The organism is Bacillus sp. CDB3 (assembly GCF_002081505.1).
Classification (GTDB): Bacteria; Bacillota; Bacilli; order Bacillales; family Bacillaceae_G; genus Bacillus_A; species Bacillus_A cereus_AT.
Map to the genome: position 1 here is coordinate 1 of NZ_ALBR01000033.1, position 57671 is coordinate 57671.

Here is a 57671-nt window from a genome sequence, read left to right on the forward strand (position 1 = left end):
TATTATCGACAACTTTTATAGATTGATCTGATGTAAACGAGTTACCGTAATCAATGTGATACACGTTAGAGTTTTTTACAAATGATCCTTTATATAAATCTTCTTTTTTATTCGTTGTATGCATCTCTACTAGGTTTTGAACAATTTTTTCTTTCTTTTCTTCTTTTACAACTGTTTCAAATTTATAATATACAGGGCATTCACCTTTTTTATTATCAATGACCTCCCAAGAGCCGTATATATCATTATTGCTACATCCACTAAGTAGAACGACTAATATAGGAAAAATAAATAGAAGCTTTTTCATTGTGTACTCCTTTCTTATTAGTTTTTATAAACGTGCGAATACGATAGGAATATTGTAAAAAATAAAGTTTAAATTTTTATAAAGAATTTTTAAATTTCACATAAAAATTTGGAGAAAGGTGAAATTTTCAAAATAAAAAGGCATGAATCTAGTGTAATGCTAGATTCATGCCTAGTACTCTATCTTATGTTATGTTTTTTTGAGGATAAATGAAGCGGAAAGAAGAATGACAATTCCATTTACAATATATACATTTACAATAACGAAGACTAGGTTAGCTGCTCCCAAACCACCTTTATCGAATATAGAGGTGAATGCTGTAGTAGTCAAAAAGATAATGGGAGTTAACAATAAAAATAGGAAACCTGCAACAATCCTTCTTTTAAAGTTATTTTGAGATAAGGAAATGGCTAAAAAATTAAGGACGCCAAACATGACCAATGAAAAAAGAAGGATAATTAATAATTGGATGCCATCAGACAATTCCACAGCTCCTTTTTGAAAAATCTATAATTTATTTTATTCGAAAGTAGTTGGGGATAATCCTTTAAATATTTGAATTACGTAAAGAAAATAGATTTTAATCCTTGAAATTCAAAAAGAATGGACCCAGTAAAATACGGGATCCATTCTTAAGAAGTATTAGTTTTATAAATTCGCAGATTGTGACGATTGTTTTTCGTATTGTTTCTGCTTAGAAAGGGAAATGGAAATAATTACCAATGAAATGACACCGAAAATTAGAACCATATACTGTAATCCAATCGTATCTAAGAAGAAGCCAGTCCCGAGTAAGACAATTTGGAACATAACTCTTTCAAACATATTACGGAATGAGAAGAGACGTCCGTGATAGCTTTTTTCTACTTTCGTTTGGAAAATTGTCGACATAATAGGGAAGAAGCAACCAACACTAAAACCAAACAAACCAAATGAGGCAAGAGCCATCCATTTTATATCGCTAAAGAACAACGAAAGATGTGCAACAGCGGTACAAAATGCGAAGAAATATAGTAACTTTTCAGGCTTGAAATGATCAGATAAACGTTTAATAACGAATGCACCTAACATAAACGCTACACCTTCAATTGTATATATGAATCCTTTAATCGTCGGATCATGTTGCATTTCGCTAATGTTAATAACCATTAAATTGAATCCAGCTATAAATAAAAGAGGGATAATACTTAATATAAGTGCTTTAAAAGCAATAGGGATTCCTTTTAAAATACGAAATACTTCCATAAAACTATTATCTTTAGCAGATTGTTTACTTGATGTAGCTGATTTTTTGTCTTCAAATTGTAGGAAGAAAGTTGAGAGGAATAATAAAGCGTATGCTGCCATTGAGAAGGCATACATATACTGTAAACTCATTACAACTAAAAGAATTCCACCTAGTGAAGTACCTGCAATACGAGCGATTGTACCGATATTCATATGTACACCGTTCATTTGTAATAGCTCATGTTCATTAACGATGAGTGGGATTACAGATTGTAATGCAGGGAAATAAAAAGCTGCTGAAATTTGAAGTGCAATCATAAAAGCAATCATAAAAGCGATACTTTCATATTGAATAGCGAAAAACATAAAAATAACACTAATAACACGACCAAATCCAGCGTAAAGAAGGACTTTCTTTTTTTCATACTGATCAATTACTCGACCAGCCATTGGACCAACTAGAACGCCAGCTAACAGTCCGATAAATAATATAACTGATTTCATGAAATCAGAAGGGACATATTTTTGCATAAATTCAAGGTTACCAAGAATACCAGGCCATAAACCGAGACCAGCAATAAACTCCCCAATTAATACAATCCAAACGTTTTTATTACGCCACATAATTAAAAACCTCGCAGTCATTTATAATTTAAAAATCGTATATAAAACCTCCTTATTTATCCGTTATTTTTTAACGTGCTTTTTTAGAGTCAGAGTCTATATTACGTGTTTCATTAGTGGATTTCAATTTTTTTGATTTGTAAAAAAATTACTTTGTTAAGTACTGAAATAAGCAATTCAAAATGTAAAAAAACTTATGCTTAAATACCAATTGATAGTAAAGATAAACATAGAAAAAATAAAAAAGCAAGAACGTATATACTACGTCTCGCTTTTCTTAAATACAAAGTTAAACAATAAATTTACTTAGCAACATTTATGATCTTGTCCAATAGCTAAACCGCTAAAAGACAGAGGGCCAACAATGTCTGCACTTGCACCACTAGTAAGGTTTTCTACAGTTAATGAATACTCGTGTGTTCCACAGCCAACATTTTGATCTATAGCTTGAAATGTTTGCGCGTAAAATTGCTCAGAATCTGTAGATTCAATCCCTACTTGAGCGTTGAAGATTTCTGTATTGTCACGGAAAATTCTAAATAATATTTGTGATATACCAGTTATACCTTTAACTCCAACTGTAGCGATTAATTCTACTCGATTATTACGTGAATCTTTTCTTGAAAATTTCAATTTAATATTAGCTAGAATTGCTTTGTTTGGGGAATGGGGAATTGCAAAAGCTGTTTCACCAGTTTTATTTAAAGGTTGAGTAGCTTGGTAATCAATGATATGAGTCATATTCGTCACCTCCTCATATACTAAAATATGAAGGTAACGATAAATTAGCTTGGACAAATACTAGAAGATTTTAAGAGAATTGAAAAATAATGTTGAGTATATGGGGATAATATAAAAGCATCAAGAATAATTCTCAATTATGAGAGTTATTCTTGATGCTTTTCATACTTTAGGCAGAATATTCTTCTTTACGTACTTCGAAGAATTCATTCCGGCGTAAGTAATTAAAAATTTTTTCCGAAACCTCTTCTTCATGAGACACTAAGAATCGATGATCAAAAGCATAGAAAGATTGACCTTTAATTAATTTTACGTAGTATATTTTACACACCTCCTCTAAATTAGGATTTTTAATTGCTTTATATTATGATGACCTATCTGGTTGTTAATAATACTTAAAGTTTCAAAGGGTAGAAGTATAAATTTAAAAATACATTGAAATAGCTTACAAACTTGTAATATTCATGTCACCTTTTCCGATAGTTAAAATAAACCAATATCTTCTATACTACAAATAAGTTACATAAAACTAGGGGGTAGAAAGATGGAGGAAGTAATTGGTGAAGTTTTAGCAGGGATTTGTGAGTTTGTAGTTGAAGTTACTGCGGATGCTATAGGGAATTTAGTGTCCGGAAATGATGAAGAAAAAGAAGTATTATAAAGCTTTGTAAAGAGTTTAAAGACGAATAACGTGTAAAGGCTGATTTCTAAAGGGAAGTCAGCCTTTATATTTTTTACATTATATCAATATTATTTAAATATTCATTTGTTATGATGTTGCTGAAAACAATAAAGGAGCTGATCGATATGAATGTACTGAATTCTGGATTTGATGTATCCAATTCTCGTACGATTGTGGCGAATATAGATGAAAAGGAATATCACTTTATTGTTCGTGAACATCCACTAATAGGAAAAGTTATAGCGCTTTCTGAAAATGGGAAAGAATATGGTTTAATAGATAAGCAAATCGCTAGTAGGGACAGGTTTATTAGATCAGAACTTACTAAGTTGCATCATTTCAACATAGATATACTTTATGATACCCCCAGGATGGATATGGGTTGGTATGGATCAATTTGGATTGTATGCGAGAGAGGCTACTTATAAGGAAGTGGAAGTTCTTATGAAGTTAAAGGAGGATATAAATTTTTTAGACATAAATGTATGTACTCTAATGTAAGAGATGTTTTTCAAGGTTACGGGATAAGTTCTCGTAACCTTTTTGTTTTGTAATTAAAAATGTAAGAGTTATATTTTGGGGATATTAGTACTCTTATACAAGGAATGGAGCCTAAAAGAGGATTTGAAATTATATAAAGAGAACTTATTAATTATATGAATACTTATAGAAAGAAGATGATAAAAATGAGTAAAGAAGAGCTTGTGAAACAACAGTTTGGTAGTAATGCAGAAAAGTATGTGAAAAGTAAAATACATGCAAATGGACCGGATTTACAATATGTAGTTAAGCAAGTTGAAACTCGTCATAATACTCGTCTTCTTGATATTGCTACTGGTGGGGGGCATGTTGCAAATTTGCTAGCCCCAATGTTTAAAGAAGTAGTCGCTCTTGATTTAACAGAAAAAATGTTAGAAAAAGCAAAAGGTTTTATAGAGGGGAACGGGCATGGAAATGTGTCTTTTATAGCAGGAAATGCAGAAAGTTTGCCATTTGCTGAAGAATCCTTTGATACAATTACATGTCGAATTGCAGCACATCACTTTGTTGATCCTTTGCAATTTATTATTGAAGTCAATCGTACGTTAGAAGATAATGGTTTATTTATATTAATTGATAATGTCTCACCAGAAAATAATGAATTTGATACATTTTATAACTTTATCGAAAAGAAGCGAGATCCGAGCCATGAACGAGCTTTGAAAAAAACAGAATGGATTACTTTATTAGAAAAACATGGTTTACAAATGCAATCATGCATTACTTTTGATAAGAAGTTCGATTTTGACTGGTGGTGCGATATGATGGATGTGCCAGTACAAAAGCGCGTAAAGTTAACAGAGTGTATGATGAAAACATCAAATGAAATGCAGGAATTCTTTAAAATCAAATTTGAAAATAATAAAATAGAGTCATTTTATACTGAAATGGCACTGTTCGTATGTAAAAAAAGTTCAACATTAAAAAGATAAATTTCTTGCAGTCTTTCCGAAGTACGTTATACTTAGTACAGAGAAAATGAGAATTGAGGAATAGTAACAATGATTCGTGTACGTATTGAGGGAACTGAGGAAGAGATGATTGAATTTTTGAAGAAAATGCCTGACATTCCTGGATTTGAAAAAACACATATGAGAGAACCGAGAAAAGGGAATAATCCAAAATATGATTCAAGCAAAAATGTACTAGCATATTTATCTTATAAGAAGATTGAAGTCGCCAATAAATAGGCGGCTTTTTTAATTATCTCCGTTTCACCGCCTTGTCTTTTTCGCATAATAATGATAGTAGATTATGCTGGAGAGGGGTGAAAAAAGTTAATAAAAAAATAATTTTTTTCGGAGATTTTGGTATTGATGATGCAGTAGCGTTAATTTATGCGAATAAAACATGCAAATTAGATATTATAGGTATCGTTGCAGAGTATGGTAATGTATCACGGAAAATTGTCACGGAAAATGTTTATTTTTTAGAAAAATACTATGCTACAGAAGTGAAGATTATTGAAGGTGCCAGTAAACCGATGACAGCTGAAGAACCTTTATTTTTCCCTGAAATTCATGGAGATCACGGTTTAGGACCCATCATACCACCGAAAATGAGGATTTGTGGTAGGGAAAATTTTTGTGAATTGAGTAAATTAATTGAGCCTTGTCCAGAAGATATTATTATTGTGGCGACGGGAAGATTAACGACACTTGCAACATTATTTTTATTGTACCCCAATTTAATGAATCGGGTTTGTTCCTATTATATAATGGGCGGTGCTTTTCTATTTCCGGGTAATGTAACACCAGTATCGGAAGCTAATTTTTACGGCGATCCAATTGCGGCGAATATTGTTATGAAATATGCAAAGAACGCTACTATATACCCTTTAAATGTAACACAACGTGCTCTTATTACCCCTAAAATGGTCGATATTATTGATAAAGAAGGTACAGGGCAGGCGAAACTCATTAAACCAATGATTGATTTTTATTACGAGAACTTTTACAAAAAAGAATATCCAGGTATTGGTGGGAGTCCGATTCATGATTTACTTCCGTTTATTTCGTTTATTAATGATGATATTTTTGAATATGAAAAATCGGCAGTTTGGATTAGTACGACGAATGATGTAACGAGAGGTCAAAGTGTTGCGGATTTTAGAAAAATAGCTGAGCCGACAACATTTGATAATCGGCCTGTACAAAGAATTGCGGTCGATTTTAGTTATGAAGCCTTTAAGGAAGAATTTATGAGGACGATATTGAAGCCAGATTGTTCTTAGTGTAGATAAGTATATGAATCTGAGCAGTAAAAGAACAATCTGTACTGAAGGTTATAAATATAAAGTCAGTCCCAAATATCCGGACGTTCTACATTCATTGTCCGCATATAATATAACATTTGTCCTGTATGGACACCTTCATGATATGCAATTCTTAAAAGCATGTCCCCTAAACTTCGAATATAGCCAGTATACCCAAGTTCGGCTAGTTCTGAACGATCGATTTGTATGTTTGTTAAATCCTCTGCTGCTAGAGAGGCAATAAAATTGATGAATTGATTACGAAAAGGCTTAGAAAAATTAAGTTCATCGTCAAGTGTAGTAAATGCTTTTGTTTCAAAAGGAGATTGTACATTTTGAGCCTTGCCATGATTTTTTAATATTTGTAAATAATAGTAATCACATTCTAGTACATGTCTAATCATTTCTTTGCAACTTAGTGCTTCAGTATCTGGTCTCCAATCCAATCGATTTTTTGGGATAGCTGTCCAAACTTTTATACTGCGTCTTCGTATTTCTGATAAATTTAACAATAGTAGGTCAGTGTTATTCAAATGAATCCTCCATTTTAAAGTTATTTTATTTTAACTATAATGAATTTTTAGTTAATTATCGAACATAAGTTCGATACGTGCTGAAATTTGATTCAAAGAATAAATTTACACGGCTTGAATGGTTAGAGAAATATATGATTTCTTTAAGGACGAATAACTTATGAAAAATGTAACATAACTAATGGTAAGCAATTGTTTCTAATTATAATTTTTATTGGTCAATTATAAAGGAGGAAATGATATGATTTGGTCTTTAATAGTCGGTGGTATATTAGGTTGGTTTGCAAGTTTAATTACTGGAAAAGATGTACCGGGCGGTGTAATTGGTAATATTATTGCGGGTATTGTCGGTTCTTGGCTTGGAACAGCGTTACTTGGTAAATTTGGACCTGTTATAGGCGGATATGCGATTGTTCCGGCTTTAATAGGCGCGATTGTTTTGATTTTCATCGTAAGCTTTATATTCCGTGCAATGCGGAAATGAATACAGGGGACTGTTTACATTTGTAAGCAGTCCCTTTGAATTATGTGGTCTAATCTGTTATGCTACTGTTATACAATCAGGAGGTGTCAGCATTGAAATCATATACAGTAAATTTCCATCAAGAAGATAATGCAAAAGCGACAACAGTACATAAATTAAGTGAAGAGGACTTCAATAAAGCAACAGAAAAAGGTACTCGTCATCTATTTGATTTAGATACAAACGTTGGTTTCTTTGTATTCTTTGACGCAGAAGATGCAGAAGGAAATGATCAATACTTAATGTTACAATATGAAGGAGATCACGAAGAGCCAAGTGCTTGCTACGGATTTGATTTGAAATTATACTATCAATTTTTAGCATTATACTTAAACGATCTTGAATTCCAAGGTGAAACAAATGAAGAAGAGGAAGAATATGGTCCGATTCATCATTTAGCACACTTACTTTACCATATTGTTGAAGATGGTAAATCTATTGAAGTATAAAATACATAATTGAAGCTGTCCTTTAATAGGGCAGTTTTTTACTTTTCATGATTATGATGAATACTGCGATTTACATAACAATAAATGGAATTCTGATAGAGACAAATGGTTTGATTAAACTTCAGAAATCCACAATATGAAACCAGCAGGGAAAGGTTAATCATTTCCTGCTGGTTTTTTGCATTTAAATAAGCTTTTTTGACAGCTTATTTAAAGATTTATAAGGAGGATTGTAACAAGTAAGGGGAGAAGGTGTGTATACAAGGAGATGAATAAGATGATTAACAATACAATTCCAAGCTTTTTAAAGCTTTTGGAAAGAAATGATATAGGATTACATGACTTGAACAAATATTATGATATGCACCCAGAAGCATTCGAAGAGTATTTTAAGTTTCACTGTTCGAAAACAGAAGAACGCCTTTCTAGTGCGATTAAAAAGTATCCTGCAAAACTAGAAGATATTCTTATGATTTCGGAAACTTTACCATCTATTATTCAAGAAGTAAGTGAAGGCTATCGTGCTCAATTTGGCCTTGAGGTAAATGTAACATTTCATTTATTTGTTGGCGCATTTGGTTCCAATGCATTTGTGGAAAGGCAGATTATTGGGGATTTCTATTTTGCGGTAGAAAAATTATCTCCTGTAAGGGAACATCTTCGTGTTATCGTTGCTCATGAAATCGGACATATATATCATAATTTCGTATTACAAGAGAGCGGATGGATTGGACTAATGCTGAATGGACTGATGCGTCGGTAAGTTTGTATCGTGAAGGTGTTGCAACTTATTTGTCAAAACAAATTGTTAAAGATTTAAGTGAGTCTGTTTACTATTCATATAATAGTGACGGTGATCCATGGTTCCAATGTTATAAAGAAAATGAGAAGCAGATTAAGAAACGTTTTTTACAAGATTACATTGAAGGATGGACAGCTGAAAAAGAGAAAGAATGGTTCCGTCTATCAGGCGGGGATTATTTCGGATACAATCGACTCGGTTATTTTTTGGGAACATCTTATATGGAGTATGCAGTACATACTTTCGGGGAAAGAGAAGCACTTACTTTTTGGAGTGAAAATAATTTGAAGAGTAGTGTAATGGAATGGTTACAAAAGTGAATATGTTGAAGAGGGGGCTGAAAATGATGAAAGTATATATGAAAGTACTTATATTTTTTCTGATTTTAACGTGTTCAATGGCATAAACGGCTTGTAAGAGCACAGAGGAAAAGAAACAAACTAATCCAACATCAGAAAATAATACAGAAATAAAAAATGATAAACCGGAAGCGAGTAAAAAGAATGAGGACACCACTCCAAAAGCAGAGAAAGAACCTGTGGAAAAACTAAAAAATCAAGATTCTGCAAAACCGACAGCAGATTCTAATTCGAACAATACAGCAATAAATCAAAAATCAATTAATCATATTAAAGATTTATTTGAGCAAGCGAAAGTAGGTAAAGTACCTAATGTTCCATATGCGGCGCATACAGGTGATATAGAAGAAATAGAGAAGGCGTGGGGGAAAGCTGATAAGATTGATCAAGCGGGGAACGGGATGTATGCAACTTTTACAAGTAAAAATGTGGCATTTGGCTTTAACAAAGGATCACAAGTATTTGACGTTCGCTCGTATCATTCAGAACTCAAATCGATTACGTTTCAAGAAATCGAAAAGGCTTTAGGAAAACCAGCGTCTGTTAAAGTAAATGGTAATGACAAAATATACGTTTATAAAGTAAATGACCAATTTGAATTGAAATTTATAATTCCGAAATCGACTGGTAAAGTACATCATATTTCTGTGTTCTCACCGGAGGATAGCATAAATAATATGGCTGGTTAAATGAAGAGCTGTTCCTATAGGGACAGCTCTTTTGCTTTTGTTCTCTCTAATGACTGAACGAAAGCTGTTTGAATAATACCGCCAATTATTAATAAGAAAGCACAAATATAAAATAGAGTACTACCGCTTAATTTACTTAATAACAATGCACCTACAAAAGGCCCGCAAGTTCTTGAAATATCCCAATGTATACCGTATATAGAAAAATATAATCCGCGTCTATGACTTGGAGCGATTTGTGAAACGAATCGTAGTAAGTGATTCAAAGCTATACTTTGCCCAATCACTAAAAAGAGCAATGTGAAGAATAATGACCATATTGTTGTGGAATAACCGTAGCCAATCGCAGCTAACGTATAGCAAGTATAGGAAATAACTATGATTTTAGGCATAGAAAATCGTTCAGACCATTTCACAAGGAATATTTGAAGAAGCACTTCCATGACCGCTTTACAAGTAGAGATAAATATGAGTATGAATAGAAAATTTGGAAATACACTTTCAGCGAATATACGATAGTTTGATTCGGTTTGAGCGTAGAAAAAACTAATAGGTAGCGTAGAAACCATAAGTCCAAACACAGCATAATGCTTTGAAATAAATTGTTTTGGCGAATATACTTCTTTAGTTTTATTAACGTTTTTCATGAGTGGAGCTGTTTCAGGAAGCTGCGTCCATACGAGCACGGCATAAAGAGTAAGAGTCACACCTTGTGCAATAAATAAGTACTCAGGATGACTATTATAGAAAAAAAGCACCAATTAATGGGCCAATTACAGAGCCGATTGCTCCCATCGTTTGCAGAACCGCAAATATTTCTGCCTGTTGTTCTGCTCTTGTTAGGTCAGCAATTTGAGCGCGCTGTGCCGGAATGTATAAAGAGCGGCCAATACCATTTACAACATATAATAAGGCGAAAAAGGCGACGGATTCAGCAAAAACGAATCCGCTTACGGCAAAAGCTTGTAAAAATAAGCCGAGTAACATGATTTTCTTACGACCGTATTTATCTGTTACACCTCCAGCAATTAATGTAAACACAATATCAGCGAGAGGCTGTAATCCGAAAAGAAGCATTGTAACGATGACATTACCATTTAACACTTTATTAACGTGAACAATAAAAATGATAGCTAACATTGCTTCAGTCGTCCGGACTAACAATTCACCGAACAACCGAATGAGGATTGGTCTATTATAACGTTTTAAAAGATGATTCATTTTTAATTCCTCCTTTCTATATTAAAATGATAAGATGGAAGCTGAAAATGAAAAAGGGTAGAATGAAAGGGGAAGGTTTTTCATCTTTTAGGGGGCGTTTTATGAGCATTTTAGAGCAATATATGCACCTATGGCTCCAGTACGGAAAAGGGAGATCAGAGGGGGAGCAATTAGAAATAACAATACAAAATATATCTGAAACATTATTTTGTACAGAGCGAAATAGTAAACTAATCATAAAAAAATTAGAAGAATTACATTGGATTGTGTGGTTTCCTGGCCGAGGAAGAGGGAATCGTTCAAAGTTGTTATTTCAAAAACATCCGCTTTCTTTAATTTTAGAAAGAGGAAAAGAAATAACGAAACAAGGGGACGTAAAAAGTGGAAACGCGTTTATTGAAAGGTACAGCTCGTATTTCCCATCGCTCCAAACTCAATTTCAAACTTGGATAGATTCGATATTTGGTTATCAAGTTGAAAGGACATCTCAAGGGAGAAAAGATGTGCTCCGCTTGCAAGTTCAAATGAATCTAGACATTGCATTAGACCCTGTATACGCTACGATGCGTTCGGAATGTCATATGGTCAAACATATATATGACACGTTAGTGTATGTAGATGGAAATACAAACAATGTAGAGCCAAGACTTGCGTTTTATTGGGAATATGATAATCAGAAACATATATGGACTTTTTACTTACGAAAAGGTGTTCAGTTTCATAACAGGAAAGAATTTATCGCTCATGACGTTATACACACATTTGAACGGTTCTTGAAAGCTAAAAATAATCCGCATGCTTGGATGTTACAGCATGTAGAAAGCTTACATATACTAGATGACTACATTGTGGAAATTCATTTATCTACAGATAATAAGTTATTTTTACATGTTTTAAGTTCAGAACAGTGTTCTATTGTAAGTGAAGATGAAAAAGGTAATTTAATTGGTACAGGACCGTTTCAGTTATGTGAAAATAATGAGGATGTATTCGTACTAGAAGCACATGATTATTATTTTCGTGAGCGACCTTTTCTCAACCGAATTGAATTATGGAATGTAGAGCACAGTGTTAATACGTACGATGTTTTAGCGAAAGCACGATATAAAGATATAGAAAAGCATCATAAAGAACTAACTCGACTTGAGTCGAATGTAACATACATTACGTTAAATACTGCAAAAGAAGGGCCCATGCAAGATAAGATGTTTCGGAAAGCTTTATTTAAAATCATTCATAGCAAGGCGATTGTTGCGGAATTACAAGGAGCGCGCGGAGAGATAGCCGAAGAATTAGTGCTAACAAAGAGTGGTACAATACATATAAATGAGGACATAAATACGCTTATTAAAGAAAGTTCTTACCGTAATGAAACATTGCGACTATACACATTTACAGGACAAGATCATGTTGAAGACTCCAATTGGATACAAAAAGAGTGTACGAAATACGGAATTAAAATTGATATTGAATTTCTTGAAACAGAAGAGTTGTTGCAAATAAGTACGATACAAAAGGCTGATATTATGCATGATAGTGCGACAATTAGCGAGCGTATTGAAGAGAGTTTACTATACATGTTTCTTACAAAAAACAGTTTTATTCATCAGCAAAGTAATATAAACTTTAACGAAACATTGCAGCCGTACTTTATGGAGAGTAAAGTAGAGAAGCGACTTACACTGTTACGCGATATTGAGGATACACTGTTACGTCAAATTCATATCATTCCTTTGTATCGTAACAAACAGCAAGTAAGTTCACACGAAAAAATACAAAATATAATAATTAATTCACAAGGTTGGATTGATTTTTATGAAATATGGTTTAAGCTATGATATATAAGGGTTCTTACGCATTTTTTATGAGATGTGTAGGAGCCTTTTTTGTGTGAAAGACAGGTCTGTTTTACGCATTGTTATGCTATTTGTGATAAAATTCTATTTACAGCGTAACAGTGTTATGTTACATTGTCATCAGGAAGGAGTGTTATACAGTTGAGTACAGATTTAATTTCAAAAAAAGATTTATTAGAACTTACGGGTATTTCATATGGACAGTTATATAGGTGGAAGAGAAAAAATTTAATTCCGGAAGATTGGTTTGTACGAAAGTCAACATTCACTGGTCAGGAAACATTTTTTCCGAAAGAAAAGATATTAGAACGTATTGATAAAATCCAAACGATGAAAGAAGATTTATCATTAGATGAATTAGCAAATATGTTTTCACCGAGCGTGACAGAAATTCATTTAACGAAAGAGGATCTCATTCGTAAAGGGATTACATCAGAACCAGTTTTACAATTTTTTATTGAGGAAACGAACAAAACGACAGACTTTCGATTTGTAGATATTCTTTATGTGTATATGTTAGAAGAGTTACTACAATCAGGAGACGTTAGTTTAGAAGAAGGAAAAATGGTTCTGCAAGTTTTACGAGAAAATTATGAAGCAATTAAGAACAAAAATTGTGACTTAGTTATGATTCGAAAAATAGGGATTTCTACATGTTTCTTAGTATCAAATATTGAGGATTTAATTTTTGAAAAGGGAACAAAAATTGTTTTACGAGAAGCGATTATGAAGTATACCGAAGCATTAAAAACTAAACTGTTGTAGTGGAGGAGAAATAATGCGTACAGAAAATTTAATTATAAACGGTTACGGTTCATCGAATGGTGGTGTGTTTCATAAAGTGCAGCTAAACGGAAAAGGAACTGTTAATGGAAACGTTAAATGTGAGCAGTTTGAATGTAATGGTTACGGTGCAGTTACTGGTGATTTGAAAAGCAGTAATGCAAGAATTAGCGGATCGGGTAAAGTGGATGGTACAGTTAGCGCAGAAATGATGCGAATCGATGGGAAAGCGACAATTACAAAAGATGTAAAGGCGAACAGTTTAAAAATTGCAGGAAAAGGTACGATAGGTGGAAATGTCATCGGTGAAGAATTTAAAATCAACGGTCAAGCGACGATTGATGGTAATTGCGAGGTTGATGTTTTTTCTTCTGAAGGACAATTTACAGTTGGCGGTTTATTAAGCGCAGATGAAATTAATATTAATATTCACGGTACATGTAGAGCGAAAGAAATTGGCGGTCAAACGATTAAAGTAAGACATAGATTGAGTACTTTTAGTCGGCTTTTTAAAACAGTATTTGGCTTGCAGTTAGAGGCTGAATTGTTAGAAGGTGACAATATCGATATTGATTATGCTCACATAAAAACGGTAAGGGGAAACAATGTTACAGTAGGACCGAACTGTGAGATTGAACTTATTGAATATACTGGTGTTCTTACTGTTGATAAAAGTGCAAATGTAAAAGAAATTAAGCAGGTTTAAAGGAAGGGAGAAATGAGTATGGAACATCAACATAGTCTTACTGTAAATGGTTCTGGTAGTTCAGCAGGCGGAGATTATAACAAAGTAAAGATACGCGGCGAAGGAACAATTTCTAATGATATGAGCTGTAATGAATTTAAAACGTACGGCACGAGTGATGTACGTGGCAATATGAAAGTTAAAAACTATGTCGTGTATGGAGATAGTGAAGTACAAGGAAACGTAGATGCGGAATGTATAAAAGTATATGGCAATACACAAATGCATGGTGATGCTCATATTGAAAAAACAAAAGTAAGAGGTATGATTGAAGTAAAAGGAAGGTTTTCAGGTGATTTCGTAGATGTGAAAGGTGCTTTAAATGTGAAGGGGGATATTGAAGTAGAAGAATTATCACTAACTGGTGGTCTTGAAAGTGATGGTTTGCTTAATGCTGAACATATTGAAATCTCACTTCGTTATGAAGGAAGTAAAGTGAGAGAAATCGGTGGGAAAAAGATTACAGTACGTAAAAAATCGAGATTTATTCCTTTTACAAGTCATGCAGGAAGCCTTCAAACATCAATTATTGAGGGGGATGATATTTATTTAGAACATACAATAGCAGACGTAGTAAGAGGAAATCATGTTATAATAGGCCCTGGCTGTGAAATTAGTGTAGTAGAATATCATACTAGTTTTAATCAGAAAGGCAATGCGATCGTAAAAGAACATAAACAAATATAAGTAATGCGAGGGAGAGCAAGAGATATGGTTGAGAAGAATAATAAGCTTGGCTTTGTTGTGGCGGGCTTATTGCTAGGTATTTTAATGGCATCAATGGATAATACCATTGTCGTAACAGCGATGGGAACGATCGTTGGTGACTTAGGAGGTCTTGAAAACTTTGTATGGGTCGTTTCTGCCTATATGGTCGCAGAAATGGCAGGTATGCCGATTTTCGGTAAACTATCCGATATGTATGGTAGAAAGAGATTCTTTATTTTCGGTTTAATCGTCTTTATGATTGGTTCAGCACTTTGTGGTACTGCTGAAAATATTACACAGTTAGGCATTTATCGTGCCATTCAAGGTATTGGCGGCGGGGCATTAGTGCCGATCGCGTTTACTATCGTGTTTGATATTTTTCCTCCTGAAAAGCGCGGGAAAATGGGTGGTTTATTCGGAGCAGTATTTGGTTTATCAAGCATTTTCGGGCCGTTACTTGGCGCATATATTACAGATTACATTAGCTGGCACTGGGTATTTTACATTAACTTACCACTTGGCATTTTAGCACTTATTTTTATTACATTCTTTTATAAAGAGTCACGAGTTCATAGAGAGCAAAAAATTGATTGGTTTGGCGCAATTACTTTAGTTGGTGCAGTAATTTGTTTAATGTTTGCACTTGAACTTGGCGGGCAAAAATATGATTGGGATTCTAGCTTTATTTTAAGTTTATTTGCTGGATTCGTTATTTTAATAATCACATTTATTTATATTGAACGAAAAGTAGAAGAGCCAATCATTTCATTTGAGATGTTTAAACAACGTCTGTTTGGAATGAGTACAATTATTGCATTATGTTACGGAGCTGCATTTATGTCAGCAACTGTGTACATTCCGTTATTTATTCAAGGTGTATATGGCGGGACTGCAACAAACTCAGGATTGTTACTTTTACCGATGATGTTGGGATCGGTCGTAACAGCGCAGTTAGGCGGATTTTTAACGACTAAGCTTAGCTACCGTAACATTATGATTATTTCTGCTGTTATTATGCTACTTGGATTATTCTTATTAAGCACGTTAACGCCAGAAACAAGTCGTGTATTATTAACGATTTATATGATTATTATCGGATTTGGAGTCGGTTTCTCATTCTCTGTACTAAGTATGGCAGCTATTCACAACTTCGGTATGGAACAACGCGGGTCTGCAACTTCAACGAGTAACTTCATTCGTTCATTAGGTATGACGCTTGGTATTACGATCTTTGGAATGATTCAAAGAACTGGTTTCCAGAACCAGCTAGAAGAGGCATTTAAAGGTATGAGCGGGGGGATGAATACAAACGCTTTAGGAGATTCAAGAGCTATTCTATCAGAATCGGCAAGATCTCAAATTCCGCCGCAAATATTAGATAAAATTATTGACGCTCTTTCTAGTTCAATCGTTCAAACATTTATGTGGGCGTTAGTACCAGCAGGTTTAGCATTCGTATTCATTTTCTTTATGGGAAATGAGCGCATGGTATTTAAGAAAAAACAAAACAAGGTAAAAAGTGAAACATCAAAAGCGTAAAGAAAAAGCTCCTTTCAATTTTGAAAGGAGCTTTTTTCATATGTACGGATTCAGATTAGCCTTCGATAATTTCGTATTCTTCGTCTGCTAATAATAAAATTTGTGTTTTCTTACCTTTGTTTTGAACTTCGATTACATCGTATGTACCTAAGTCTCTTAGTTTGCTTTGAGAAGCGTTAACCATAACTTCCATAGAATCAATTAAGATATCTTCTTCAATGTATGATTCAGGCAATGCCATATCTTCAGTTTCTAATACACATGCGTATAGATTTTGTAAGTTTTCAGCAGTTGGGTTTTGTTCCTCAACATCAATGATGTTTTTTACTGCTTCCATATTTTCTTCTTTTGCTTGGTACACTTTAATTTTAGCCATTGTTTTAATCTCCTTTATAACGTAATCGTAGAGGCTACACCTCATTATAACGCTTTTTCATTGAAAGATGAAATTGTTATATGTATTTGTAATAAAAATTATGTGTTATTACTTATTATTGATGTAATTTCCTTATTGATGTTATGAGTAAATAATTATATCCTTACGTAAAAATTATATTGTCCAAGCTTTTCTTATATCCCGCTCATATTATGTGTATTAGATAAAAACATATAGGGAAGGGATTGAATGTAAGTGGATTGCGAGCCGAAACGAAATTGCAAATGTTGTCAAAATAGCATATGTGAATTTTTACAAAGTCTAGAACCTTTTACTAAGGTTGAGAGTATCGTAATAGCCGGAAAGGAATTTGTTGTATCCTATTTTCTTTCATTTAACAAGATGAAAGGTATCGTGTCATTTGTACAAGAGGACAATGATGTTATTTTTGTAGATTGTTCAAAGATTGATGCGATTCGAATAGGAAAAGTGTGTAGTTGTAAAGCGAAAGTTAAATTTATTGAAGAGGATTTTAGTCTCCTTGGAAATGTTTGTCCACAGTGTTTAACGGAGGGAAGCACACTCTTTTTCGACTTTTATAATTCTGAATTGAATTTATCTTTACAAGCTAAAACAATTGATGCACCTAGTTGTATTGAATTTACAGATGAACTTGGCAACGTAGTAAAGCAAATTACTATAGTAGGTGAAGCGATTGTTTCTAAAGATTTCGTTCAAGTACCTGATCTATTAGATTTTCGATTGATATTATCGGATACGGCTGCAAATCCTTTGAACTTCGGATTACTGCTCATTAATTTCCCTGACATTACGTTTATTATTCTTTTCGCATCTAGTGGATACCTCAACATTTCGAACTGTTTAAAAAAAGAGAGTGGAACTGGAAATGTTGAAATAGAAGAGATGAAGAAAGTGATAATGAATGACAACAATACGTACAAGTCAATTATCAAGATGACTAAATTATTTAAAAATGGCGCAACAGAATCTTTTACTTTTAAGAAGGAGATATAAAGAATTTATATGTATTAACCCTCTTACAATATAATAAGGGTTAATACATATACTAGGTAGATTGTAGTAACGAAAAAACCGCTTTGTTAATATGAATGTTAGAAATAAATAGGATGGTTAGTTATATTTTTTATTGCTATGTACAAATTTCTATCAGGATACGGTTTTTTACAATAATTTATGAAGGGACCCATTACAGTAAAGCTAGAAAAATATTATTTAAGTGTGAAAGAGGTCAATTTGTAAAGCAACTAAGAAAAGGGCTACTTCAATAGCCCTTTTCTTAATTATGTAAATCACTGTTGGTAGTCTTTACATAGTTATTCGGAATTGATATCAAGTTAAATCAAGGATTGATTAATTTATTTACTAAATTCTTTTTGAGCTCCCATATAGCTTCCGATGATATTTTGATAACTTGGAAGATGTTTAGCAAGTAAAGCTCCAAAGCCTTCAACATCATTTCGCCAGTCGCGCTGTAATTCAGCTGCAACGCTAAACCAGTTCATGAGTTGTACCCCTCCATGAGCCATACGCATAAGAGCGGCATCAGCAACTTGTTTACTAAAAGTTCCAGATGCATCCGTTACAATAAATACCTCATAGCCTGCATTTACAGCTGATAGAGCCGGGAACGCAACACAAACATCAGTAACTACGCCTGCGATAATTAGCTGTTTTTTACCCGTTGCTTCAATAGCTTTTACAAATTCATCATTGTCCCACGCGTTAATTTGTCCAGGACGCGCTATTTTAGGAGCATTTGGAAATAGTTCAATTAATTCCTGCATGAGTGGACCATTAGGGCCGTCTTCGAAGCTAGTCGTTAAAATAACCGGCAAATCAAAAAAATTAGCGGTATTAGCAAGAGCTAAAACATTATTCTTGAACTCATCAACACCATAGTCACGCACTAGGCTAGAAATCAGGCCAGTTTGATGATCCACTAGAAGAACAGCGGCATCACTTTTTGAAAGACGAGAATAGAAATCAGACATTTTATAATCCCCCTTAAAAAGCTTAGTTATTAATCAATCTTACAGTTATTTAGATAGATTTGGTATACGTATAAAATTTTATCAATAAATATGTTTTATTTAGATAAAAAGATGTGTGTTTTAAAATCAAAAAAGTGAAGTTTTCTTTTTTGAATAGATGTTATAATAATTTTATATTTGTGAATAATTTATAATTATATGAAGTTTAAGTGTAATAGGCGTTTGCTTATATGACGAATAAACGGATGAGTAAAAAAAGTTATTTAAGTGGATTCATAAAGATATAGAGTTATATTGATTTTATAGAAAGCGGGAATGTAAATGATATATGAAGCAAATATACATACTAGAAAAAAATTAGTTTCTCTATTTGAGGATTTTAATAATGTTGTGTTACTTTCTTATTTACAAGGACATATGGGCACCGCTTGGGTAAACAATCTTGAAAATCCGACAGTAGCGCAAGTTACAGTAGGGATTTTCACATTTTATACTGGAGATCCAAATGTGAAGGAAACAGACGAGTTATTACGCAACATTCCTGATAGAATGTTAGTAATCGTAAATAGTGAAGAATGGAAAAAGCGTTTAGAAACATTTTACGAAAGAAAAATAGATAAGTTTTTACGCTATAAATTCAAACGGAATGCGGAAGTTTTCGATCATTCAAAATTACAATCTTTTATATCAGCGCTTCCAAAAGGATACGAGTTACGAAGAATCGATAAACATATCGTAAATATCCCTACATTACATAAGGTCTCCGAAGATTTTACAAGTCAATTTCAAACGGTAGAAGATTATATAAATCGAGGTATAGGTTATAGTATTTTGTATAAAGGGGAAGTTGTATGCGGTGCATCATCGTATAGTATATATGATAATGGCATTGAAATTGAAGTTGCGACTGATCACAATCATAGAAGAAAAGGATTAGCAACTATAGTTAGTGCAGCGTTAATCTTGGACTGTTTAGAAAAAGGGATATATCCAAACTGGGATGCAGCGAATACTACATCTGCAAAACTAGCAGAAAAGCTAGGATATGTTTTTGATAAGGCGTATGATACTTATTTTGTGGATAATGGATGATATCGTTTTAAATAAAAGAGCAGCTAGCAAAAGCTAACTGCTCCTCTCCAAGGGAAAATGGAGAAATACAATCATGTTACTACAGTATGGACAGAACATTGACTTTTAATCAGTCATCTATAAAAATTGAGATGAAATATTTTTGATTAAACCTGAGGCTCCGATTAAGAGTACTGATAAAAAAACGATTGAGAATATACTTTTTTTAGATTTTTTAAATTCTAGGTATAAGTTAATAATTGCACCAATTGCAACAACAATAAAGATAACAAGTTTTATACATATATCATGAATAACGCGCCTTTTAATTACTTAACTGTATTATATAGGAGTTTATCTTGTAGTTAATTTGATGGAATACGATTTTAGGTAATTTTAAACAAAAGAACGAGATATTAGTAGAAAACGTATGTAGCAATTGTATCTCTTGAAGAAGCTGAAGGTGACCAAATAAAGTAGGGTTATTATCTGAGTTTGAAGGTATATATAAACAGTTAGAAAATATTAATATGAAATACGTTACATTTTTTATAGGATCTCTTTCAAGTGCACTTATAATTTGAAAAGTAAAACATGTTATCATAATGGTCTAAACACCAATTATATTTTTTTAGAATAATTGGATGAACAACTTCTTTCGTAGTATCGACCTCAGTATAGCCATATTTCTTATAAAACTTTTCTAATTCCTCAAAAGGAAGACAATATACATTTTGTACTTGTAATTCTTTCGCTGTTACTACTAAAAATGAAACAAGTTCCCCAGCTAATTGTAGACCTCTAAATTTAGGGGGAATAAAAATTCCACCCATTTCTATAGTATTATCATCTAGTTGGATTAATCGTCCAACCCCTGCGTACTCATTGTTCTATGTAATGATTGCAACTTTATCCCGCTTTAAATCACTTCGTCCAAACCCTATTGAATCATATTGTGTATTAATCCATTCTAAGTCATTAGATGTAGCTAGTTGAATACTCATTTCCATACCACCCCATTCAGAAAACTTGTGCTATTGTCATTATATAGAATATGATGACAGGAAAAAAGTAGTTAGAATGGCATGATTTTTATTAACAGTTCAAGTTTTGAAGAATAGTGCATACAATATAAAGTCTTTTCCTTTCTTCATTTAAGTTTTACGTATATAATTTAAAAGTACTATTTTTATTTTATATTTTTTATATTTATAACAGAATAGAGGTTTAAAAATGGGTGTTAAAATCATTACGGATAGTGCGGCGGATTTACCGGTAGAATTGCTGCAAGCATATGATATTGATTTAATTCCACTCCGTGTATATGATGAAGCAGAAACAGAGTATTTAGATGGGGTTACATTAAAATCGGTTACATTACTGCAAAAAATGAGAGAAGGTGCAGTTTATAGAACGTCATTGCCTTCACTTGAAACTTTCCAAGAAAAATTTGTTTCTTATGCAAAAGAAGGAAACCCTTGTATATATTTAGCTTTCTCATCTGAACTGTCCGGTACATATCAATCGTCAGTTGTTATTAAAGAAGAAGTGAAAGAAACATATGCTGATTTAGATTTAGAAATTATCGATACGAAATGTGCTTCGCTTGGCCAAGGGCTTGTCGTATTAGAAGCTGCTAAAATGGCAAAAGAAGGCGCATCAAAAGAAGATATCTTAAACCGTGTCGCTTTTCTAATGAACCATATGGAGCACATCTTCACTGTAGCTGATTTGCAGTACCTTGTTAGAGGTGGACGTTTAAGTAAAGTAGCTGGTTTCATCGGTGGTTTATTAAACATTAAGCCAATTTTAAATGTGGATGAAGGAAAACTTGTACCACTTGAAAAGGTAAGAGGGAAAAAGAAAGTATTAAGCCGAATTGTTGATATTATGGAAGAGCGTGGAAAAGACCTTAAAGGTCAAACAATCGGTATTACACACGGTGACGATTTAGAAACAGCTGAAGCATTAAAAGCATTAATTACGGAAAGATTTGGTTGTGAAGTATTTATCGTAAATACAATTGGTGCAGCAATCGGAGCACATACAGGACCTGGCGTTATAACGTTATTTTTCTTAAATGAAGTAGAGTAAAGGATTGATCATTTGATCAATCCTTTTTTTATTTGAAGGTAATTTTTTCTAAATGATAATATGCTATTGATTCCAGAAATAATTAGTGATAGTGTATATGTTTCTCTATTAATAAATGAAATCTAAGCAAGTTTAATAACCTTTTAGTGTTAATCATAAAGTGGGCTGCTAAATATTGTTGAAAATAATAGAATTACTATATATAAAATTGGAGGCTGATTATGGGGTTTTTTAGTTTAAAAGTGGTATGCGGTGTCTGTGATAATAAAGTTGGATTGAATCGTTATAAAGTAAAAAAATCAAACGCTTGGGTTTGTCCAGATTGCTTAAAAGCAGCAGGTGGTATGACTGTTGTGCCAGTAGATAAAATTACAATTGAAGAGATTAAGGTAATGATTGAAGAGAAAAAAGCCGTAGTCGATGCAAGGACAGAAAAAATTAATGAAGATCCGATGTCAACTGCTGAAGGAATGTATCAATACTGTGTGGATAATAAATTTGGATCTGGGCATAACGAAAAGTGGGGCTTAAAACATTTCGGAGTAATTGAAAAAAACTTGATGCAAGGCGAAGAAGTTTTAATGGCGTTTATCGGTTTACATAATTATGAATCTGCAACAAAACATGATCGTAATTTCGCATATACTATTACTAATAAACGAATTATGTTCGGGCAAAAATCTTTAACTGGTGAGAAATTCAAATCCGTAGCTTACGAAAAAATTAATGATATAACATTTGAAAAAGGCTTATTATTTGGGATTTTAACGATTGATACACCGCAAGAAAAATTTAATATTTCTTTAGATAAAGATTCAGCAACATCTATTAATAACAATGTTCACCAAGTTTTGGATTCATTAAAAAATAGCACTATTGAAACTCATCCTGCTACAACACCTGGGGTATCTGTGGCAGATGAGCTGAAGAAATTTAAAGAATTATTAGATATGGGTGTTATTACAGAAGAGGAATTTAACGCTAAGAAGAAACAGTTGCTTAATTTATAAACGTGCTATTTCTGTATAACCAAGAAGAATTTGTTTGAAACAGCGTATTCCAAGTTATGAAAATAAATAAGGTCTATAAGTAGATGATTTCTGTATTTAACGGGAATCATCTTTTTAATTTCGATAAAAACGGAATTTTTGATGATGTTAAAATTTTCTTTATTCATATATAATTGTGTAGGAGTTAATTTGTTGTAACTACTTGCAAAAATAGGAGGTTATTAAAATGAATGTCCTTATACAAACTCCAACTCAATGGGATTTATACAGGTTATATTTTGATGAACAAGACTTTAAGTTTTCTATAGAACAGTTAAAAGTAGACTATAAAGCTAAAAGAGATCCTGCAATTCTTTCACAACTTATACAGGCTATAGAAAAAGCAGAATACTATTTATATTGCCGATCTACTGAAGATGATGTGCCCCCTGAAAATAATTTATTAAGTGTAAAAATAAATCAATTAAAGAAAGAAACGCAACTTTTAATAGAATCTAGTAAGGAACAAAATATTAATGGTAATAATTCAAGCATTAAGCTAATAGAAGATGAATTAAAAGCTTGGGAAGATATGTATATACAATTACGGAATAAGATAGAAATAATACACAATAAAAAAGCTTTATTATTTGGACAAGCAAATAATATTGCAATGAATAGTGATAATGAAAAGGAAAGGTTAGAAGTCTTCGAGTTACTAACAAACGCATTAAATAAGGAAAAAGAAATCTTTGCTACAGTATTAAATCAAATAGGGAGATTACGTAATATAAAAAGTAACGAAATAGAAGATAGTGAGATTTTATCACAATCTCTTCAAGTGAATGGAATCTCTGAAACTGTTTTATTACAAATGTGGAATGCGACAGAAGAAAATCTAGATAAATTAGTAAGCGCTGTAAACGTGTATAAGAAAGGGAAAGATTCAATTACATGGCATGAACTTATGACAGTAAAGGAAAATAATGAGACCATTATTCCTTTTTCAGTAGCAGTACAAAACGTTTATGATGCATTAAAAAATATAGATGAAGAATTTGCAGAATTTGCACGTAATGCAATAGCAAGTGGATGGGTAGATGCGGAACCGAGAGATAATAAACCACCAGGTGGGTTTTGCGCTCCTTTTTTCAGTGAAAAAGAATCCCGTATTTCAATGCGTTATGACGGGAGTATTGATAGTGTAAGAGTACTTGCCCATGAACTAGGACATGCTTGGCATTTTTATAATATGAGTTTTGAGCAATCTACTTCTTTTTTAGATGATTATTTGCCAATGAGTACAGCAGAATCAGCGTCTATTTTCTTTGAAACCGTGCTCATAAATTATCTAATTCAAACAACAGATAGTATAGATATGAAAAAGTCATTGCTTAGTTGGAAAATAAGAAACAGTTTTAATTATGTAATGGCAATTCGTGCATCATGCCAATTTGAAAAGAGTTATTATGAAAGAAGAAAAGAAGGTCCTTTAAGTGCTGATGAAATCGAGAAATTATCTATAGAAGCGCAAGAAAAGGCATACGGGAATGCATTATCAGAATATCAGCCGTTTGTTTGGATGAAATACGTTCAGTTTTATATAGCAGATGTTCCTTTTTATAATTATCCATACACATTTGGTTATTTAGTAAGTTTTAGTTTACTAGAATTAGCGAAAGAAAATAAAAGGGAATTTCATTTGAAGTATAAAGAATTTTTGCGAGAAACGGGAAAAGCTCCAGTTGAAGAACTTATGAAAATACATTTTGAAATTGATTTAACAAATTATGAGTTTTGGAATAAAGCTTTTATACAAATAAATAAAGATATTGATGAATATTTGCAGCTTATGCAGGGGGAGCGCAAATAGATAAAGGGGGACTACATACATGAACAGAATCGGTATTATCGGAGCAATGCAAATCGAAATAGACTTACTATTAGAAAAACTAGTTATACAAGAGCAACAGACAATTGCAGGAATGCCATTTTACGTTGGAGAATTCATGGGAACCGAAGTGATTGTTACAAGATGTGGTGTAGGAAAAGTAAATGCAGCCGCATGTACGCAAACATTAATTCATAAATTTGATGCAGATGCTATCATCAATACGGGTGTTGCTGGCGGGTTACATCCAGATGTAAAAGTTGGCGATCTAGTTATTTCTACAAATGTTACGCATCATGATGTTAATAAAAATCAAATGAAGAATCTATTTCCGTTTCAAGAAGCGTTTCATGCAAGCGAGGAATTAAGAGATTTAGCCCGAAAGGCTGTTAATAGTAGTAGTTTAAATATTACAGTTCATGAAGGAAGAATCGTCAGCGGAGAATGCTTCGTCGAGGATTCAAAATTAAAGGCGCAATTAGTTATTGAATATGCATCTCATTGTACAGAAATGGAAGGGGCAGCAATTGGACATGTCGCTTATATAAATGATATACCGTTTCTCGTTATGAGATGTATTTCTGACAGCGCAGATGATGAAGCGCAAGATTCCTATGATGACTTCGCGAAAACTGCAGCGAATTATTGTTCAGAAATTATTGTTGAGATGCTAAAAAATATATCGAGTAAAATTGTATTATAGTTCAAAAGGAGAGAATAAAATGTTACAAGCATTAATTTTTGATATGGACGGAACGTTATTTCAAACAGATAAAATTTTAGAATTATCGTTAGATGATACATTTGATCACTTAAGTTCATTACAATTATGGGATACGGTAACACCAATTGATAAGTACCGTGAAATCATGGGTGTGCCGTTACCGAAAGTTTGGGAAGCTTTATTACCGAATCATTCTATTGAAGTAAGAGAACAAACTGATGCATATTTTTTAGAAAGATTAATTGAAAACATTAAGAGTGGAAAAGGTGCTTTATACCCGAACGTAAAAGAAATTTTTACATATATAAAAGAAAATAATTGTTCAATTTATATTGCTAGTAATGGTTTAACTGAATATTTACGAGCGATCGTATCTTATTATGCTTTAGACCAATGGGTTACTGAAACGTTTAGTATTGAACAAATAAACTCACTTAATAAAAGTGATTTAGTTAAAAGTATTTTGGACAAGTATGATATAAAAGAAGCAGCAGTAGTAGGGGACCGTTTATCTGATATACATGCAGCGAAAGATAATGGCTTGATTGCGATTGGGTGCAATTTTTACTTTGCACAAGAAGAGGAACTCGCTCATGCTGATTTAGTAATAAATGATTTAATGGAATTGAAGGGAATATTACCTGAATTGAAGAATTCTTACACTACAAATTAAATAAATGAACAGACAAATGAATGCTCAAAATAATATATTTTAGGGCATTTTTGTTTTGTAATTATTACATAGAAAAATAGGTGAGGAAATGGGTAGTATCAAATATTACTTAGACTTTGAAGGTATATGCAAAAATTCTTTACTTGGCGAGATGTTGAATGTTCCAAAATCTATATGTGGTGGGCTTTTGCATCGGATGTATGTTATTGAAACATCAAAAGGAAAGTACGCGATAAAACTTCTAAATCCTCAAATAATGCTTAGACCAAAGGCGATGCAAAACTATAATAATTCAGAGAAAATAACTACTCTCGTATCTAAAAAGGTACCAGCTCTCCCAGCCAAAAAAATTAAAGGTGATTCTATACAAAAAATAAATGATCAGTTTTATCTCATATTTGATTGGATAGAAGGCGAAAGGCTGAAAGACGATGAAATAAATAATGTCCACTGCGAAAAAATAGGTGAAATCCTTGCGGAAATACATAAAACGGATTTTGGGGAGTTAGATATAACCAATGATGGGTTCGAAAATGACGAATTAATTGATTGGAATTATTATTTGCTAAAGGGGAAAGAAGAACACTTAGAATGGGATGAGTTGCTACTGAAAAATTTTGATAACCTCAAAAAATGGAATGTGGCAGCAATTGAATCATCCGAAATACTTTCAAAATCAGAGGTAATAAGTCATAGAGACTTAGATCCTAAAAATGTAATGTGGAATAATAATAAACCAGTGCTTATTGATTGGGAATCAGCTGGTTATATAAATCCGATGCAAGATTTAATTGAAACCGCAATTTACTGGTCAAAAAATGAACAAGGTGAGGTTGATAAACAAAGATTCTCTTCTTTTATAATTGGGTATAAGAAGAAACATGGTGTAATACAAGCAAACTGGGAAGATGTGTTAGCGACGGGATTGTTAGGGAGATTAGATTGGTTAGAGTATAATTTAAAACGCTCGTTTAGGATTGAATGTACAGATGAAGAGGATCAAAAACTAGGAACTGCTCAAGTGGCTACAACATTAAATGAAATAAACCTGTACGCAAATACAATTCCTAAACTAGTGAATTGGTTAAATAATGAATAAAGAAACGTTAAAATTAATTTTAAAAGAAGGAGTAGGTGGCAAGGGTGAAAGAAATACAAATGAAGAAATTTAAAAATGTATTAAAATATGAGATTAATCACCTTGTCCAAGAAAGTAAAGAAGAAGGCTTTAATTTCCTAACGAAATTAGTAAATGAATATGAAACCGAAATAAATACATTTAATAAAACTGGAGAATGTTTATATGGTATTTTTCAAGAGGAAATGTTAATTGGAATTGGAGGTTTAAATAAAGATCCGTACATAGAAGACAATAAGATTGGCCGGTTAAGGAGATTTTATATTTCAAAAGACTATCGGCGTAAAGGGTTAGGGAAATTACTATTAAACCGACTATTAAGTCATGCAGAAAAGTATTTTCAAGTTGTTGTTTTACATACAGATACAAAAAAAGGTGATATGTTCTATACTGCAAATGGATTTATGAAAGGGAAAATATATAAAGGATCTAGTCATTATAAAGTGTTATAGGAGTAGAGCTGTCCAAAGAAAAGTTTTGGACAGCTATTTAAGTTGTTGATACTTATTGGTAAATCGGTATATCTTGGTGAATGCTGGTAAATATGAATTCCTTTGCATCTCAAAATACACAATCATGTTTTTCTTTTTGAATAGTAACGATGATGGGTGGGGGGAATTTAAGTTGTAGTTTGGGAACTTTAAAAATCTGTAAGGTCAAGTATATTGAAAGAATAAGGTTAGGGAGCAATCAAGGTATTGATGATTTCTGAAGGGGATTAGAATAGCTTTCGTCGAAGTGGCTTCTGGAGCCATCCAATCTATATTATTGAGGATGTAGGGCGAAAGGAAGTTATGATCGTGCTATAGGGTTCCAAACGAATTTGTACATTTGCTCCGGCGTTTGCTAGCTGCGTTACGGTATTTAAAATAATGGTGCTTTTACCTGATCTAACGGCTTTATTATAGGACGTGATTAGTGGGAGGACTGGATCAGTAGGGATATATTGATTGAGGTTTGTCGCATGATAAATTGTTTTAGATATTACCGTTGCAGTCAACGAAATACCATTTTTAATGACACCGGTCAGTGTTGTCCCATCAAATGAGATGAGTTTGCATGTAAGTATATGATGGTGTTTCATATTTGTTCCTCCTTTATAGTAGATTTAATTTATTTTATGCTTGTCCAACAAATCAGTGTGGACAATTAAATCATTATATAAGTGTTTGAAACTAAAAATAGTGAGGGTTTTAGATGAGTTTAAAAATTAAAGATAACGGCTTAATTGCGAATAATAGTAGCTGTCACGTTTTGAAATCTGAATATCGAAATCAACGTTCGTGTAATTTCATTTATCGAATCAATAGCAAAAAAAAAGAACCTCAGCAACAAAAGTTCAGTTTGTGAGGTAACTTCTCTGCAGTCAATTACATTCTAACCTTCATCTGTTTCAATAGTAACCCAGGATCACCTTTTACATAATAAAAATGTGGATTATTCTCATCATCGTAAAGCATAATGTAAGGTTTTTCATTAAGTGGGAGAAGAATGAGTACTTCATCGATTGTTGTATGTAACCATTGATTTGTAATAGGAATAGGTTTTGATAACGGGATTTTTATCATATGACCATCTTTCGGAACGACATTTAAGTTTTTAAATGGACCAGTAATTGATTTTGCGTATTGAACTGCTTCTTTTTGAATGGCTGAATCTAAAGATTGTTTTTGGACTACCATTTCTTTTTTGCAATCAAATACTTCAATTTGTTTATTTGTATTTGCGAACGCATTTGTTGATAATAAAAAGAAGAGAAGAGTAATGACTCCATTTTTTTGAACATGAAACAACACCTCACACTTACTATACCCTCAAACGTTGTAAATATTTTTATGTCACATTGATGTAACAAAGAAGTTGTATGATAAAATTGATATTTGTTTATAAGTAATGGAGGAAATGTAATGAAAGTATTAATCGCGGATGATGAACAAGATATGCTGAAAATTTTAAAAGCGTATTTTGAAAAAGAAGGCTTCGAAGTTTTATTAGCAAAAGATGGAGAGGAAGCACTTCAAATATTTTATGATGAGAAAATTGATTTAGCTATTTTAGACTGGATGATGCCGAAAAGTAGTGGTATTACTGTCTGTCAGGAAATAAAAAAGAATTCGAGTGTAAAAGTATTAATGCTTACTGCGAAAAGTGAAAGTGAAGATGAATTAGCAGCTCTTCAAAGCGGGGCAGATGAATATGTGAAAAAACCATTTCACCCAGGAGTGCTAATTACGCGAGCGAAAAAGCTTGTACAGCATGAAGATGTTATTCAAGTTCAAGATTTAAAAATAGATTTCACCAAAAATAAAGTATATAAAAACGAGAAAGAATTAGACATTACAAAGACAGAATTACAATTAATAAAATGTTTTTTAAATCATAAAGGCACGATTTTAACGAGGAAAAAGTTGTTAGATATCGTCTGGGGATTTGATTATTTTGGGGAAGAGCGAACGGTTGATACGCATGTAAGAAGATTACGTAAAAAAATAGGAGGAAATATTATAAAGACACATCGCGGTTTAGGATACAGTTTGGAGGAAGAGTGTGAATAAACTCGGTAAAAAGTTATTTTTTAGCATCTCTTTAACAGTCATCCTTATTTACACGGTCTCTTTATTATTAATTAACTATTTTTTACCAAAATATAATGTGCATAAAACACGCGAAAGCTTAGAAGGCATTACAGCGCAAATACAGTCAATACCGCGTAAAGAACTGGATGATGCTATAAATCGTATTGAAAATGAAGGTAATGTTACGATTGCTTATACATCAATAAATAGTTCAGAAGATGCTATTAATGAAGAATTACGCATGCAACTTACAAAAAAGAGAGTTGCATTGAATAAACTTTGGATTACAAAAGAAGAAATTACGAAAGTGAAGAACCTCGGACAAACGAATAAAATATATGATCAAGAAAAGATAAAATCTAGTTTTTTTGTGAAATACATTGCGAAAGATGATATGTTGATTTTAGTAGGAGTTTCTATCGCACATTCCAATGAAGTAATTAAAACGCTTAACTCATTTTATTTATACATTTTGGGATTCTCACTATTTCTTATTATCGTGCTCGTCTGGATTTTTTCAAAAACAATCACTACACCACTGAATGAATTGAGTGATGTCGCAGAAGGTATTTCACGTCTGAAATTTAAACGGACGAAAGTTAAAACGAATGATGAAATAGGTGATTTAGCAAATAGTATAAACATTATGAGTGATAATTTACATGAAGCACATCAAGATCTAACAAATCGAAATGAACATTTAAAACGATTTATGGGCGATGTAACTCATGAATTAAAAACACCAATCGCATTAGTAAAAGCATATTCTATGGGAATAAAAGACGGTTTAGATGATGGCACATATGTTGATACAATCATTAAACAAACAGATCAAATTTCAAATTTAATTGAAGAGTTATTGCGATTTTCTAAACTAGAAAGAGATATTTTACAAAAAGAAGAATTCCATATTGAATCACTAGTCCAAAGTATAATAGATAAGCATAAGATTGAACTGGAGTCGAAAGAAATCAAGTTGCAAGTAAACTATAATGTTGGTGATACAATTGTTTATGCTGATTTAAATAAAATGAGAATGGTCTTTCAAAATTTAATTTCTAATGCGATAAAATATACAACAAATCAAAATATAAAAATCACATTAGAACAGAAAAATGGCGTTGTGTATTTTCAAATTCAAAATGGTATTGCCGCTGAGGGCAGTAAAGAGATAGATAAAATTTGGGAACCTTTTTACGTATTAGAATCTTCTCGTAGTAAAGAAAAATCAGGTACAGGATTAGGACTAGCGATAGTAAAAAGTATTTTAGAAAGGCATGGATTTGAATACGGGGTTTCGGTAGTAGACGGGGAAATACAATTTTATATGTATATAGAAAGGAACTAATTGTGATTAGTTCCTTTTCTATTATATGAAAAGATTTGATAGTTAGTTCTACAAATTTCTCAACTTTTTATATAAAATATAAACTGAATTTTCTGTATTTTGATGTATAGTAAGAGAAGGAATATATGGGGAGGGAAGGGCATGAAGAAAAAGAAAATAGCAATTACACTATCGACTATATTATCTTTAACAATTACTTCAGGGGTTTCTAGTATGACTGCACATGCAGAAAATAATGAAGGGAGCTCCGTAAAAGACAAAAATGCTATGTTAAATGGTCAAATTTCAGAGGCTTTAACGTCAAACACGAAAATTGAATTAGAAAATGGGATGACGAAGCCCATCTATTCACTTGATGAAGCCATCGTAGAAAATTTATTTGTAGAGACAGAAGTTGATAGTGATCGAGATGGTAAAAAAGATCGTGTATCAGTAAAGGTTATGCGTCCAAAGACGAATCCAGATGTGAAAGTCCCCGTTATTTATGAAATGAGTCCATATCGAGCTGGTTTAAAAGATGTTCCTGTTTATAATGTTGATGAAGAATTGAATGCATATGGAGGAAAACCGTATGGAGCTGTTAATCTTGGTTCATACGGAAATTATTATGTTCCGAGAGGATATGCAGTTATTTTAGGTGAAAGTATCGGAACTGGGAAATCAGATGGATGTCCGACCACTGGAGATGAGCAAGAAATATTAGGGACTAAGTCTGTCATTGATTGGGTAAATGGACGTGCAAAAGCATATACAGAGGATGGTAAGGAAGTAAACGCAAGTTGGTCTTCGGGAAATGTAGGAATGACAGGAGTTTCTTATAATGGTACGCTACCGAATGCAGTGGCAACGACTGGTGTTGAAGGTTTAAAAACAATTATTCCAATTGCAGCGATTAGTAGTTGGTATGACTATTATCGTGCAAATGGGGCAGTAATTGCGCCGGGAGGTTACCAAGGAGAAGATACAGATAATATGGCTGAAGCAGTACTGACAAGAAAGAACCCTGAAGCTTGTGGTCCGATCATTAAAGAACTTACTGCTGGGCAAGATCGTAAAACAGGCGATTATAACGAATTTTGGGATAAGCGTAACTATGTAAAAGATGCTAAAAATGTGAAGGCTAGTGTGTTTGTTGTTCATGGATTAAATGATTGGAATGTAAAAACGAAGCAGTTCGCACAGTGGTGGGAAGCACTTGGTGAAAATAATGTTCCTCGAAAAATGTGGTTACATCAAGGTGGACATGGCGGAACATCAAGTAATAACTGGCAACAAACGCAAAATAAATGGTTTGATTATTGGTTATATGGAATTGAAAATGGAATAATGGATGAACCAATGGTAGATGTACAACGTGAAAATAAATCGTGGCAAAAAATAAAAAATTGGCCAGATCCTGCGGCTGTACCATCAAAAGTCCGTATGTATTTAAGTAATAAAGCAGTCAATCTACCATTAAGTATGGGATCAGTAAACAAGGTTTTCTCATTAGTAGATGATGCAAAAATAAAATCGAATCAATTAGTAGAAAACCCCGAGCTAGAAGTAGCAAATCGATTAGTATATACAATGCCTGTACTGCAAAAAGATATGCGAATAAGTGGTACGCCGAAAATTTCAATAACAGGTAATATTGATCGGTCTGTTTCAAATTTAACCGCGTTACTCGTTGATTACGGCGGAGCGAAGCCTGAAATTGTAACGAGAGGTTGGATGGATCCACAAAACTTGAATAGTATAAATAATTCAACGGCGATTCAACCTGGTAAAGATTACACATTCACATGGGACATGCAGCCGGATGATTACGTATTTAAAGCAGGGCATCAAATAGGAGTCGTCTTAATCGCAAGTGACTACGATTATACAATTAGACCGAAAGCAGGAACAAAACTAGCGGTAAAATTGAGTGAAGTAACATTGCCGATTGTGAAGTAAAGGTATATGAGAGGGATGATATAAAAGAGCTTACTATGGTAAGCTCTTTTATATTGATTGTATTTGTTTGCTAGAGTTTTATTAAAAATGTTTCTGTTAGTTTTCATTATTTTGAATCAAAAGGTGCAGCAGTATATTTTATAGAACTTGAAGCAGAAATAGTTGAAAGATTAGAGCGTAATTAAAAAACCACATAGATTAAACTCTCTTCATGGTGAAATTGAAAAAGAAGAGTATATAAAAATTAATAATTCTCATTTGAGTGCTAATGAAGTAGCGGAAATCATTAAGGAGAAGTTTCGATTGTAAAATTTAAAATGTTGTTACGTTTTTATTGTCCAAGCATTCTCTTGAAAACCACATATACTATTTATATTCAAGGTGGTCACAATTTTAATTGGGGCTGTTTTTTAATATAAATGATACTGTAGGGGAGTAGGTAGAATGAATTTGGAAAACGAAGAACACGGAAGATTTGAAAATCAAGTGTATTCTAATCGAGTTGTGAGATCAGAATTTGATAAGCATTGGGAAACTTGTATTTCAAAAAGTGGTTATGTAATCTATGTAGCGACAAGTAATCATGCTGAAGTAATAGTGCTACTTTCAGATGGTTCAAGGAAATTATTAATCTTCGAAAAAGGCGGTAAAGTAGTAGTAGGTGGCGGTGGAACGAGTCATTACAGCAAACCGCATATTGCAAGAAACATTTAATGTGAAAAATGATAATCGAGAAGACGCTGGTAACCTTATAGTATTTAATTTGTATATGGATATATATATACTGAAGTGAGTTTTTGTTTTAGATTCTGGCGTTTTTTGCAATAAAAATAAGATGAAAAAGATCTTTAACGTATAAAGGTCTTTTTTGTTTTATTCACAAATAAAATTAATGGAGGTGAGCTAATAATGAAAAATATTGGAGTAACTTATGTTCTTTTGGGTGTTCTCCTATTCGATCTTACATATATAACTTCCGCAATTTACGTGGGTACATTAGAAAGTTGGGATAGATCAAACGGAAAATTATTTACTGCATTTTATGAAATTCATGGTACAATTTTATCGATAATTTCAATTTGCTTTATTATAGCGGGGATATATTTTATGTGTTGAAGAAGTCTTTTAGAAGAATTGCAGTTTTCAGATTGATAGTTAAAAATGTGACGACTTAGTATAATTAAAATCATTTCGTCAAATGAATGTCACATAAAAGTTTTATAGTAGATGTAGAAAATGAAACATATACAAAGCAGGAGATGAAATGATGAAAAAGGCGCTACAATATATATTCATATTACTTACGTTAGTTACTTTAAGTTATGTAATTTATATTAACTATGAAAAGCAGAAAGAGATTAAAAATAATAAACAAGTAATTAGTAAAGTTGCAAAGAGGTATGGTATTCCAGAGTGGATACCATTATCTATAGCTGATCATGAAACAAAATTTGATCGAAAAGCGATAGGGGATAAAGGCACATCTTTCGGTCTGTTTCAATTACATCGTGATGGTTTAGCGCCAGCGCAATTATCGGAAGAGAGCTTAATGGATTCACAAATAAATGCAACAATAGCGATTTCTAATATGGTTAAATCGTATGAACGCGGTGTGAAAAAAGGATTGGTTGATTGGGAGTTACTTAAATATGTTGCCAATACATCAGGATGGCCAGGAAACTTAGGGGGAGAATGGACGGACAATAATACGAAATATAATATAGGACTAGAACAATCATACCAATTATATAAGTAAAAGGGAGAAATATAAAGGCATTTCCAATTTGGGGAAATGCCTTTTATATGTTATAGTATAATAGTGTTTGAATGTTATATTATTTCGATATATCTTCAAATTTGTTATGTAGTATTTTTATATTAAATAACTACTAATATCATTTTTTTATATAAGGAGTAAGTAGTAGGAATATGAAAAATATAGATTTTATACTAGAAAGTGATGAAACATTAAAACCGTCAGAAAGATTAGTACTATTATTATTAGAGAAGCATAGAATGTTATATACGAACGATCTATTAGCTCTTTCAAATTTATCATATAAAACATTAACAGATTCACTAACAGCACTCGTTTTAAAGTCTTATGTTTTAAAGGATACAGGTAAGGGAAGAAGGCAGAATTGTTATAGATTAGTATGATAAGAGTACCGTTATAGATGCTTACTACATATGCATTTTTCAAATGTAAGGATAAAATTCATTTTGACTTTCGAATGATAAAAAACTATTAATTTAAGTAAATAGCGGTTTCGATATGTAAAGAGCTCATGGCTACTAAATATATAATTTCATTTCATTTTTATTAATGTTAATTAGTCGCAAGTGAAAATGATATTTTTTAAAAACAATTATAAAAATGAAATCCGAAAACAATCTACTCAAGAGTGGGTTGTTTTTTTATTAGGATAACGAATTATAAAAATAATATTATTATGTAAACTTAATTATTTAGAAAGGAACATGTGATTATTAATGGAATTTATTAAGGGGAACTTAATATTTGTATACATGGAGGTTCATTATGGAACAAATCATATCAATATCACAAGCAGTCATAAGTGGGGAAAAAGAAAAGGTAGTAGAAATCATTAATACGGATCCAAGTGTTGTTAACTCATTTAGTGAAGATGGATGGACACCGCTTCACTTAGCTGCCTATTTTGGACAGAAAGAAATTGCAAGTTTCTTTTTAGAGCAGGGAGCAGAAATACATATTAGAGCAAAAAACGAAAATAAAAATACACCTCTTCAAGCAGCAATTGCGAATAAGCAAAGCGAGCTTGTAGCTTTCTTAATTGAAAAGGGATCAGATGTGAATGCTATGCAAAGTGGTGGCTGGACAGGACTTCATGAAGCAGCGTTATTAGGAGATGAAGAAATTATTATATTACTTCTTGAAAATGGTGCTAATAAAATGATTAAGAAAAATGATGGGAAAACCGCATATGATATTGCTTTAGAAAAAGGGCATGAATCTCTATTACATCATTTGCAAGAGGAAGTGAGCTTATGATTAGCCACTGGAATGTAGGGATATTTCTTTTTAAGGAAGTGGAAGTGTTAGATTTTGCGGGCCCATTTGAAGTATTTTCCGTTACAGTAACAAGTGAAGGTCAACCATTTACAGTTCATACTGTTAGTCAAGATGGAGAAATGATTACAGCGAGAAATGGATTAAAGGTACAATCGGACTATAGTATCGAAAACTTGCCTCCAGTTGATATTTTAATTATTCCTGGTGGGTTAGGTGTTAGAGAAAATGAAGTGGAAAATGAAATTGTAATAAATTGGATTCGTAAGCAGATGAAAGAAGTGAAGCTAATGGCCTCTGTTTGTACTGGAGCGCTTTTGTTAGCGAAAGCAGGTTTACTTGAAGAAAAACAAGCGACAACACATTGGGCAAGTATTGAAAGTTTTAGAAATGATTTTCCGAATATTGAAGTATTAGAAAATGTAAAGTTTGTAGATGAGGGGCATATTATTACGTCTGGTGGAATTTCAGCCGGAATTAACATGTCATTTCATATTGTGAAAAACTTGTTAGGTGCTCGGATTGCTGAAGAAACAGCGAAGAGAATGGAATATGATATAGATTTACAATATTAAAAGTAAAACAAGACCAGCAGTTGAAAAATCCAACTGCTGGTCTTGTTTTATATTGACTGAATATACGCTAATTCCTCATCTGTAAGGATCGGACGGGTAGTTGCATCTGCATTTTCTTTCGCTTGTGTTTCTGTTTTTGCGCCAGGAATTGCGACCGATACTGCTGGATGGGAGAGGACGTAGCGAAGTGCAAGTTGCCCTAGTGTCTGATTTTTATTTGAGAGTAACTTTAATTTTTCTACTTTTTGTAAATCTTCTTGAAACCACTTTTCTTTTGGCCATTCTTTGCGTAAATCTCCGTCAGGAAAAGTTGTTTTATTTGTAAACTTTCCAGTTAATATCCCCATTTTTAAAGGCCCGCGTATAACAACTCCTAAATTGTTCTCTTGTAGGTAGGGCAGTATGTCGTTTTCTGGTTTTCGGTTTAATATGTTGTAATCAAGTTGCACAACATCAATTTCATTGTTTTTATTGAAATGTTTTATATATTGTAGGTCGTGAGTTGAAACACCAACAGCTCTTACTTTTCCGTCCCGTTTTAATATTTCAAATGCGCGTAAAAATGCTTCTGTTTCTTCTTGTTTATCCCACCAAATGTGACAGAAATAAACATCAATATAATCTGTTTCTAAGCGAAGTAAGCTAGTTTCAAATATTGCGATCACTTTTTCGGCAGTATTATAAACAGGCTCTCCACTTGGATCATAGTGATGCCCAATTAAACCGCCTTTCGTTGATAAAACGATATTGTTACGGTGCTCTCTTATTGCTTGAGTTACTAACCTTTCACTATGTCCTAAACCGTATACATCAGCAGTATCAATAAAGTTTACGCCGCATTCAATTGCTTTCTTCATAGCGGTTATAGATTGTTTGTCGTTAACAGGACCCCATTCATCGCCGCCAATCGCCCACGCTCCAAAGCCGATTTCAGAAACAGTAATTCCAGTTTTACCTAATGTACGGTAGTGCATCATTTTTCCTCCTTGTAAGCATGTTATAACATCGGTATGCAAAACTGGAATTTATGTGTGTAAAAATGTTTTCTACAATTGGGGAAAAAGAATAACATAAACTACTATTTTATAGCAGCATAAATAAAAATTTTCATATCAAATACGGAAATGTCGTCGAACGCTATCTCTAATTGGTTAATTTGTGAGATTTTTTTGTGAAGGAGCTTATTTTATAAGAATAGAATTTAACTTTATAAGATCGTGCCGATGGTAGTGAAAAATATGGGTTAGGGGGATTTGAAAATGAGGAAACTCAAAAGAGTAAATGTTCCTAATATACCAGAGCAACTATCACAGCCTAATGACAATCGAGCAATAAATAAAAAGAAATTAAGGCGATTTATATTCATGTTTATTTTTATTGCTGTAACTACTTTGTACGTTCAATATATTTTGACGAAACAACAAGAAATAATAAGTGAAAAAAAAGATACAATAACGAATCAAAAGAAACAACTAGTTTCATTAAAGAAAGATCAAAGTTTTTTAAAGACTAACATCGAGAATTTAGCTGATAATGAAGAAGAAATTTTAAAGTTTGCGAGAAAGGAGTATCAATTTTCTAAGTCAAACGAAACAATATTCGTATTGCCGAAGTAAAGTGATGAAACAGTTAGTTAATGCTAACTGTTTTTTGATGTATGAATGTTATGGTACGGGGAGTAATAGCATATTGTAAAAATGAGGAGTTTTCGATTGTTTTTAGTTATTTTCATATTTATGGAATATATATCAAAATAAATATTGTTAAAATTCTGTCAATTGTTTATAATACAAGGTATGCGGATACACTTTTTAATCAACGTTGAGTTAACAGCTCATACGTCTGTTAAGAAAACCGTTATCCTCATATAAGAAAGGAAGATAGCTGTGTATGCTTCAAATACAATTTACGTCGTAGGGGATGCGAAAGCACCTCAAAATAATCCCATTACCGAAAAGTTCAAAAGTTATTTTGTTGCATTTGTACTTGTGAAGGATACAGGGGAAATTGTAGATGCAGATTGCTCAGCGACAATTGCATTAACATCTCAATTTGTTAAATATTTGTTTCTACATAAAAATATTAATGACCCAGCATTAGTAACAGAAATAAAAAATCGTTATTTCGGTTCGTCCCAAAAGGCGCTGCTTGTAGCGCTAAAGGATGCACAGAAAAAATATAATCAGATCGCTGCTTTGTCTACCCATTCATAGACGAAATCCAGCCGTAAGAATTTTCTTATGGCTGGATTTTTTTATTTCACATTAATAGGCAGAATAAAAGCCTCTCGCAGATTAAAGTTTCACTCTATATACAACGAAAGGATGAACAAAATGAAAATTACTGATGTGAAGGTAAAACGTCGACACGTAAAGCTTCATACACCGTTTAAAACAGCGCTTCGTACTGTAACGGAAATCGAAAGTATAGATGTGGTTATTCATACAGATGAAGGGATTGTTGGAAAAGGGGCTGCAGCAGCAACGCCGGTTATTACAGGTGATTTTGCCAACGGGATTGAGGAAGCAATATTAGGGCCAATTCGCTCTGCATTAGTTGATAAAGATGTACTGCAATTTCAAACGTTATTGTTACACATTCAAATGAGCTGTATAGGAAATACAAGTGCGAAAGCGGCGGTAGATATGGCTTTATACGATGTATATTGTCAATTTCACAACATACCGTTATACGCATTACTAGGTGGAAAGAAAGAGATTTATACTGATATTACTGTAAGTGTGGATGAACCTTTATTAATGGCAAAAGAAGCGAAAAAGCATATCGAAAAGGGATTCCAAACATTAAAAATTAAGGTGGGCAAAGAGGCGCATTTAGATTTGGAACGCATAGAGGCAATTCGAAACGTAGTGTCAAAGAACACGACGTTACGTTTAGATGCAAATCAAGGATGGAATCCAAAAGAGGCTGTTTCTATTATTAGAGAAATGGAGAATAGAAATTTAAATATAGAATTTGTAGAACAACCAGTTCATGCGAAAGATTGGGAAGGATTAAAGTACGTGAAGGACAATATACAAACGCCTATTATGGCAGATGAAAGTGTGTTTTCGGCAAGCGACGCATTAAAGATTGTCCAAGGAGGCTATGCAGACCTACTTAATATTAAATTAATGAAATGCGGTGGTATTCGAGAAGCCTGGAAAATTGCGGATATTGCAGACGCAGCAGGTGTGAAATGTATGGTTGGAAGTATGATGGAATCTTCACTTTCAGTTAGCGCTGTTGCACATTTAGCTGCGGCTCATCCGAATATTCATTACTTTGATCTTGATGCACCGTTATGGTTAGTAGAAGAGCCAGAAGGGATGACTTACACTGGTCCAAAGGTAAACCTGCATTCTGTAGTGAATATACAATCTTAGAAGTAGTACCTAGTAAACTATCTTTTAAGGGGGATATATATGAAAAAAGTAGGAACTGCATTTTTAACAACTTTATTTATATTTTCATCGTTTACTTCGGCAAATGCTGAGGAGAAGAAAGATAATAAAGCATTTATAGATGTATCTGCTGCAACGCTTTGGACTGCGCCTGATTCATTACGACCAATCGATACACCAAGCGCAACAAATCCAGTTGATTTATGGAAATGGACGAAATCAATGACTCTTGATGAGAAGTTATGGTTAACGAGTGCGAATAAATTAGAAACGCAAGCGCTGCTAGGTCAAGAAGTAACAGTTATTGATAAGAAAGGTGATTGGGTGAAAGTAGTAGTCCACGGACAACCAACACCACGAAATGAAGAAGGCTACCCGGGATGGATGCCTGAAAAGCAATTAACGTATAATCAAGAATTTGCAGATAAAACAGACCAACCTTTCGTATTAATAACGAAACCGACAGCTATTTTATATATTAATCCTTCTGAAAAATATAAATCTCTTGAAGTCAGCTATAATACGCGTTTACCGCTATTAAGTGAAGATACGATTTCATACCGTGTGTTGTTGCCGAATGGTCAAAAGGCATGGCTACGGAAAAATGATGGAACTGTTCACCGTTCTCAAAATGACATTCCTGCACCAACAGCTGATGATTTAATAAACACGGGTAAAATGTTTTTAGGATTACCATATATATGGGCTGGTACAAGTGGGTTTGGTTTTGATTGCTCTGGATTTACACATACAATTTATAAATCGCATGGCATAACAATACCGAGGGATTCTGGACCACAATCAAAAGCAGGAATTGCGGTTGATAAAGAAAACTTACAAAAGGGCGACTTAATATTCTTTGCACACAATCAAGGAAAAGGTAGTGTTCATCATGTTGCAATGTATATTGGTGATGGGAATATGATTCATTCACCAAGAGCTGAAAGATCGGTAGAAATTATACCGTTAAATACACCAGGATATATAGAAGAATACGCTGGTGCTCGTCGTTACTTACCTTAAAAAAGATAGGGGGGCTTTATATGAAAAAGGTTGTTCGCTATTCATTAGTTAGTACTTTACTCGTCTCTTCATTTTTAGTAGGCTGTGCGAAAGAAAAAACAGCTACGAAGCCGAAAGATGAGAAAAAAGTATTACAACTACTAGAAACGGGTGAAATTCCATCACTGAATTCTGGAAAAGTAACAGATGCAGTATCGTTTAATGTTTTAAACAATGTTATGGAAGGATTATTCCGTTTATCGAAAAATGATGAAGTGATTCAGGCTGGGGCACAAAAATATGAAGTGAGTAAAGACGGAAAGACATATACATTCCACTTGCGTGATGCGAAATGGTCTAATGGTGATCCGGTAACAGCTCAAGATTACGTATATGCTTGGAAGCAACTTATAAATCCAGATACAGCCTCTCAATATGCATATATCGCGTACGATGTGAAGAATGCGGAAAAGATAAATAAGAAACAATTAGGCTTAGAAGAATTAGGTGTGAAAGCAAAGGATGATAAAACGTTCGTTGTTGAGTTAGAACATCCAGTACCGTATTTTACGAAACTACTTATTTTACCGTCTTTCTATCCAATTAATGAAAAATTTGCGAAAGAGCAAGGTGATAAATACGGGTTAGAGGCAAATAAAGCGATATATAATGGGCCGTTTACATTATCGGAGTGGAAGCACGAAGCGAGCTTTACAATGAAGAAAAACGATAAATATTGGGATAAAAAAGAAGTGAAATTAGATGAAGTAAACTATCAAGTTGTTAAAGAAATTTCAACTGCGGTAAATGTATATGAAACAGATAAGGTAGATAGGGCTGTCATTTCTACAGAATTCGTAGATAAATATAAAAATAATAAAGAACTGAAACAATATACAGATCCAGTTATGTATTTCTTCCGTTTCAATGAAAATGTACCGATTCTTAAAAATAAAAACGCACGCCTTGCACTTAGCACAGTTTTTGATAAGAAGGGACTTGCGACTTCATTTTTAAATGATGGTTCGGTAGCTGCCAACTACTACGTCCCGAAAGGATTTTTAAAAGGACCAGATAAGAAAGATTTTAGAAGTGCAGCAGGAGAGTTTAATAAGACGGACGTAAAACAGGCGAAGGAATATTGGGAAAAGGCAAAACAAGAGACCGGTACAAATGAAGTTACGTTAGAACTATTAAATTATGATTTAGAAAACTTTAAAAAAGTAGGAGAGTATATTAAAGAACAGCTTGAGAAAAACTTATCAGGCTTAAAAGTAAATGTGAAACTACAACCACATACTCAAAAACTAGCGTTAGAGAAGAAAAAAGAATATGAAATGTCGTTATCACGTTGGTTACCTGATTATCCAGATCCAATGACATACTTAGAAGTTTTCCTTTCGGGAAGTACCGTTAATAATACAGGATATGCAAATCCAGAATACGATGCGTTAATTAAGAAGATTAAAACAGAATTAGGTAATGATGAAAAAGCTCGTTGGAAAGCAATGCAAGATGCTGAAAAAGTACTTCTTGATGATGCAGTAATTGCACCGGTATTCCAGCGCGGACTATCTTACTTACAAAAACCGTATGTAAAAGATTTATACGTTCACCAATTTGGTCCAGCAACTAGCTTGAAATGGGCGGACATACAAAAGTAAAGAAAGAGAAAAAACAGACTTCACGTATGTGATAGTCTGTTTTTTTCTTAGTTAAAGCTGATGATAGTTCATGGTATAATTTACTAGTCTATAAACAGTATTAGGAGGGGCACTATGTCTGTATTTGTAAAGGGGAAAGTAATACATACGAAAAGATTGGTGATGAGAAAACCGAATATAGAAGATGTTGATCAATTGTATAACATATTGAAAAAAGAAGCTGTTGGTCAATGGCTTGCTAAATCAAGAGGTATGTCAATAGATGAAACTAAAGATTATATTAGTCAACTTATATTGCATTGGGAACAGTATGATTTTGGTGTATGGCTGTTATTCAAAAATGAAACAGACCAGTTATTAGGACATTGTGGTTTAAGAAAGGTAAATGAAACAGGAGAAACAGAAATTATGTATCTCCTTGATCCAGAGTATTGGAGGAATGGATATGCGTCAGAAGCAGCAGAGGCTTCCATTCAATATGCAACAGGGACGATGAATTTAAAAAGAATAATTGCTAGGGTTAAAGTAGCTAATGAGAATTCGAAAAAACTTTTACGCAAGCAAGGCTTTACATATACTCAAGATGTTGATCATAGTGGGCGTTTATTATCATATTTTGAACTCAATACATCATCTGATGAATTATAGACATTTTATGTGTTTTTTCACTACTTAAAAATAAAATTATTACTAAAATTCCAGTGTGAAATTTATGTAGAATCTTGTATAATTAACATGTTTCTTTGGAAACACTTTCTTGCTCTATAAGTATTTAACTTAATAGTGTAAAGAAATGGAATACATACATGTAAATAATAGATAAATAGAATGGAGCATGTATAGAGAAAAAGGAGAGAAATGATGACGTGTCAAAAACAAGGGTTACAATTTAATAGTACTAGAAAGAGGAATAGCAGATGAAGATGAAGCATGCTTTCGGACCAATTATTTTAGCTTGCGTACTTTTTTTCAGTGTATTGCTTATTCCCTCTAAGAGTTTAGTATCACTAATAAGCGATAAAAAGGTAGAAGATGCAGCAACTTCCTTGCAAAAGAAAATTGCAAAGTGTTTTCTTACAGCAAAAAATGTTAGAGAATTCGCAGTATTTACCGATGTATGGTTCATCAGAATTTTTACGAATGGATGCATATCATCCGTCTAATTATTTTAAAGTAAATCCGGCAGGTTTTACTCCATTTTTAATAGGGACTGGTGGTACGCAAAGCTTGGCCCATATTTTAAATATGACGTCTACAATGGATGAATTAGAAGGTAAAAAGGTAGTCTTTGTTCTTTCACCACAATGGTTTACAAAAACCGGTGTATCACAAGGGGATTTTACAAATAATTTCTCCAAACAACAAGCCTATCACTTTATTTTTAATGACGAAATAAATCCTGAAATGAAGAAAAAAATCGCGAAGCGTTTATTAGATTACAAAGTTGTTCGTAAAGATGCGGTATTAAGTAGTTCTCTAGAAAGTATTGTATATAACGATACGAAACATAATATAAAAGCTGGACTAGCTAAACCGCTAGCATATATGTACCGGAATATTTTAGATCATCGAGATTTATTTAATTCTCTATTTAAGATCGAACCGATGAAAGAGAAAACAAATACGGGACTACGTTCAATTTCTTGGGAAGATGCACGTAAACAAGCGGAACAAGAAGGTAAGGCGGAATCCACAACAAATACATTCGGAATTGAAAATCCGTATTATTATAAACATAATTTAAAGAAAAAATTAAAAGGGTTAAAAAACTTTAGAGCAAATGAATCGTATGATGAATCACCAGAATATGATGACTTACAAATTGTTTTAGATCTTTTCAAAGAAAAAAATGTAAAACCACTCTTTATTTCTGTACCTGTAAACGGACCGTGGTATGATTACGCTGGTTTCCCAAAAGAACGCCGTGATGTGTATTATAGTAAGGTCCGCGATCAAGTCGAGAAAGCGGGATACCCAGTAGTCGATTTCTCTAGCCATGAATATGATAAGTATTTCTTAAAAGATACGATTCATTTGGGCTGGAAAGGCTGGATTTATTTCGATGAAGCAGTGCAGAAGTTTTACTCTGAGAAATAACAACTTAGAAACAGGAATGGCAATTAAGCCGTTCCTGTTTTTTAGTATAAAGGATTTTGGTGTGGGCAATTTGGAAAGGCGTGTATATCTTGAATTTGTCTAAAATCATAATGTTTCATTGCAAATTGAGCTTGATAAAGGTATTCATAAACAAATAATTGGTTATTTTGTACGCCGCATAAAACGCCGGATGTCCCTTGCCCATTAATGAGAGAAACACCAACAGGGCGTCCAATTAAGTAGGGTACTTTTTGCTGCCAGTGCATAGGGGAATCACTCCTTTTGAGTTACTATACGAATTATATGACTGAATTGTTGCTTATCCACGTAAATCTTAAACTGGAGGGGTTTTTATGTAATGTCTAGAAGTTATATATGAATCGATTATTAGTGTGAAAGAGGAATGAATTATGGAGAAAGAAAGTATTCTAGAAGAAAAGTTAAGACTAATAGAATGGTGCCAAACATTGAAGTGTGTAACTAATGATGTATGGTTTGAACCTTTTAGAAAAGGTTCATGGGGAATTGCGGATGTGATTTCACATTTTATCGTTTGGGATGAGTTTTTAATGAAATATAGAATTTTGTACTTTATAAGCTCGCAATATGTACCTGATGTTCCAACAGATGTGGAAGAAAAGAACAAGAGTGCAATGAGATATGCGAGGTCTGGTATTTCAAAAAAAGAATTAATAGATCAGTTTATATCCACCCGTAAACAATTAGTTGATCAAATTAATCAAATTCCTGCCCAGAATTTTAATGGTGACTACCAATTCGGCACAAAAAGAGTGAGATTAAACGATTATTTTTCATCACTCATTCAACATGATTTAAAACATAAAGAAGAAATTATACAATTCCTAAAACTTAGCGAAGCCAATAATAAAAACCGCTATAATTCTAAATGAATTTATAGCGGTTTGATTAAAAATTTAAGCTAGCTTTTTACGTTTCTTTGCCCATTTTTTTATTGCGAAATACAAAATAATAAGAACAACGCCGCCAATAGCGAAAGATTTCACATATGGTCCAGCAATTTCATTAATATTCTCCCAGTTTTCACCTAGTTTTTCACCTAGATAAATGAAAATGATAGACCAAGGGATTATCGCAAGTGCTGTTAATGTAGTGAAACGTGAAATTGGCATTTTAGTAATCCCAGCTGGAATTGAAATCGCATGACGAACGACAGGGATAAAACGTGCAGTGAAAATTACGCCAGTTCCGTATCGATTAAACCAATCTTCAGCAGCGTCAATTTGTTTTTTATGAATGAAAATATACTTTCCGTAACGTTCTAATACAGGGCGACCACCGTATCGTCCAATCCAATAAATAAAGACTTGGGCAATGACTCCACCAATGGTACCGAATATAACTGCGCCTACAAATGAGATACTTCCATTTGATACTAAGTATCCCGCATAGGCAAGGACAATTTCACTTGGGATAATCTCAATCATAAGTCCGAGCATTATGCCCCAATAACCTAATCCTTCAAAAAATGTTAATACTGAATGAATAAAACTACTTAACATTGTTGCACCTTCTAGTTCATAAGATTTTTCGAGTAAAAGCTCTTTTTATTTAATAACATAAAAAGTTCACTATATGCAAATTATACCTTATTTAATGAATGTATTGCCATTTTAATAGTTTTTATGTCTTGTATTAGTTTTCCTAGTTTTTATAGTAAACGATATAAATTGAGTTTTCATGAAGAGAGAATGAAAGGAGTATTAAAAATTTCTCATATTTAAAGAAAACGAAAGGGCTAGTAGACTGAAAATTTCGTATAATGATGTAAGTGTTGAATTTACAAAGGGGGAGGAGTTATGCGTTTTACAGATCCTATTTACGGACCAATTACTATTCACAATAGAGACATCATACGATTGATCGATACTAAAGCGTTTCGAAGATTGGCCTATATAAAACAGCAAGGGCATACATATTTTTTACATAAGAACGCAATACATACAAGGAAAGAACATTCGATAGGTGTATATGTACTGGTAAATAAAGTAATAGAACATCTTATAGAGATTGGTGATATTCATTTATCAAAATATGAACGGAAATTAGTCTCTACTGTAGCACTTCTACACGATATTGGACATGGTCCATATTCGCATTGTTTTCAGAAAATCTCAGGTGAGGATCATGGCGATTTGACCGTTCGAATTATTCAAGAGGATGATGAAATACGTGCGATTTTAAATAAGACTACTGGATTATTAGAAGATGTAACGAAAGGTTTAACAGAAGATGGAGTTTTTCCGATTATAGATGAGCTATTATTTAATTCACTAGGAATGGATCAATTAGATTTTTGGAATAGAGATTTATATTATTCATCGCTTGAGTTAGAAGGTATTGAGATTAAAGCACTAATCTCGACTATGCGTTTTATAGATGGAAAGCTTGTAATTGAAGAGAATGGTATACCTTATATTGAACAGTTGATTCAAATGAAAAAAGATCTTTATAATTATGGATTTGGTCATCCATTTGTAGTAGGTAAAGACTTATTATTGCAATTTATTTTCAAAAAGATAGAAGAGAAACACATTTCGTTCCATACTCCGGAGCTGCAAAATTTCTTTCGTAAAGCAAAGAGAATAGAAGTGAAGGACTTTCTTCCGTTGCAGGATGAAATAATTTCTAATGAAATAAAGTGCTTTGCAAAATCAAATCACGTAGAAATAGCATCGTTAATTCAGCTTTATTTTTCAACATCCAAAAGCTTACCATTTGAAAAAGGGCTTGAAGGTGATTTTAACGAGAAAAATAATAAATTAGCGATAATAACTGAGAAAGGGCTTACAGTTACATATGTAAGTGGTATTTATGTTTATAGGAATGGTCAGTTAGAAGATATTATGGAACGATCATCTTACATTCAAGACATAGTGAATTTACCGAAAAAAGAATATGCGTATTCAATTTGATTAGCCGAGTAATTCGAAAAGTGGATGGGGTGAAAATATGGATTGGCATGAACGTTTATTAGAAATGGATGATTTACCAATTATTTTAGAGTGGTATAATGACGAAGAATTACATAACATAGCGGACGTGAAACCATTCAAACGATATACAATAGAAGAACTTCGAAAGTATTGGACAGAAAAACTGTCTCGATCTTATGCAAGTTATCAAGTGATCGTAGTAGAGGATGAAGTAATAGGGAGAATTGGATTAAAAAAGAAGAGAAATGACGATATATATGTGATGGAGTACTCAATCTTGATTGGCGTCTCAAATTTATACTCAAAAGGGCTCGGAACAGAGATTACAAATTATTTTATCACTAAATCATTTTTAGACCCTGATATAAAAGCGGTTGTATTGCAAGTTAGGGAAGATAATAAGAGGGCAATGCGATGCTATGAGAAAGCTGGGTTCAAAAAAACTGAATCGTATGTAGAGAATCAGCTGAAAATGTATGAGATGCAAAGAGTTAAGGAGTGCAAAATAGTATAGAAATTAAAAAATAGGAGCACTTCTACTCCTATTTTTTACGGCTTCACATCTAAATTTTGTAAAAATAACGTTGCTGTCACATAACGTTTCGCTAACATTTGTACATATGCGGTATGTACAGATAGTGTAGCGATAATAATAGCGTTACGAATTGCTTCGCGTTGTTCGTTATTAATTTGATCGAACTTGCTTGCGATTTTATCAGCTTTTTCTTTTACAATGTTTTCAATTGTATGAATGGTATCTGTAGCATTTAGTTGTATGCAATTCCCTTGATTTAGTTCTTCAAATAATGAGGAATAAGCTACATATAAATGAACAGGGTTAATTAAATCATCACTTCGATCGGCCGGGTCATTTACGATGAGTCGTAATAGTTTACGAATAGATTCAAAATCAAGCGCTGTTTTTAAATCTTCAACAATAAATAATAAGGCTGCTTGTTCGATTGAGTATTTCTTCCCTTTTTGAGGGGAGCCAATCATTTCTTTTATATCTCGTTTCACCCAGTTTTGCATAGCAGTTACAGAGAAACTTGTGTTTTCAATCTGATTACCAAGCGCAACTATTTCATTTAAAGAAAAACCGACATCCGTATCATCGATTTTAATTAATTTTTCAAAAATAGGTGAAAGTGCGGTTGTAATAAAAGCTGTAACGCTTTGTCCGCTTTCAATATCTTTTTTATGTGACTTTGCCCAAGCTTCTTGTAAAATGCTAAGAGGCTTTTTCGTATTCCATCCTCTAAGTGATAGAAGGAGCGTTGCCATTTCGTTTCGTGTGAGATGAAATGTTTCCATCTTTTCACCTCCAAAATTATAAAAAGTTCTTATGAACTTATAATATGTTTTGTTTCATTTAAAGTCAATTCCGTTTTGCTTAATTTTCCTTTGTCATGAAATTGTCGTAAGTAAATAATACTTGCATATTTCGACAAAAGTTCATATAATAAGTTCATAAGAACCTTTAAAATGGTTTTAAAACAAATCTATCATTCTAAATTTACAAGAAAGGTAGATTTCACATATATCTATATAAAAGGAGAATGGATATAATATGTTGAAAAAACTTGTAGCAGTAATGACAGCATTCATGGTTATCTTTGGAGCTAGTAGCTTTATGTTCGTAAATCACGCGGAAGCGAAAAGTTACAAATCTGGTAAGAAATCATATACACCAAGTTCTGGTCAAAATTCAAAAGTTGATTTAAACAAAAAAGATTCTAATGTAAATTCACAAAAAACGACAACAGATTCAAAAACAAAAGCAACAAACACAGCACCAAAAAGTAATAAAGGAAGCTTTATGAAAGGCTTATTACTAGGTGGTCTTGGTGGTTTACTAATGGGTAGCTTATTTGCAAATATGGGAGCTCTTGGTTCTGTATTAGCGTTTATGGTAAATATGTTAGTAATGGCTGGTATCGTAATGTTAGCAGTTCGTGCATTTAAATACTTCAAAGATCAACGTAAGAAGAAGGCAGATGAAGTAGCATGGAAACAATAAAAATTTCTGAACAAGAGCTTATAAATGCACTTTGTGTATATATCGCTGAAAAAAAGACAAGTTGGTCCAGAAGAAGTTTCAGTTGAACTAATGTATGATGATGACTACGGTTTCTCTGCAGAAGTAGAGGTGAATGGTCGCCAGCAAATTTTAATTCAAGCAAACTTAATCGAAGCGCTACGCTTGTTGCTAGATAGAGAATACAATGTCAATTCATTTGCAGCAAGATTGCAACTTGAATTAGATGATGAAGAAGGCATTTACGCATTAGCGAAATTTAATAATAATGAACAATAAAACTGTTAGAGCTGTATGCTCTAACAGTTTTTTATTTGGATTAATATTGCTGGTATGTTTCTTCTTTTAGAATAAAATCCAGTATTTCATGTGCCTTCAATTTAGTATTTGCATCATTTTAACTATCTACACCAAAGTTGGCTATCCAAATAAATAATAATTTTGACATAAAACGACTTTTGTTTATTTATTCGACGAATTGCGACAAATGAATCGCAACTATATTTGATATGATAGTTCAGAAATCTTATATTTTATTATTCAAAGCGAGGTAGAAGAATGATGGTGTGAATTTAGCTGAATTTGCTCATAAGGCTTCTGGTAAAAAAGAAGTGTGTATATCGAGAAGGTTAGAAAAGTTCGAAAAAGGAGAACGGAACATGGAAACACAAACTTACAAGTATCCTAGACAAAAGATTAATGGGATTTGGCTAATAATTGCTGGAGCAGCAATGTTCTTACTTTTAATAAAACATAACGGATATCCAAATGTGTGGCCTTTTATTATTGTTTATATATCAGGAATGATATGGCAATTGAGCTCTAAAACTAGGAGGAGATTAGCGGTTGGTTCTGGAACACCGGAACAAAAAAAGTGGGCTGATTTTTCAATAATTATATTGGCTATTTTAGTTTTTCTCGCTTTTCATTTTGGTGGTGATGATTATAGAAGTTGTTGGTTACTAATTCTTTTAGCAGTAGGTATTCATTTTATACCGTTTATTCCAGTACATGGGAAGATGATGTGTTTGCTGTCCATTATTTTAATAATCAATGCATCCATAGGATTAATCATTACTAACGTAAATCTAGATGTCTTTTTTGTAGTGGATGGTTTAATAAAAATTTTATTTGGTGTAATTTTTATTAGGTTAAGTCCTATTGATTTTTAAAATATAGTTTATAAAAATTTTAGAAAAGAAGGCATAGTAATGCAATTTTTTATGTTAGTTATTAGTGTAGGATTAATATTTTTTGTTCATTACATAACGAAACAGGTGTTTAAGTATGAAGTAAATCATCTCATCAGTTCAAAAAAACGCTTTATAATAAATCTTTTGCAATTTGTTAGATTTGCACCATTAATTGTATTACTTGTAATATACATACTGGTTTTAACAACTTTGCATACGAAAACAGGTATTCGACTATCTCATGCATGGTATGCTGCGCAATTTTGGGCTTATTATACGTTTTTGTATTGTATTTATATAATAACTAGGAAAAAACTGCTTCTGTTTTCCATGGTTATAGCCTTAATAATGGCCATTTATTACACTCCGTTGTTCCACTTTGAAAACCAATTTATAGGATTGTATGTAATTGTTGCTGATGTTTGCGGAATTATAATGTTTATAAATTTATGGATGTCGATATCGAAAGTTTTAGTCGGAATGAAAAATAGGTAATTTTGGTTTCTGTAATTGACGTAACAGAAATACTAGATGTAGTACAAAAATTATAAAAAAGGCGGTGGAAATGAATCCACCGCTTTTTTATATGCTAATTTTTCACGCTTTCATTTGTTGATTTTCTTCAAATGATTGAAAATCACGCCAAATCTCATTCATCTTCCGTCTACCAACATCAACCATTGGATTAAACTGAATCGCAGCTTTCTGACGTACAGTGTGAACATTTTGAATTGCTTGTTGTAAATGTTTTTCAACCGAATTAGATGTTTTATTAGCTTGTTTTACGATTGAATAGCCAGCAACGGTTCCTTGCGCCATTGCGATTTTACCACTTTCAATTCCAGTAATATTGCCGGCTACAAATAAACCGGGAAGAGGGGTTTCCATTTCTTCTGAATGAAGTGGAACATGTCCGCCTAATTCCGGAATGTAATGGAATGGGCATCCCGCTACAGCGGCAAGCTCAGCAAGAGGATACAAACCTCCGGCAATACAAACGAAGTCAGCCTCATATATCTTTTCTGAGCCATTAATAACATTTCCGTTAGAATCAGTATTAGCTACTCGCACACCCTCAACTTGATCTGTACCGATAATTTCAAGTGCAGCTTTCCGGAGATGAAGTGGTGTCCCGTTTATTTTCATTCCGTTATTTGGATAGAAGGTTAATCCAGCTTTTCGAATCCAATCATATTTCATAAAACGACTACCTATACGCAGCAAAGCAGAAGGAGCGAGGTGAGCCGCATTTAAAAGAGAGTTCAAAACTTCTTCTGGTTCACCAGCCTTTTGGCTTAAATCACTTTTTTCGGGAAGTACAATATGATCCACATTAATTCCAGCTAACTGTAGTTCATTTAAAATAGCGAATGACAAAATGTTAGCGCCAATAATGATTCCTTTTTTTCCAACTTGCACGCGATGAACATTCGTCATAACTTGAGCTGCTCCAATTGACATAACCCCTGGAAGTGTCCAGCCAGGAAGGGGAATAGAATACTCAGCGGCACCAGTAGCAATGAGTACGAACGGTGCTTCTAATGTACCGATATTTGTATGTATGAGCCAAGAGTTCTCATCTTTATCTAAATTAAAGACAGAAACACCGCACCGAATATCGACTGAAAGTGATGTTGCTTCTTCGTGAAGGCGTTTGGATTCTTCTATGCCGTTCCACCATTCACCAGTAGGCTCTTGATGCAATTGTCCTAACAATCTCCCGCCAGGCTTCATAAATTCATCAATAACAAGTACGTTAAGTCCAAAATGGGCACAAGAGATAGACGCTGATAATCCTGCTGGTCCTGCGCCAATAATAATTACATCTATCATTGCTTTTTCACCATCTCTCTCACGATATTTGGATGCTGTTTTCCACTTTCAACAACCATATTGTCTTCTACAACAGTTAAGCACGCTCTTACGTTCGTTTGATTATTTACTGTCACGCGGCATTCTGAACAATGTCCGATATTACAATAAATACCTCTTGGTGTCCCGCTATCTTCATGGACCCTTAAAGTTCGTATTCCGTTTGCTAGCAGGGCAGCAGCTATAGTTTCGTGTTCATAAGCTTCGTATTGTTGACCGTTAAATTGAAAAGTGATGCGTTCACTATTATTTAAACTACCTAAAATAGGGTGATTTGTAATTCTACTCATTTACTTTCACCTACCGCTCCAAAAGTAACCGCACGTATTGGTGGTTGATATTTTAAAGGTATTTCATTAGGAGTTATGTCAGGGTTTGCATTTTCAATCATTCGATCTATCATCATTCTACATGTGCGGCCACCGCAAAATCCCATGCCAGCACGTGTTCTTAGTTTTAATTCTCTTGCCGAGCATTTATATTCAGCAATTGTCGATTGAAGTTGTCCGTATGTAACTTCTTCACAACGACAAACAATTAAGTTCTCTTTATTCGTCATATGTATTCCTCCTCTAGTTCGGTTTGCACAAATTATTATGCAAAAACTATGCCAATATAGAGGAGGAGAGGGGTTATCCCGCTATTTGCTGGGCAGTAAGACCCCACCTCAAAATTCAGTGAAAGCAAAGAGGTTAGGTGGGGGGCGGGCTGCCCGTAAAAGCCCGCTTGGTGAGGCTAATAATCAAGTGGGGATGAACAAAACCCCCACTGATTAAAGTTTCACTTTATTGTAACCCCAGTCTTTTTAAACGGTTATATAAAGTGGCCCTCGTTACGCCAAGTTGTTTCGCACATTCTAATTTATTACCATCTAAAATGCGTAAAGCTCGCTCAATGACCTTTTTCTCGTGCTCATCCATTTCTTCTTGTAAAGAAAGAATCGTATTATTGTTGCTAAGTAATAGGGATTGAGCTGCGTGATTGTCTAAAGTTTCATTTGTATGAAATGGTAAATATTCTTGTTTAATAATACCATCTGTCGCAAATACGACGAGTCTTTCAACTACGTTGCGGAGCTCGCGAATATTACCAGGCCAATTGTAATGAAGTAGTTCATGCATAATATTTGAAGGTAAGTCTCGAATTGGTCTGTTATAGTTTATTGAAAAATCGTTTAAGAATGAGTATGTTAATTCGATAATATCCTCTCGTCTTTCGCGTAGTGGCGGAATATGCAAGCTAACTACATTTAAGCGATAGTATAAATCTTCTCGGAAAGTTCCTTTTCTCATTTCTTCTTGTAAATCACGATTTGTAGCAGCGATAATACGGAAATCAATATTTATTTCTTTTTCTCCACCAACTCGGTAATACTTTCGTTCTTGCAGTACACGCAAAAGTTTCACTTGCATATCGAGAGGCATTTCGCCTATTTCATCAAGGAATAAAGTACCACCTTGCGCGAGCTCAATTTTCCCTTTCTTACCTTTACTATTTGCACCAGAAAACGCCCCGCGCTCGTAACCGAATAATTCACTTTCAAATAACGCTTCTGGGATTGCACCGCAGTTGATCGAAATGAAAGGGGCATTTGCTGTCTCACTTGCTTCATGAATTGCTTTCGCAAATACTTCTTTTCCAACACCGCTTTCGCCAAGTATTAAAACCGTTGATTTTACCGAACAAACCTTTCTAGCTAATTGAATGGTTCTTTGTATAACAGGGCTTTTTCCATTCATCGCAAGGAAAGGATCGGATGTATCTTTATATTTTGCTACTTCTTGTTCCAATCGGTGCATTTCATGCGACATATTAAATAGTTTTTCATTCAAAGCGACTTGATTTGTAACATCAGTTTCGGAAACGACTGCTCCTATAATTTCCTCGTTGCAATAAACTGGATTTGAGTTAATTAATACGAACAAATCTGGTCGAGGTTGATGGAACTGAGCGATTATACTTTTTCCGTCATGTAATGATTGTAAAATTTCTAAATCTTTATAATCAAAAAAACGAGTGATTGGTTGTCCGATAATTTCATTATGGTTGACTGAAAAAATCTTTTCGGCGCCATCCGTCCAAGTACGGACGCATTCTTTATCATCGATGACTGTAACAGAAGAATCAGTTGTTTGAATAACAGTATTATAAAAAGCTTGTAGTTCATTGTAATACTTATAAAGAAAAGGAATCGTTTGCTGAGCAGTTATACAGCATATAGGTTCTTGAGTTTCGTTTATAATAACGACCGCTGAATAGCTAGAAAAGGCTTCGATTAAAGCATTGAAAGAGTCATTTTCATATATAACTGCACAACTCCATTTTTCAGTAGATGAATGGATGTAATAAAATTTGTCACCTACTTGTTTCATGTACTTAAACATACTTGTACGATCGATTGATAAAATTTTTATAAACTCTTTTATTGTTGGAAATGAAAATGTCATAATGTCCTCCTGTTATGTATAAAAATTTAGACAGTGATAAAAAAATAATACACCTATTTACGATAAATTTAAAATATTTTTACAAATAAAAATTATTTCATATAAATAGTTCTGCATGTAGAGTTGGCACACCAATTGCATAAATAGAAAGTGAGAGATTTAGGAGAAAGGGGGGTGCTATGTGAGACACTGTGACGTTTTAATAATAGGCGGTGGTATTATAGGTTGCTCTATCGCGTATTACACATCAAAATACGGAAGAGACGTAACAATCATTGAAAAAGGAGAATTTGTCAGTGGGACGTCTTCACGGTGTGATGGGAACATTTTGGCTATTGATAAAGACCCAGGTTTTGATAGTCAAATGTCGTTAGTAAGTCAAAATTTAGTAACTGAATTAAGTGTAGAGTTGGAGCACTCATTTGAATATAGGGCGCCAGGAAGTATTCTCGTTTGTGAATCAGACGAAGAGATGGAGGCAGCACAGCAATGGGTGAATCGTCAAAAAGAAGCTGGTTTACCGTTTCGAATGCTTGATCGGCAAGATATAAGAGAAGAATCGCCATTTTTTGCGGATGATTTATTAGGTGGTTTAGAATGCGCAACGGATTCGACTGTAAATCCATATCTTCTTGCTTTTTCACTTCTTGCAGAATCGAAGAAATTTGGTACGAAAGCTTTTAATCATACAGAAGTAAAAGAAATGAAAAGAGATATAGACGGTTCCTTTATTGTAGAAACGACAAATGGGACGTTTACTGCGAAGCAAGTGGTGAACGCAGCCGGTGTGTGGGCTCCTAAAATTGGACAGATGTTAGATGTGAATATCCCAATTGAACCGAGAAAGGGGCATATTATTGTAGCTTCCAGGCAACAACACGTTGGCTGCCGTAAAGTAATGGAATTTGGTTATTTAATTTCTAAATTTGGTGGAAAACGAAAAGTGGATGCTTTAACTGAGAAATACGGGGTAGCTCTTGTATTTGAACCGACAGAAAGCCAAAATTTTTTAATTGGTAGTAGTCGAGAGTTTGTAGGGTTTCATACGAGGATAAATAGCGAGGTTATTAAATGTATTGCAAATAGAGCAATTCGTTTTTATCCGAAAATGGCAGATATGATGGTGATTCGTTCATATGCTGGATTACGCCCGTGGACAGAAGATCATTTGCCAATCATTTCAGGAGTGGAACATATTCCGAACTACTTTATAGCAGCAGGACATGAAGGCGATGGAATTAGTCTTGCGGCAGTTACTGGGAAAGTGATTGAGGAGTTATTAAATGAAAAAGAAACAATCATTCCTATTGAACCACTTCGTTTGAGTCGTTTTACAGAAAGGGTGTTAAACGGATGAGGTCACAGAAAGTCTTTACGACGATTGATACACATACGGGCGGGAATCCAACGAGGACATTAATTAGCGGACTTCCTAAGTTAATTGGAGAGACGATGGCAGAGAAGATGTTACATATGAAAAAGGAGTATGACTGGATTCGCAAATTGTTAATGAATGAGCCACGTGGTCATGATGTAATGTCAGGAGCACTATTAACAGATCCGTGTCATCCTGAAGCTGATATAGGTGTTATATACATAGAGACAGGTGGATATTTACCGATGTGTGGCCACGATACAATCGGTGTATGTACAGCTTTAGTTGAATCAGGTTTAATTCCAGTAATTGAACCGGTTACTTCTTTAAAGCTAGATACACCAGCTGGCTTAGTTGAAGTAGATATTTCTGTTCAAGATGGAAAAGCGAAAGAAGTCTCCTTCTGTAACATACCAGCTTTTTTACTGAAAAATATTTCTGTACACGTCGAAGAAATTGGAACTGTAGAGGCGGATATTGCGTATGGAGGGAATTTTTATGCCATTATCGATGCGAAGTCAGTAGGTTTAGAGTTAATACCAGA

General features: G+C 33.5%; 60 protein-coding genes and 7 pseudogenes (1 of these 67 running past the window's edge). 47 read left to right on the forward strand and 20 right to left on the reverse strand.

Annotated elements, in window-relative coordinates:
* The 5 genes from CDB3_RS09960 to CDB3_RS09980 all read right to left on the reverse strand — a co-directional run.
* Positions 1–307: hypothetical protein (locus tag CDB3_RS09960; RefSeq protein WP_128854353.1), on the reverse strand; the 307-nt coding region annotated here is incomplete at its 3' end.
* A gap of 189 nt (positions 308–496) precedes the next feature.
* On the reverse strand, positions 497–790 hold the full coding sequence (locus CDB3_RS09965) for a hypothetical protein (RefSeq protein ID WP_128854354.1): 294 nt from the start codon (positions 788–790) through the stop codon (positions 497–499).
* 165 nt (positions 791–955) lie between these two features.
* A complete protein-coding gene (locus CDB3_RS09970) occupies positions 956–2158 on the reverse strand; it encodes an MFS transporter (RefSeq protein ID WP_128854355.1) in 1203 nt (400 codons plus the stop codon).
* Positions 2159–2464: 306 nt separating this feature from the next.
* The gene (gene exsC / locus CDB3_RS09975) at positions 2465–2899 is read right to left on the reverse strand and encodes an exosporium protein ExsC (RefSeq protein WP_128854356.1); all 435 of its coding nucleotides are present in this window, start codon (positions 2897–2899) and stop codon (positions 2465–2467) included.
* Between the two features lie 169 nt (positions 2900–3068).
* Positions 3069–3221, reverse strand: a complete 153-nt coding sequence (locus tag CDB3_RS09980; RefSeq protein WP_080001761.1) for a YqbF domain-containing protein — start codon at positions 3219–3221, stop codon at positions 3069–3071.
* Positions 3222–3706: 485 nt separating this feature from the next.
* Between CDB3_RS09980 and CDB3_RS09985 the strand changes: the two are divergent.
* The 4 genes and pseudogenes from CDB3_RS09985 (at position 3707) to CDB3_RS10000 (ending at position 6354) form a co-directional block, all read left to right on the forward strand.
* Positions 3707–4082 (forward strand): annotated as a pseudogene (locus tag CDB3_RS09985) (hypothetical protein).
* A gap of 185 nt (positions 4083–4267) precedes the next feature.
* The gene (locus CDB3_RS09990) at positions 4268–5053 is read left to right on the forward strand and encodes a class I SAM-dependent methyltransferase (protein WP_128854434.1); all 786 of its coding nucleotides are present in this window, start codon (positions 4268–4270) and stop codon (positions 5051–5053) included.
* A gap of 69 nt (positions 5054–5122) precedes the next feature.
* Complete coding sequence (locus tag CDB3_RS09995; RefSeq protein ID WP_097829465.1) at positions 5123–5311, forward strand: DUF3970 family protein; 189 nt, start codon at positions 5123–5125, stop codon at positions 5309–5311.
* 77 nt (positions 5312–5388) lie between these two features.
* Positions 5389–6354: a nucleoside hydrolase gene (locus CDB3_RS10000; RefSeq protein WP_128854357.1), complete on the forward strand. Its 966-nt coding sequence runs from the start codon at positions 5389–5391 to the stop codon at positions 6352–6354.
* Positions 6355–6419: 65 nt separating this feature from the next.
* Here CDB3_RS10000 and CDB3_RS10005 read toward each other — a convergent pair whose 3' ends face one another.
* On the reverse strand, positions 6420–6908 hold the full coding sequence (locus CDB3_RS10005) for a DinB family protein (protein ID WP_128854358.1): 489 nt from the start codon (positions 6906–6908) through the stop codon (positions 6420–6422).
* Between the two features lie 241 nt (positions 6909–7149).
* Here CDB3_RS10005 and CDB3_RS10010 point away from each other — a divergent pair, with 241 nt between their 5' ends.
* The 4 genes and pseudogenes from CDB3_RS10010 to CDB3_RS10030 all read left to right on the forward strand — a co-directional run bounded on the left by CDB3_RS10010 (position 7150) and on the right by CDB3_RS10030 (position 9730).
* Positions 7150–7392, forward strand: a complete 243-nt coding sequence (locus CDB3_RS10010) for a GlsB/YeaQ/YmgE family stress response membrane protein (protein WP_002013368.1) — start codon at positions 7150–7152, stop codon at positions 7390–7392.
* A 92-nt stretch (positions 7393–7484) separates the two neighbouring features.
* Positions 7485–7880 (forward strand): hypothetical protein, encoded by a 396-nt coding sequence (locus CDB3_RS10015; RefSeq protein ID WP_000844593.1) that lies wholly within the window; start codon positions 7485–7487, stop codon positions 7878–7880.
* Positions 7881–8157: 277 nt separating this feature from the next.
* Positions 8158–9002 (forward strand): annotated as a pseudogene (locus CDB3_RS32270) (DUF5700 domain-containing putative Zn-dependent protease).
* 23 nt (positions 9003–9025) lie between these two features.
* Positions 9026–9730, forward strand: a pseudogene (locus tag CDB3_RS10030) (YjgB family protein).
* A 14-nt stretch (positions 9731–9744) separates the two neighbouring features.
* Here the strand turns inward: CDB3_RS10030 and CDB3_RS10035 are convergent.
* Positions 9745–10951 (reverse strand): annotated as a pseudogene (locus CDB3_RS10035) (MDR family MFS transporter).
* Positions 10952–11013: 62 nt separating this feature from the next.
* On the opposite strand from CDB3_RS10035, the gene CDB3_RS10040 reads away from it, so the two are divergent.
* The 5 genes from CDB3_RS10040 to CDB3_RS10060 all read left to right on the forward strand — a co-directional run bounded on the left by CDB3_RS10040 (position 11014) and on the right by CDB3_RS10060 (position 16582).
* Positions 11014–12789 (forward strand): ABC transporter substrate-binding protein, encoded by a 1776-nt coding sequence (locus CDB3_RS10040; RefSeq protein WP_128854435.1) that lies wholly within the window; start codon positions 11014–11016, stop codon positions 12787–12789.
* 159 nt (positions 12790–12948) lie between these two features.
* A complete protein-coding gene (locus CDB3_RS10045) occupies positions 12949–13572 on the forward strand; it encodes a YhbD family protein (protein WP_128854361.1) in 624 nt (207 codons plus the stop codon).
* A 13-nt stretch (positions 13573–13585) separates the two neighbouring features.
* Positions 13586–14296 (forward strand): polymer-forming cytoskeletal protein, encoded by a 711-nt coding sequence (locus CDB3_RS10050; RefSeq protein WP_128854362.1) that lies wholly within the window; start codon positions 13586–13588, stop codon positions 14294–14296.
* Positions 14297–14314: 18 nt separating this feature from the next.
* Positions 14315–15022 (forward strand): cytoplasmic protein, encoded by a 708-nt coding sequence (locus tag CDB3_RS10055; RefSeq protein ID WP_128854363.1) that lies wholly within the window; start codon positions 14315–14317, stop codon positions 15020–15022.
* A 24-nt stretch (positions 15023–15046) separates the two neighbouring features.
* Positions 15047–16582, forward strand: coding sequence for an MDR family MFS transporter (locus CDB3_RS10060; protein ID WP_128854364.1), 1536 nt, complete (start codon positions 15047–15049; stop codon positions 16580–16582).
* A gap of 55 nt (positions 16583–16637) precedes the next feature.
* Here the strand turns inward: CDB3_RS10060 and CDB3_RS10065 are convergent, their stop codons facing one another.
* The gene (locus CDB3_RS10065) at positions 16638–16958 is read right to left on the reverse strand and encodes a hypothetical protein (RefSeq protein WP_001062735.1); all 321 of its coding nucleotides are present in this window, start codon (positions 16956–16958) and stop codon (positions 16638–16640) included.
* Between the two features lie 255 nt (positions 16959–17213).
* On the opposite strand from CDB3_RS10065, the gene CDB3_RS10070 reads away from it, so the two are divergent.
* Complete coding sequence (locus CDB3_RS10070; RefSeq protein WP_128854365.1) at positions 17214–17993, forward strand: BC_2878 family exosporium-associated protein; 780 nt, start codon at positions 17214–17216, stop codon at positions 17991–17993.
* A 362-nt stretch (positions 17994–18355) separates the two neighbouring features.
* On the opposite strand, the gene ycaC is transcribed toward CDB3_RS10070, so the two are convergent.
* Positions 18356–18991: an isochorismate family cysteine hydrolase YcaC gene (gene ycaC, locus CDB3_RS10075; protein WP_128854366.1), complete on the reverse strand. Its 636-nt coding sequence runs from the start codon at positions 18989–18991 to the stop codon at positions 18356–18358.
* Between the two features lie 321 nt (positions 18992–19312).
* Here ycaC and CDB3_RS10080 point away from each other — a divergent pair, with 321 nt between their 5' ends.
* Complete coding sequence (locus CDB3_RS10080; RefSeq protein WP_128854367.1) at positions 19313–20083, forward strand: GNAT family N-acetyltransferase; 771 nt, start codon at positions 19313–19315, stop codon at positions 20081–20083.
* A gap of 552 nt (positions 20084–20635) precedes the next feature.
* Here CDB3_RS10080 and CDB3_RS10085 read toward each other — a convergent pair.
* Positions 20636–21066 (reverse strand): annotated as a pseudogene (locus tag CDB3_RS10085) (GNAT family N-acetyltransferase).
* Between the two features lie 229 nt (positions 21067–21295).
* Between CDB3_RS10085 and CDB3_RS10090 the strand changes: the two are divergent.
* The 7 genes from CDB3_RS10090 (at position 21296) to CDB3_RS10120 (ending at position 28023) form a co-directional block, all read left to right on the forward strand.
* Positions 21296–22156 (forward strand): DegV family protein, encoded by an 861-nt coding sequence (locus CDB3_RS10090; protein WP_128854368.1) that lies wholly within the window; start codon positions 21296–21298, stop codon positions 22154–22156.
* Positions 22157–22377: 221 nt separating this feature from the next.
* Positions 22378–23166: a PH domain-containing protein gene (locus tag CDB3_RS10095; RefSeq protein ID WP_128854369.1), complete on the forward strand. Its 789-nt coding sequence runs from the start codon at positions 22378–22380 to the stop codon at positions 23164–23166.
* Between the two features lie 226 nt (positions 23167–23392).
* The gene (locus tag CDB3_RS10100) at positions 23393–25018 is read left to right on the forward strand and encodes a M3 family metallopeptidase (protein ID WP_128854370.1); all 1626 of its coding nucleotides are present in this window, start codon (positions 23393–23395) and stop codon (positions 25016–25018) included.
* Positions 25019–25037: 19 nt separating this feature from the next.
* The gene (locus CDB3_RS10105) at positions 25038–25739 is read left to right on the forward strand and encodes a 5'-methylthioadenosine/adenosylhomocysteine nucleosidase (RefSeq protein WP_128854371.1); all 702 of its coding nucleotides are present in this window, start codon (positions 25038–25040) and stop codon (positions 25737–25739) included.
* A gap of 19 nt (positions 25740–25758) precedes the next feature.
* Positions 25759–26433, forward strand: a complete 675-nt coding sequence (locus tag CDB3_RS10110) for an HAD hydrolase-like protein (RefSeq protein WP_128854372.1) — start codon at positions 25759–25761, stop codon at positions 26431–26433.
* 88 nt (positions 26434–26521) lie between these two features.
* A complete protein-coding gene (locus CDB3_RS10115) occupies positions 26522–27532 on the forward strand; it encodes a phosphotransferase (RefSeq protein WP_128854373.1) in 1011 nt (336 codons plus the stop codon).
* Between the two features lie 59 nt (positions 27533–27591).
* Entirely contained in the window at positions 27592–28023 is a 432-nt protein-coding gene (locus CDB3_RS10120) for a GNAT family N-acetyltransferase (RefSeq protein WP_372708532.1), read from the forward strand.
* 308 nt (positions 28024–28331) lie between these two features.
* Here the strand turns inward: CDB3_RS10120 and CDB3_RS10125 are convergent, their stop codons facing one another.
* Positions 28332–28655: a hypothetical protein gene (locus CDB3_RS10125; protein ID WP_128854375.1), complete on the reverse strand. Its 324-nt coding sequence runs from the start codon at positions 28653–28655 to the stop codon at positions 28332–28334.
* A 286-nt stretch (positions 28656–28941) separates the two neighbouring features.
* Positions 28942–29364 carry a hypothetical protein gene (locus CDB3_RS10130; RefSeq protein WP_128854376.1) on the reverse strand — a complete coding sequence of 141 codons (423 nt, stop codon included), beginning with the start codon at positions 29362–29364 and terminating at the stop codon, positions 28942–28944.
* A gap of 114 nt (positions 29365–29478) precedes the next feature.
* Here CDB3_RS10130 and CDB3_RS10135 point away from each other — a divergent pair, with 114 nt between their 5' ends.
* The 9 genes and pseudogenes from CDB3_RS10135 (at position 29479) to CDB3_RS10180 (ending at position 37060) form a co-directional block, all read left to right on the forward strand.
* Positions 29479–30126 (forward strand): response regulator transcription factor, encoded by a 648-nt coding sequence (locus CDB3_RS10135; RefSeq protein WP_002168205.1) that lies wholly within the window; start codon positions 29479–29481, stop codon positions 30124–30126.
* On the forward strand, positions 30119–31495 hold the full coding sequence (locus CDB3_RS10140; RefSeq protein WP_128854377.1) for a sensor histidine kinase: 1377 nt from the start codon (positions 30119–30121) through the stop codon (positions 31493–31495). Before CDB3_RS10135 ends, CDB3_RS10140 begins: the two co-directional genes overlap by 8 nt.
* Positions 31496–31636: 141 nt before the next feature.
* On the forward strand, positions 31637–33433 hold the full coding sequence (locus tag CDB3_RS10145) for a Xaa-Pro dipeptidyl-peptidase (RefSeq protein ID WP_128854378.1): 1797 nt from the start codon (positions 31637–31639) through the stop codon (positions 33431–33433).
* 110 nt (positions 33434–33543) lie between these two features.
* A pseudogene (locus CDB3_RS10150) lies at positions 33544–33742 on the forward strand (shikimate kinase); the annotation flags it as partial.
* Positions 33743–33883: 141 nt separating this feature from the next.
* The gene (locus tag CDB3_RS10155) at positions 33884–34147 is read left to right on the forward strand and encodes a hypothetical protein (protein ID WP_128854436.1); all 264 of its coding nucleotides are present in this window, start codon (positions 33884–33886) and stop codon (positions 34145–34147) included.
* A 550-nt stretch (positions 34148–34697) separates the two neighbouring features.
* Positions 34698–35189 (forward strand): transglycosylase SLT domain-containing protein, encoded by a 492-nt coding sequence (locus CDB3_RS10165; protein WP_128854380.1) that lies wholly within the window; start codon positions 34698–34700, stop codon positions 35187–35189.
* A 173-nt stretch (positions 35190–35362) separates the two neighbouring features.
* Complete coding sequence (locus CDB3_RS10170) at positions 35363–35593, forward strand: hypothetical protein (protein WP_000789035.1); 231 nt, start codon at positions 35363–35365, stop codon at positions 35591–35593.
* A gap of 382 nt (positions 35594–35975) precedes the next feature.
* Positions 35976–36467: an ankyrin repeat domain-containing protein gene (locus tag CDB3_RS10175; protein WP_128854381.1), complete on the forward strand. Its 492-nt coding sequence runs from the start codon at positions 35976–35978 to the stop codon at positions 36465–36467.
* A complete protein-coding gene (locus CDB3_RS10180) occupies positions 36464–37060 on the forward strand; it encodes a DJ-1/PfpI family protein (RefSeq protein WP_128854382.1) in 597 nt (198 codons plus the stop codon). The genes CDB3_RS10175 and CDB3_RS10180 overlap by 4 nt, the downstream gene beginning before the upstream one ends.
* A gap of 47 nt (positions 37061–37107) precedes the next feature.
* Here CDB3_RS10180 and CDB3_RS10185 read toward each other — a convergent pair whose 3' ends face one another.
* Positions 37108–38034 (reverse strand): aldo/keto reductase, encoded by a 927-nt coding sequence (locus CDB3_RS10185; protein ID WP_128854437.1) that lies wholly within the window; start codon positions 38032–38034, stop codon positions 37108–37110.
* A 285-nt stretch (positions 38035–38319) separates the two neighbouring features.
* Here CDB3_RS10185 and CDB3_RS10190 point away from each other — a divergent pair, with 285 nt between their 5' ends.
* From CDB3_RS10190 to dltD, 7 genes and pseudogenes are all read left to right on the forward strand, one after another.
* Positions 38320–38676: an FtsB family cell division protein gene (locus CDB3_RS10190; RefSeq protein ID WP_128854383.1), complete on the forward strand. Its 357-nt coding sequence runs from the start codon at positions 38320–38322 to the stop codon at positions 38674–38676.
* A 270-nt stretch (positions 38677–38946) separates the two neighbouring features.
* Positions 38947–39273, forward strand: coding sequence for a DUF3870 domain-containing protein (locus tag CDB3_RS10195; protein WP_071772783.1), 327 nt, complete (start codon positions 38947–38949; stop codon positions 39271–39273).
* 111 nt (positions 39274–39384) lie between these two features.
* On the forward strand, positions 39385–40446 hold the full coding sequence (locus tag CDB3_RS10200; protein ID WP_179139688.1) for a dipeptide epimerase: 1062 nt from the start codon (positions 39385–39387) through the stop codon (positions 40444–40446).
* Between the two features lie 39 nt (positions 40447–40485).
* Positions 40486–41487, forward strand: coding sequence for a C40 family peptidase (locus tag CDB3_RS10205; protein ID WP_128854385.1), 1002 nt, complete (start codon positions 40486–40488; stop codon positions 41485–41487).
* 20 nt (positions 41488–41507) lie between these two features.
* Positions 41508–43130: a peptide ABC transporter substrate-binding protein gene (locus CDB3_RS10210; RefSeq protein WP_128854386.1), complete on the forward strand. Its 1623-nt coding sequence runs from the start codon at positions 41508–41510 to the stop codon at positions 43128–43130.
* Between the two features lie 114 nt (positions 43131–43244).
* Positions 43245–43778 carry a GNAT family N-acetyltransferase gene (locus CDB3_RS10215; protein ID WP_071772779.1) on the forward strand — a complete coding sequence of 178 codons (534 nt, stop codon included), beginning with the start codon at positions 43245–43247 and terminating at the stop codon, positions 43776–43778.
* Positions 43779–44047: 269 nt separating this feature from the next.
* Positions 44048–45227, forward strand: a pseudogene (dltD, locus tag CDB3_RS10220) (D-alanyl-lipoteichoic acid biosynthesis protein DltD).
* 41 nt (positions 45228–45268) lie between these two features.
* On the opposite strand, the gene CDB3_RS10225 reads toward dltD, so the two are convergent.
* Positions 45269–45493 carry a hypothetical protein gene (locus CDB3_RS10225; RefSeq protein WP_002032598.1) on the reverse strand — a complete coding sequence of 75 codons (225 nt, stop codon included), beginning with the start codon at positions 45491–45493 and terminating at the stop codon, positions 45269–45271.
* Positions 45494–45637: 144 nt separating this feature from the next.
* On the opposite strand from CDB3_RS10225, the gene CDB3_RS10230 reads away from it, so the two are divergent.
* A complete protein-coding gene (locus CDB3_RS10230; RefSeq protein WP_128854387.1) occupies positions 45638–46138 on the forward strand; it encodes a DinB family protein in 501 nt (166 codons plus the stop codon).
* Positions 46139–46162: 24 nt separating this feature from the next.
* Here CDB3_RS10230 and uptA read toward each other — a convergent pair whose 3' ends face one another.
* A complete protein-coding gene (gene uptA, locus CDB3_RS10235; protein ID WP_128854388.1) occupies positions 46163–46768 on the reverse strand; it encodes an undecaprenyl phosphate transporter UptA in 606 nt (201 codons plus the stop codon).
* A 297-nt stretch (positions 46769–47065) separates the two neighbouring features.
* Between uptA and CDB3_RS10240 the strand changes: the two genes are divergently transcribed.
* Complete coding sequence (locus tag CDB3_RS10240; protein ID WP_128854389.1) at positions 47066–48181, forward strand: HD domain-containing protein; 1116 nt, start codon at positions 47066–47068, stop codon at positions 48179–48181.
* Between the two features lie 37 nt (positions 48182–48218).
* Positions 48219–48716 carry a GNAT family N-acetyltransferase gene (locus CDB3_RS10245; RefSeq protein ID WP_128854390.1) on the forward strand — a complete coding sequence of 166 codons (498 nt, stop codon included), beginning with the start codon at positions 48219–48221 and terminating at the stop codon, positions 48714–48716.
* Positions 48717–48751: 35 nt separating this feature from the next.
* On the opposite strand, the gene CDB3_RS10250 is transcribed toward CDB3_RS10245, so the two are convergent.
* Positions 48752–49516, reverse strand: a complete 765-nt coding sequence (locus CDB3_RS10250; protein ID WP_071772772.1) for a DUF1836 domain-containing protein — start codon at positions 49514–49516, stop codon at positions 48752–48754.
* Positions 49517–49772: 256 nt separating this feature from the next.
* On the opposite strand from CDB3_RS10250, the gene CDB3_RS10255 reads away from it, so the two are divergent.
* From CDB3_RS10255 to CDB3_RS32275, 4 genes are all read left to right on the forward strand, one after another.
* Entirely contained in the window at positions 49773–50222 is a 450-nt protein-coding gene (locus CDB3_RS10255; RefSeq protein ID WP_128854391.1) for a hypothetical protein, read from the forward strand.
* A gap of 24 nt (positions 50223–50246) precedes the next feature.
* Positions 50247–50519: a DUF2653 family protein gene (locus CDB3_RS10260; RefSeq protein ID WP_256869737.1), complete on the forward strand. Its 273-nt coding sequence runs from the start codon at positions 50247–50249 to the stop codon at positions 50517–50519.
* A gap of 380 nt (positions 50520–50899) precedes the next feature.
* Positions 50900–51412: a DUF6609 family protein gene (locus CDB3_RS10265; RefSeq protein ID WP_128854438.1), complete on the forward strand. Its 513-nt coding sequence runs from the start codon at positions 50900–50902 to the stop codon at positions 51410–51412.
* Between the two features lie 39 nt (positions 51413–51451).
* Positions 51452–51928 (forward strand): hypothetical protein, encoded by a 477-nt coding sequence (locus CDB3_RS32275; RefSeq protein ID WP_128854392.1) that lies wholly within the window; start codon positions 51452–51454, stop codon positions 51926–51928.
* A 102-nt stretch (positions 51929–52030) separates the two neighbouring features.
* Here CDB3_RS32275 and CDB3_RS10275 read toward each other — a convergent pair whose 3' ends face one another.
* From CDB3_RS10275 to CDB3_RS10295, 4 genes are all read right to left on the reverse strand, one after another.
* Positions 52031–53266: an NAD(P)/FAD-dependent oxidoreductase gene (locus CDB3_RS10275; protein WP_128854393.1), complete on the reverse strand. Its 1236-nt coding sequence runs from the start codon at positions 53264–53266 to the stop codon at positions 52031–52033.
* Positions 53263–53595 (reverse strand): (2Fe-2S)-binding protein, encoded by a 333-nt coding sequence (locus tag CDB3_RS10280; protein WP_097829420.1) that lies wholly within the window; start codon positions 53593–53595, stop codon positions 53263–53265. The genes CDB3_RS10275 and CDB3_RS10280 overlap by 4 nt, the downstream gene beginning before the upstream one ends.
* Positions 53592–53864: a (2Fe-2S)-binding protein gene (locus CDB3_RS10285; RefSeq protein WP_000182284.1), complete on the reverse strand. Its 273-nt coding sequence runs from the start codon at positions 53862–53864 to the stop codon at positions 53592–53594. The genes CDB3_RS10280 and CDB3_RS10285 overlap by 4 nt, the downstream gene beginning before the upstream one ends.
* Positions 53865–54090: 226 nt before the next feature.
* Positions 54091–55752, reverse strand: coding sequence for a sigma-54 interaction domain-containing protein (locus CDB3_RS10295; protein ID WP_128854395.1), 1662 nt, complete (start codon positions 55750–55752; stop codon positions 54091–54093).
* A gap of 181 nt (positions 55753–55933) precedes the next feature.
* On the opposite strand from CDB3_RS10295, the gene CDB3_RS10300 reads away from it, so the two are divergent.
* Positions 55934–57109, forward strand: a complete 1176-nt coding sequence (locus tag CDB3_RS10300) for an NAD(P)/FAD-dependent oxidoreductase (RefSeq protein ID WP_128854396.1) — start codon at positions 55934–55936, stop codon at positions 57107–57109.
* A protein-coding gene (locus tag CDB3_RS10305) for a proline racemase family protein (RefSeq protein ID WP_128854397.1) crosses the window boundary here: on the forward strand, positions 57106–57671 show its 5' portion. It continues 472 nt past the right edge of the window; only the first 566 of its 1038 coding nucleotides appear in the window; the start codon lies at positions 57106–57108; its stop codon lies beyond the right edge, outside the window. Before CDB3_RS10300 ends, CDB3_RS10305 begins: the two co-directional genes overlap by 4 nt.

Coding starts and splice junctions, on each gene's coding strand:
- CDB3_RS10095 (WP_128854369.1), top strand. CDS start 22,378: ATGGGGTTTTTTAGTTTAAAAGTGGTATGCGGTGTCTGTGATAATAAA.
- CDB3_RS10250 (WP_071772772.1), bottom strand. CDS start 49,516: ATGGAAACATTTCATCTCACACGAAACGAAATGGCAACGCTCCTTCTA.
- CDB3_RS10060 (WP_128854364.1), top strand. CDS start 15,047: ATGGTTGAGAAGAATAATAAGCTTGGCTTTGTTGTGGCGGGCTTATTG.
- CDB3_RS10100 (WP_128854370.1), top strand. CDS start 23,393: ATGAATGTCCTTATACAAACTCCAACTCAATGGGATTTATACAGGTTA.
- CDB3_RS10105 (WP_128854371.1), top strand. CDS start 25,038: ATGAACAGAATCGGTATTATCGGAGCAATGCAAATCGAAATAGACTTA.
- CDB3_RS10260 (WP_256869737.1), top strand. CDS start 50,247: ATGCACTTTGTGTATATATCGCTGAAAAAAAGACAAGTTGGTCCAGAA.
- CDB3_RS10265 (WP_128854438.1), top strand. CDS start 50,900: ATGGAAACACAAACTTACAAGTATCCTAGACAAAAGATTAATGGGATT.
- CDB3_RS10190 (WP_128854383.1), top strand. CDS start 38,320: ATGAGGAAACTCAAAAGAGTAAATGTTCCTAATATACCAGAGCAACTA.
- CDB3_RS10135 (WP_002168205.1), top strand. CDS start 29,479: ATGAAAGTATTAATCGCGGATGATGAACAAGATATGCTGAAAATTTTA.
- CDB3_RS10240 (WP_128854389.1), top strand. CDS start 47,066: ATGCGTTTTACAGATCCTATTTACGGACCAATTACTATTCACAATAGA.
- CDB3_RS10050 (WP_128854362.1), top strand. CDS start 13,586: ATGCGTACAGAAAATTTAATTATAAACGGTTACGGTTCATCGAATGGT.
- CDB3_RS10205 (WP_128854385.1), top strand. CDS start 40,486: ATGAAAAAAGTAGGAACTGCATTTTTAACAACTTTATTTATATTTTCA.
- CDB3_RS10295 (WP_128854395.1), bottom strand. CDS start 55,752: ATGACATTTTCATTTCCAACAATAAAAGAGTTTATAAAAATTTTATCA.
- CDB3_RS10115 (WP_128854373.1), top strand. CDS start 26,522: ATGGGTAGTATCAAATATTACTTAGACTTTGAAGGTATATGCAAAAAT.
- uptA (WP_128854388.1), bottom strand. CDS start 46,768: ATGTTAAGTAGTTTTATTCATTCAGTATTAACATTTTTTGAAGGATTA.
- CDB3_RS09995 (WP_097829465.1), top strand. CDS start 5,123: ATGATTCGTGTACGTATTGAGGGAACTGAGGAAGAGATGATTGAATTT.
- CDB3_RS10285 (WP_000182284.1), bottom strand. CDS start 53,864: ATGACGAATAAAGAGAACTTAATTGTTTGTCGTTGTGAAGAAGTTACA.
- CDB3_RS10170 (WP_000789035.1), top strand. CDS start 35,363: ATGAAAAATATAGATTTTATACTAGAAAGTGATGAAACATTAAAACCG.
- CDB3_RS09970 (WP_128854355.1), bottom strand. CDS start 2,158: ATGTGGCGTAATAAAAACGTTTGGATTGTATTAATTGGGGAGTTTATT.
- CDB3_RS10230 (WP_128854387.1), top strand. CDS start 45,638: ATGGAGAAAGAAAGTATTCTAGAAGAAAAGTTAAGACTAATAGAATGG.
- CDB3_RS10080 (WP_128854367.1), top strand. CDS start 19,313: ATGATATATGAAGCAAATATACATACTAGAAAAAAATTAGTTTCTCTA.
- CDB3_RS10145 (WP_128854378.1), top strand. CDS start 31,637: ATGAAGAAAAAGAAAATAGCAATTACACTATCGACTATATTATCTTTA.
- CDB3_RS10255 (WP_128854391.1), top strand. CDS start 49,773: ATGTTGAAAAAACTTGTAGCAGTAATGACAGCATTCATGGTTATCTTT.
- CDB3_RS10120 (WP_372708532.1), top strand. CDS start 27,592: ATGAAGAAATTTAAAAATGTATTAAAATATGAGATTAATCACCTTGTC.
- CDB3_RS10040 (WP_128854435.1), top strand. CDS start 11,014: ATGAAAGGGGAAGGTTTTTCATCTTTTAGGGGGCGTTTTATGAGCATT.
- CDB3_RS10090 (WP_128854368.1), top strand. CDS start 21,296: ATGGGTGTTAAAATCATTACGGATAGTGCGGCGGATTTACCGGTAGAA.
- CDB3_RS10065 (WP_001062735.1), bottom strand. CDS start 16,958: ATGGCTAAAATTAAAGTGTACCAAGCAAAAGAAGAAAATATGGAAGCA.
- CDB3_RS10010 (WP_002013368.1), top strand. CDS start 7,150: ATGATTTGGTCTTTAATAGTCGGTGGTATATTAGGTTGGTTTGCAAGT.
- ycaC (WP_128854366.1), bottom strand. CDS start 18,991: ATGTCTGATTTCTATTCTCGTCTTTCAAAAAGTGATGCCGCTGTTCTT.
- CDB3_RS10215 (WP_071772779.1), top strand. CDS start 43,245: ATGTCTGTATTTGTAAAGGGGAAAGTAATACATACGAAAAGATTGGTG.
- CDB3_RS10275 (WP_128854393.1), bottom strand. CDS start 53,266: ATGATAGATGTAATTATTATTGGCGCAGGACCAGCAGGATTATCAGCG.
- exsC (WP_128854356.1), bottom strand. CDS start 2,899: ATGACTCATATCATTGATTACCAAGCTACTCAACCTTTAAATAAAACT.
- CDB3_RS10280 (WP_097829420.1), bottom strand. CDS start 53,595: ATGAGTAGAATTACAAATCACCCTATTTTAGGTAGTTTAAATAATAGT.
- CDB3_RS32275 (WP_128854392.1), top strand. CDS start 51,452: ATGCAATTTTTTATGTTAGTTATTAGTGTAGGATTAATATTTTTTGTT.
- CDB3_RS10165 (WP_128854380.1), top strand. CDS start 34,698: ATGATGAAAAAGGCGCTACAATATATATTCATATTACTTACGTTAGTT.
- CDB3_RS10185 (WP_128854437.1), bottom strand. CDS start 38,034: ATGCACTACCGTACATTAGGTAAAACTGGAATTACTGTTTCTGAAATC.
- CDB3_RS10125 (WP_128854375.1), bottom strand. CDS start 28,655: ATGAAACACCATCATATACTTACATGCAAACTCATCTCATTTGATGGG.
- CDB3_RS10055 (WP_128854363.1), top strand. CDS start 14,315: ATGGAACATCAACATAGTCTTACTGTAAATGGTTCTGGTAGTTCAGCA.
- CDB3_RS10210 (WP_128854386.1), top strand. CDS start 41,508: ATGAAAAAGGTTGTTCGCTATTCATTAGTTAGTACTTTACTCGTCTCT.
- CDB3_RS09990 (WP_128854434.1), top strand. CDS start 4,268: ATGAGTAAAGAAGAGCTTGTGAAACAACAGTTTGGTAGTAATGCAGAA.
- CDB3_RS10110 (WP_128854372.1), top strand. CDS start 25,759: ATGTTACAAGCATTAATTTTTGATATGGACGGAACGTTATTTCAAACA.
- CDB3_RS10175 (WP_128854381.1), top strand. CDS start 35,976: ATGGAACAAATCATATCAATATCACAAGCAGTCATAAGTGGGGAAAAA.
- CDB3_RS10225 (WP_002032598.1), bottom strand. CDS start 45,493: ATGCACTGGCAGCAAAAAGTACCCTACTTAATTGGACGCCCTGTTGGT.
- CDB3_RS10200 (WP_179139688.1), top strand. CDS start 39,385: ATGAACAAAATGAAAATTACTGATGTGAAGGTAAAACGTCGACACGTA.
- CDB3_RS10245 (WP_128854390.1), top strand. CDS start 48,219: ATGGATTGGCATGAACGTTTATTAGAAATGGATGATTTACCAATTATT.
- CDB3_RS10180 (WP_128854382.1), top strand. CDS start 36,464: ATGATTAGCCACTGGAATGTAGGGATATTTCTTTTTAAGGAAGTGGAA.